The sequence below is a fragment of the Shewanella vesiculosa genome (assembly GCF_009994065.1).
Classification (GTDB): Bacteria; Pseudomonadota; Gammaproteobacteria; order Enterobacterales; family Shewanellaceae; genus Shewanella; species Shewanella vesiculosa.
This window is the reverse complement of record NZ_JAACSD010000021.1, coordinates 1-57671: the sequence shown is the minus strand read 5'-3', so window position 1 is coordinate 57671 and position 57671 is coordinate 1. Positions and strand designations below refer to the sequence as shown.

Sequence of the window (57671 nt, the reverse complement as noted above, 5' to 3'; positions counted from 1 at the left end):
CGAAACGGTAACAGAGTCTATTGATAAGATTAATAATCAACTTGAGTTGCAGCAGTCATCAATAAGCCAATATCATTATCGTCAGAGTGATATTGTGCTCGGTTTGGCGGGCGCAACAGTATTACCTGCTACACCACATCAAAATGTGATGTTCACCCATGCGGGGGCCACAGACGGTGTTGCTATTTTACAAGATGGAATCTTCTTTTCTCCGGCGCCGTATTCAGGACAACATCTAGCATTGCAACCTAATTTGTTGCATCAACAACAAGTATCCTTTACGGGGATGACCAGTGTCACCGAAAGCTCTGAAGCCGCTTTTGGTAAATTGGATTATCAGTCTGTACAAATTAGCCCTAAAAAAGCTGCAACTGATGTTAACCTTGAAGGCAGTGATAATAGCGCCATCAATGGTGGTGTCATAGTGAGTGGCACTTCGAAAGAATCTGGTATGTTACTGGCGGTTGATTATCAATCAGCGTCAGACGATGTCGGTTATCGTATTTCGCAAGAGGCCGATACCACCCAAAAAGATATTTTATTTAAAATAGCAGCCAAAAGTTTACCTGGTGCGCGCAACCAACAGACTACCGAATTCAGTTACCAGTATTCATCGCAAGACAGTGATCGCGGAAATTTAGGGCTAACCTCTGCAGATTTCGCCTTAAACCCGACTGCCTTATATTCCGCATCCAGCACAGATAACACTGATGGCGAACGTCAACGTTATGTACTCGCTCATAAGGTGATATTGTCAGCGACGTCAACCATGGATACTGATTTTTACTATCAAACCTATTCGCAACAAACTCAAGAAATGCGTTTTGTTGATGGTGTGCAGATTGATAATGACTCACTAACTGACATTGCGACGTTTGAAACATCACCCACTGTCGATGGCATGAACTTAGGCGCGTTAACGCAAAACAACGACTTTGCTGGCTTTGGTGTGCAAACTAAAGGTGTCACTATGTATGGTCAACATCAAGTGACTTATAGTGCACGTTATCACACCGACAAAGCTGAAATGCGTTTAGGTCAACGAGATTGGTTATGGGGCAATGATTTAGTACTTTTACCCACCACAGATAATGAATATGCTCTGACTTATACTGACGATGCTTCAGCTTTTTCATCTGCGGTAGATACCAAATTAAATTATGGTCAGTGGTCTGTTAACCTTGGTTTAGGTTATGAGCATGTCAGTGTTTCGCGCGAGCTTGGTGATGTAAATACGAGTCTTAACGCTGCTGATTTTTCTGATGATGGCTGGTCGCCATCTATTGAAGTGGCTTATCAGAGTGGGCCGTGGTTAGCCGCGTTACAAGCCAAACAAGCTTGGACCGCCGCATCAGCTGGCAATATTGAGCAAACGGCGCAAGAAGCACTGCAATATCAATTAGCGTTAAGCTATCAACAAGATGCTTTATCGATTGCCATGACGGCTTATATGCATGATTACGATAGCCAGCATGTAAGCTGTTTGCCGGGCATGGTATGTGATTATGAGCAAATATCATTACAAGAGAATATTAAAGATGTCTCAGTTGTCGGCGCAGATTTGAGCATAGCCTATGGCGTTAGTTTTGATAGTTTTTCAATTCCTCTTAAAGCCAAATATCAATATACCCAAGCTGAAACAGATAATGCTAATTGCAATGAGTTGATGGGATGTTTTGCTGCTAATAGTCAACTACCTTGGGTACCTGAACAACAACTGACCTTAAGCTCAGGTGTTGTTTATGGCGACTTTTCTATTATGGCTCAAGCCTTGTATCAATCTGAATTAGGTTATCAAGGTGGCTTCACAAATGAGCGTGCTATCGATAGTCAATGGAAAGTTGATATCGCCGCAACTTACCGTTTGACTGAGCAGCACGAGCTGTATGTTCGTGTAGAGAATTTGTTAGACGAAGAGTTAGTGGCAAATCGCACTGTAATGGGATCCCAAGGACAGTCTGAAATGACGACTTACTTTGGTTATCAAGGCCATTTTTAGAGAATCGTTTATAGGCTAAGGTAAGCTGTAGACATAGTCGTTCACAACTGATGTGACTTTGATGTCAAAATACCAATACTCCTCAAGTGATGACTCATTTGGGGAGTATTATTTATGTCACAATTGTTCTCGTGGTTGAACAGCTGAAATTTATTTCTTTAAAATTAATGCGATAGTTTTTTTATCAGATTTTCGTATACGGCATAACCTTGCAGGTTCTTATTCGTTCAGTCTGATCTAAAAATCATTTAACAAAGTAATGTATTGGTATGAAAACACCTATAATTTTCGTGGCGATAGTCTCATATTTGCGGTAAAATGCGCGCGACCAGCGTGATTACGATCGCATTTTCGAGTTAAATCTGCGCTAGCTCAAACGTGAGGCATTTGTTAATGCTTTGTTTTTGCAGCGGAACGTGGCGCATTGTCTTTCCTTCAAACGTAGTGCTTGTGGATATGATTACAATTAAGAAAGGATTGGAACTGCCTATAGCAGGCGGACCAGAGCAAGTTATCCATAATGGCCCAGCCATTAGACACGTAGCGACTTTGGGTGAAGAGTATATTGGCTTACGTCCAACGATGAAAATCAAAGTGGGCGATAAAGTACAAAAAGGCCAAGTTCTTTTTGAAGATAAAAAGAACTTAGGCGTTAAATATACGGCTTTAGCCAGTGGTACTATTTTAGAAATCAACCGAGGTGCAAGACGTGTACTTCAGTCAGTTGTTATTGCTGTGGAAGGTGACGATAGCGTTACTTTTGCTCAATACGATGCTGATAAGTTAGACACGTTAGACGTACAAGTTGTTCGTGATAATCTGATTGACTCAGGTTTGTGGACTGCTTTACGTACACGCCCTTTCAGTAAAGTGCCGGCTGTAGATGCTACTGCTGCAGGTATTTTTGTTACTGCAATTGATACCCAACCTCTTGCTGCCGATCCTGTGGTAGTCATAGCTCAACATAAAGAAGATTTTGCTAACGGCCTTAAGGTTCTAGCACGATTGACTGAAGGTAAAGTTTACCTATGTAAAGCACAAGGTGCCGATATCCCAGCAGCCAATGCGCAAGTCCAAGAGTTTGCGGGTAAACATCCAGCAGGCCTTGTGGGTACGCATATTCACAACGTTCTTCCAGCTTCTGCAACACGTACTGTGTGGCATATTGGCTATCAGGATGTGATTGCTTTTGGTCAACTGTTCACTCAAGGTGTATTAAACACTGAACGTGTGGTTGCTATTGGTGGTCCTAAAGCGAAAAAACCTCGTCTAGTTCGTACCGTTTTGGGTGCAAGCATGACTGAACTGACTGCTGATGAAACAGTTGGTGATGGTGTTCGTGTGATTTCGGGCTCAGTGTTAAGCGGTCGCACAGCGGTTGGACCTCAAGCTTATCTGGGGCGTTATCATCAGCAGGTGAGCGTACTGGAAGAAGGGACAGAAAAAGAATTGTTCGGTTGGGCTATGCCTGGCGCAGATAAATTCTCTATCACTCGTGCATTCTTAGGCCACTTAAGCCCATCGCGTCTATTTAATATGACCACTAGCACCTGCGGTTCAGACCGTGCAATGGTACCTATTGGTAACTATGAACGCGTGATGCCTCTAGACATTCTACCTACTATGCTACTTCGTGATTTACTCTCTGGCGATTTTGACGGCGCAGCCCGTTTAGGCGCATTAGAGTTAGATGAAGAAGATTTGGCATTGTGTACGTTCGTATGTCCAGGTAAGTATGACTACGGTTCATATTTGCGTGATTGTTTAGATACGATCGAGAGGGAAGGCTAATGAGTTTGAAAGATTTTATCGAACGTATTGAGCCGCAATTTGAAAAAGGCGGCAAGTACGAAAAGTGGTATGCCCTTTATGAAGCGGCTGCCACAGTATTTTATACTCCGGGTAAAGTGAACAAAGGGGCAACCCACGTTCGCGATAATGTTGACCTAAAACGTATCATGATTACGGTTTGGGCATGTACATTCCCAGCAATGTTTTTTGGTATGTATAACGTAGGCTTACAAGCTCAAGTCGCGATGGCAGCAGGTTTCGGCACGCCAGATGTTTGGCAAGTTGGCTTATTTGAGTTATTTGGCGCTCAACTTACTGCAGACTCTGGCATTACGTCCTTGATGTTCTACGGTGCGTGCTTCTTCCTACCTATCTACGCCGTGACTTTCATCGTCGGTGGTTTTTGGGAAGTGCTATTTGCATCAGTGCGTGGTCATGAAGTTAACGAAGGTTTCTTTGTTACCTCGGTACTATTTGCTCTGACTTTACCGGCTACTATTCCATTGTGGATGGTTGCACTAGGTATTACCTTCGGTGTGGTTGTAGCGAAAGAAATCTTTGGCGGTACAGGGCGTAACTTCTTAAACCCTGCATTGGCTGGTCGAGCTTTCTTGTACTTTGCCTACCCATTAAGCATGTCTGGTGATACTACTTGGGTTGTTGCTGATGGTTATTCAGGTGCAACAGCATTAAGCCAAGCAGCACAAGGTACGTTTGACTATGCCTCAACGGCTAACTGGATTGACTCTTTCATGGGCTTCATTCCTGGTTCAGTCGGTGAAGTCTCTACCTTTGCTATTTTGCTCGGTGGTCTGGTTATCATTTATGCCCGCATTGCCTCTTGGCGAATTGTCAGTGGTGTTTTCTTAGGTATGGTTGCTATTGCGACTTTACTTAACATGATTGGCAGTGACACCAACCCAATGTTTGCAATGCCTTGGTATTGGCACTTAGTGTTAGGTGGATTTGCATTTGGTATGATGTTTATGGCGACAGACCCTGTTTCTGCGTCGTTTACTAATACCGCTAAGTGGGCATACGGTTTCCTTATTGGTGCAATGGTAGTGTTTATCCGTGTGGTTAACCCTGCATTCCCTGAAGGTATTATGTTAGCTATTTTGTTTGCTAACCTATTTGCTCCATTATTTGACCACTTTGTCGTACAGTCAAATATCAAGCGGAGGATTGCTCGTGGCTAGTAATAAAGATTCGTTCGGAAGAACGCTATTTGTTGTTGTCGGCTTATGTCTTATCTGTTCAGTACTGGTTTCGACCGCTGCCGTGGTGTTAAAGCCTATTCAGCAAGAAAATAAGTTACTCGATAAGCAAAAGTATATTCTTGAAGCGGCGAGCCTGATAAATACCAAAGAAGGTAAAGTCACCAAGAAAGAAATCCTAAGCAAGTACGAACAATATGTTGAAGCTCGCTTAGTTGATCTTAAAACCGGTGAGTTTGTTGAAGGTAATGCTAACCTTTACGATCAACGTAAAGCGTCTCGTGATACTGACACTTCGTCTGTGCCAGAAAACGATATTGCCTCGATTAAACGTGTTGCAGATACCGCAGTGGTTTACCTTGTTCATAATGATGAAGGTAAACTGACTAGCGTCATTCTTCCTATTCACGGTTATGGTTTGTGGTCAACCATGTATGCACTTTTGGCACTTGAAGCTGACTTAAATACAGTTCAAGGACTTGTTTACTATGACCAAGGCGAAACGCCTGGTTTAGGTGGCGAAGTTGAAAATCCAAAATGGAAAGCATTGTGGAAAGGTAAGCAGTTATTTGATGCGCAAGGCAATCTGGCGATTAGTGTAACTAAAAACCCTGTAGTGGCGAGTTCTGTTCATGGTGTTGATGCACTTTCCGGTGCAACACTTACCAGTAACGGTGTACAACACTCATTGCAGTTTTGGTTAGGTAAAGAAGGTTTTGCAAACTTTATCGCTAAAGCACACAACGGAGGGTTAAGCTAATGGCTGACGCTAAAGAACTTAAACAGGTTCTAACCGGACCTATTATCAATAACAACCCAATTGCATTGCAAATTTTGGGTGTGTGTAGCGCACTTGCTGTGACCAGTAAGTTAGAAACAGCATTGGTAATGACGATTGCATTAACTGCGGTAACAGCGTTTTCTAACCTGTTTATCTCACTTATCCGTAATCATATTCCAAGCAGTGTGCGTATTATTGTACAGATGACCATTATTGCTTCGTTAGTGATTGTGGTTGACCAAGTATTACAAGCTTATGCCTACGCTATCTCTAAGCAGTTATCGGTGTTCGTTGGCTTAATTATTACTAACTGTATCGTAATGGGTCGTGCTGAAGCTTACGCAATGAAAACCCCGCCTATGATGAGCTTTATGGATGGTATCGGTAACGGTTTAGGTTACGGTGCAATTCTATTGTCTGTCGGCGTAGTGCGTGAACTATTTGGTAATGGTTCATTATTCGGCGTAGAAATCCTCAGTAAAATCTCTGACGGTGGTTGGTATCAACCTAACGGTTTATTACTGCTACCACCGAGTGCATTCTTCTTGATCGGTGGTCTGATCTGGTTGATCCGTACGTATAAGCCAGAGCAAGTTGAAGCAAAAGGGTAAACGCAATGGAACATTATATTAGTTTATTAATTCGCTCCGTTTTCATTGAAAACATGGCGCTAGCGTTCTTCTTAGGTATGTGTACTTTCTTAGCAGTATCAAAGAAAATCACTACTGCGATGGGCCTAGGTGTTGCAGTTATCGTGGTACTGGCTATTTCGGTTCCTGCTAACCAAATTATTTATCAAGGTCTGTTAGCTCCAGGTGCTCTAGCTTGGGCTGGTTTCCCTGATGCTGATTTGAGCTTCTTGAAGTTCATCACCTTTATCGGTGTGATTGCAGCACTTGTGCAAATTTTGGAAATGGCTTTAGACAAGTATTTTCCACCTTTGTACAACGCGTTGGGTATTTTCTTACCTTTGATTACCGTGAACTGTGCAATTTTCGGTGCAGTATCTTTCATGGTAGAGCGTGATTATAACCTTGGCGAGAGCGTAGTATTCGGTATTGGCTCTGGTATTGGTTGGGCGTTAGCAATCGTATTGCTAGCCGGTATCCGTGAAAAGATGAAATATTCTGACGTGCCAAATGGCTTACGAGGCTTAGGGATTACCTTCGTTTCTGCAGGTCTTATGGCTCTAGGTTTCATGTCATTCTCAGGTGTTTCTCTGTAAGAGTCACTGAGACGACGCATTAATTTGAACCTTTAAGGATAAGTGAATGGGTATTCTTGAATCTACTCCACTAGAAGTCTATCTAGGTGTGAGTATGTTTACTGTGATTGTCTTGGTTTTGGTGTTAGTGATTTTATTCGCTAAATCAAAACTAGTGGCAAGCGGTGATATCATTATTGGTATTAACGGCGACGCAGATAAAGCAATTAAAACAGGTGCTGGCGGCAAGTTACTTGGCGTTTTAGCAGACAACGGCATCTTCGTATCAAGTGCTTGTGGTGGCGGTGGCTCATGTGGTCAGTGTCGTGTGAATATTAAGTCTGGTGGTGGTGATATTCTGCCAACCGAACTTGATCACATTAGCAAGGGCGAAGCTCGTCAAGGTTGTCGTTTATCTTGTCAGGTAAACGTTAAATCTGATATGGAAATTGAACTTGATGAAGAAATCTTCGGCATCAAGAAATGGGAATGTGCTGTTATCTCTAACGATAACAAAGCGACGTTCATTAAAGAACTTAAGCTGCAAATTCCTGATGGCGAGTCTGTGCCTTTCCGCGCCGGTGGTTACATTCAGATTGAAGCGCCTGCTCATCATATTAAGTATGCTGAGTTTGAAGTGCCTGATAAGTATCGTGGTGACTGGGAACACTTTGGTTTCTTCAAGTTAGAGTCTAAAGTAGACGAAGAAACTATTCGTGCTTACTCTATGGCTAACTATCCAGAAGAGTTTGGGATTATTATGTTGAACGTGCGTATTGCTACGCCACCGCCACGTAATTTAACCTTGCCTTGCGGTAAAATGTCTTCATATATTTGGAGCTTAAAAGCCGGTGATAAAGTGACTATTTCTGGTCCATTTGGTGAGTTCTTCGCTAAAGATACCGATGCAGAAATGGTATTTATTGGTGGCGGTGCAGGTATGGCCCCGATGCGCTCACATATTTTTGACCAATTAAAGCGTCTTAAATCTAAGCGTAAGATCAGTTTCTGGTACGGTGCGCGTTCTCAACGTGAAATGTTCTATGTAGAAGACTTTGATGGCTTAGCGGCTGAAAATGAGAACTTCAAATGGCATGTCGCGTTATCAGATCCGCAAGCAGAAGATAACTGGACTGGTTATACTGGATTTATCCATAACGTATTGTATGAAAACTATTTACGTGACCATGATGCGCCAGAAGATTGTGAGTTCTACATGTGTGGACCTCCAATGATGAACGCAGCTGTTATTGGTATGCTAAAAGATTTAGGTGTCGAAGACGAAAATATCTTATTAGATGATTTCGGTGGTTAATGAGTTAACCCATAACATCGACATGTAAGTCATGAGATTGCAGCAGTGCAGACAGGGTGGTTAAACACAGGTCTCGCATGCTGCAATTTTTTTTGTTGATTTAATACAAGTGTAAATTTGAGATGACTGTAAATTCAATCAAGTTACTGCTATTGCCAGCTGTTTTATTATTTGTGAGTGCATGTAGCTCTCCAGAGCCTATTATTTCATTATCTGGCAGTACAATGGGTACCACTTATCATATTAAAGTGGTCAGTAATAAAAGCTTACCCGAACCACAGCTACTGCAAGCTGAAATTGACATGGCATTGGAGGTGGTTAACGATCAAATGTCGACTTACCGTCCTGACTCAGAACTGTCTAAGTTTAATCAATTGCAGGTGCAGCAGAGCGTTAGCGTCTCGGCCGATACAATTAAGGTGATTAAAGAGGGCATGCGTCTTTATAATGAGACTGATGGTGCATTAGATATCACTTTAGGCCCAGTGGTTAATTTATGGGGATTTGGTCCCGATAAGCGCCCTATATCAGAACCTACTCAAGCTCAAATTGATGCTGCAAAAGCTAAAATGGGCATACATGAGCTGTCTGTAAACGGTTTGACATTAACCAAGCATAATGCAGATTTGTATGTCGATTTATCTTCAATTGCCAAAGGTTTTGGCGTCGACAAGGTTGCCGCTTTATTAGATAAATATCATGTATCTGGTTATTTAGTTGAAATTGGTGGCGAACTGAATGTCAAAGGAACTAAGAGTGATAATATCCCTTGGCGAGTAGCTGTAGAGCAACCAACCAGCGAAGGTCAAGCGGTTCAGCAAATCATTGAACCTGGCACTATGTCATTGGCAACTTCGGGTGATTATCGTAACTTTTATCAAGAAAATGGTGAGCGCTTCTCACATTTAATTGATCCTCGTACCGGCTATCCAATAAAGCATCAATTAGCTTCAGCAACCGTGTTACACTCTAGTTGTATGACCGCAGATGGATATGCAACGGCCATGATGGTGTTAGGTACAGAGGCTTCATTGGCGTTAGCTAAAAAGAACAATTTAGCGGTAATGTTGATAGAGAAGCAAGAGCAGGGATATCAGGTCTATTACAGTGATGCGTTTAAATCGTATCTTAAGTAGCTTGCTTATTTTTAAACTGGTTGATTGAGCTACTAATTTATTGAACCAGTTTACCCTAATCTGAATGAGTCAATAGGAGTTTGTGATGAGTACATTTATTGCAGCGTTTGTGGTTTTATTATTATTTTTTTTGCTAATGTCCATTGGCTATATCGTAAAGAAAAAAGCGGTAGAAGGCAGTTGCGGTGGTTTAGGTGTTTTAGGTATAGAGAAAGCCTGTGACTGTGATGATCCATGTGATAAACGCAAACGCCGTATGGAAAAAGAGCAAGCTCGAAATAAGTTGCTTAACCAAAATCGTATTATTTAACCTCGTTAATTATTTTAAGCTTAGGTTGTTTCACTAATGCTTTGTAAAGAGCCTTCATTTTGAAGGCTTTTTTTATGCTTGAGTATTGCTGGCCAGTTACAAAGCTTAGTTATAATGATAATGGTTATCAATTGTAAGTGTGTGAAAATAAAGGATAATTTGCATTTTACCCTATAGTGTTTTATTCTGTTTGTAATTGATCAAGATCACATTACTTCTCGAGGACACTACTATGAAAGGTCATCCTAAAGTCATCAGCCAACTCAATCGTGTACTTACTTGTGAGCTGACCGCTATTAACCAATACTTTTTACATGCTCGTATGTTTAAGCATTGGGGATTGGAAAAGCTTAATGAGAAAGAATATAAAAAATCGATTGAAGACATGAAGCATGCTGACAAGCTGATTGAACGTGTATTGTTTCTTGAAGGTTTACCTAACCTACAACAGTTAGATAAATTGCGTATTGGTGAACATGCTGAAGAAATGCTTAGCTGCGATCTCACTGCGATAACGGAACAAATTGCCATTTTGCGTGAAGCCATTAAGGTATGCGAAACTCAGCAAGATTATGTTAGTCGCGATTTAATGGAAGATTTACTCGAAGATGAAGAAGAGCATTTAGATTGGATTGAATCACAACAAGAGCTCATCACTCAAACGGGTATTCAAAATTACCTTCAATCACAAATTAACGATTAATAGGACATTATTATGAAAGGTCATCCAGAAGTCATCGATGCGCTCAATAGTTTATTGACCGGCGAATTATCTGCTATGGATCAATATTTTGTCCATGCTCACATGTATGAGGATTGGGGATTTAACGAACTTTATACCCGTATTCTACATGAATCAGACGATGAAAAATTACATGCAGCTAAGTTGATCCAACGTATTTTATTTTTAGAAGGCACTCCAGATGTTGCCAGTCGTGAAGCGCTCAACCTAGGTAAAGATGTGCAACAAATGCTACAAAATGATCTTGCATATGAATACCATGTGGCTGATCATTTACGTAAGGTTATCGGCTTATGTGAGCAAAAGGCTGATTACCAAACCCGTGAAATTTTAGAGGTGTTATTAGATGACACTGAATCTGATCATATGTATTGGTTAGAAAAGCAATTAGGTCTTATTGAACGTATTGGTTTACAGAACTATTTACAGACTAAAATGTAACGACTTAGTCGACACGTTACATGTTAGTAAAGCCCAACTCAGTTTGGGCTTTTTTGTGTCCGTGAGACAATGATTGAATACTGTTTTTATATACAGTATCATTGTTTTTAATTGAGTAAATGATGATGGTTATAGAATGCGTAAAATCATTCACATCGATATGGATTGTTATTTTGCTGCGGTAGAAATGCGAGATTTTCCTGAATTAAGAGGAAAGCCCATTGCTGTTGGCGGCAGAAGTGATCGCCGCGGTGTGATAAGTACCTGCAGTTATGAGGCCCGCAAATTTGGCGTGCGAAGTGCTATGTCCAGTTATCATGCACTGCAGCTGTGTCCGCAGTTAATTTTAGTGCCAGGGCGCATGGATGTATATAAATCGGTGTCTGTGCAAATACGTGAGATCTTTCATCGATACACAGATCTTGTCGAACCCTTGTCTCTAGACGAAGCTTATCTTGATGTGACTGATTGCGATGCTCACCAAGGCAGTGCCACGTTAATTGCCAAGGCTATTCGAAATGATATATTTGAGACCACAGGTTTAACCGCCTCAGCGGGTATTGCACCGATTAAGTTTTTAGCTAAAATCGCTTCCGATTTAAATAAACCCAACGGTCAATATGTCATCACTCCTAATCAAATTAGTGATTTTGTAAAAGATCTTCCTCTGAGTAAAATTCCTGGCGTCGGTAAAGTCACTTCAAAAAAGTTAGCTGATATTGGCTTAACCACCTGCTATGACGTGCAACAGTATCCAAAAGCGCAATTAATTGAGGTATTTGGCAAGTTTGGTCATGTACTAGCTGAGCGATCACAAGGGATAGATCCAAGACAAATTAGTCCGCATCGGGTACGAAAGTCTGTTGGGGTTGAAACTACGTTAGCCAAAGACATTTTTACCTTAGAGCAATGTCGTCAAGTATTACCACAGCTTATCCAAGAACTGAGTGCTCGGGTTCATCGCAGTGCTAAAGATAGACAGATCCACAAGCAAGTTGTGAAGCTGAAATTTAATGATTTTAAACAGACCACCATCGAACATCGCAGTGATGAAATGTCGATTAATTTGTTTCATGATTTACTGCAACAGGCTTTGCTGCGCAGCCAAGGGCGAGGTATTCGCTTATTGGGGGTTAGTGTTGGTTTAGCTGATACAACATTGGCTGTTACAGATAATCCAGTGGCACATATTACTCAGCTTGATTTGCAGTTTTAAAGGTTAGAGTCGCAATGAAAAACGCTCAAGTCTAAAACCAAAAAACGACATTTCTGTCGTTTTTTGGTTTTACGCATAAATCATCGCTACTGATTACGCTTCTTTAGCTGGAATACGCTCTAATACGGCAAGTAGCAATTCCCAGTACTGACCAACAGTGGTGATGTTGACCATTTCATCAGGGCTATGTGGATAACGAATAGTCGGCCCAATAGAGACCATGTCCATTAGTGGATAAGGCTCTTTAAATAAACCACATTCTAGACCAGCATGGATAACCATCACGGTAGGATCTTTTTTATAAATATCGTTATAGGTGTCTCGCACAATTGCCATTACAGGTGAGCTAGTATCTGGTTTCCAACCCGGGTAAGCACCGCTTAAATCTATGCTAGCACCCGATAGGTTTGATAGTGCGGTTAGCATACCGGTGACTTCTTCACGACCTGAATCAATCAATGATCGAATAAGGCACAATATTTCTACGCTTTCATCTTCAGTGCTGATCACGCCTATATTTAGTGATGTTTCAGTGACGCCTTCCACTTCATCACTCATGCGCATTACACCGTTAGGGCAAGCATGTAATAAGTCGATTAAGGTATTTTGCGCTTCTTCGCCCATGACTTTGGTGGGTGCATCAATTGCTGCTAAGCTCAGTAGCATGCCTGGGTCTGCAACGGCTAATTCTTCACGAACTAGGGCTTGGAACGATTCAATGGCTTGCTTTAGTGCGTCAATATTTTCTGCTGGTAGCATAAATTGCACGTTAGCTTCACGCGGAATGGCATTACGCAGCGAGCCACCACTAAAGCTAACTAGCTCTAGGGCTAATTCGTCACTGTATTTAAACAAAAAGCGCGCTAATAACTTATTGGCATTACCACGTCCAAGGTGAATGTTAACCCCAGAGTGACCGCCTTTTAATCCTGACATGGTCAGTGAAAAGCTGGCGTTGCTTTGTTCTGGTGCTTGCCAAGACATTGGTACACTTATCTGTGCATCAACACCGCCGGCGCAACCCATGTAGATTTCACCTTCTTGCTCAGAGTCTGTATTGATTAAGATTTCTGCATCAAGGTAACCGGCTTCTAAACCAAAAGCGCCCGTCATGCCAGCTTCTTCATCAATGGTGAGCAGTACTTCGAGTGGCCCGTGCTTAATGTCTTTACTGCCTAAAACAGCCAGCGCCGAAGACATACCAATACCGTTATCAGAACCTAAGGTTGTTCCTCTAGCTTTAACCCAATCACCGTCTACATAAGCTTCAATCGGATCGGTTTCAAAGTTATGTACTTTGTCGGCATTTTTTTGCGGCACCATATCAATGTGCGCTTGTAACACCACTATTTTACAGTTTTCCATTCCTGCTGTGGCAGGTTTACGGATGATCAAGTTACCGACTTTGTCTTCAACAACCGCAAGGCCTTGAGCTTTTGCCCATTGCTGAATATGTTGTGATAACGCATGTTCATGCTTTGATGGATGTGGAATAGCGCAAATTTGTTCAAACCATTGCCATAGAGGCTGAGGATATAATTGAGTTAATGCAGTCACGAAACGCCCTCTAAGATGAAATCAAGTCGATATACGACACAAAATATAACTGCAATTATTTTAACATATTCTGCGCAGTTACTTGATATTGCGATACCTATTTGCCAAGGTTTAGTCCACAAATATGTAAATAATTATGAACCCACTAATTTATCTGTATTCCTAAAGAGTAAGGATCTTGTATGACCCAAGTGAATAAAGCGGTTACCGCGTTCCAAGTGCCAATTATTGATGTCACAAGTGATGGGGCTATTTTTGAAGGCGAAGGTTGGGACGCTGTTGTCGTGATAGCGACGAGTTTAGCTGAGATTAAACAAGATGAAGTGAGTTTGCTTGCTGCACACGCCCGCCAAATTGATATGCGTGTCGGTAAAAGTGCCACGCTCCTTTTTGCACCAGGGTTGGCCGGTGGTCGATTGATCATCTCTCCAGTGGCTGATAGCGGCAATGAGTATAGCGATGTGAGGATTTTTGCCAAAGCTGCTCGAGAGGGGATTGCCATTGCTAAAGCCGCAGGTGCCACTAAACCTTTATTAGTTGTACCAAGCGTAACTGACAAGCGTTTTGCTAATGCTGAACAAGTTGCCGCACTAGCTTGTGGACAAGAGCTTTGGCAACCGTTAGAAGCACGAGAAGCAAAGTCTTTGCCACCGAGTTTAACCGCGATTGGACTATTGAATACCGCCACCCATAGTTTATTACTTAATGCGGCAGAGTCTGGACGAGTATTGGCGCGCGATCTTTGTGGTACAGAACCTGAGCGTATGTCGGCTATTGGGTTTGCACAATATTGTGTTGATGCTTTTGCTGATAGCGGTTTGGCTGTATCTGTGACTGATCGAGCCGAGCAGTTAAAAGCGCAATATCCATTATTAAGCGCTGTTGGCAGAAGCTCTTTTGATGTGGCTCGTCATCATCCACGAGTGGTAAAGCTTGAATATGTTGGTGAAGGCACTATTACCAAAACCTTATTCTTTGCGGGTAAAGGTGTGGTTTACGACACTGGTGGCGCTGATATTAAAGTTGCCGGGTCAATGGCTGGCATGAGCCGTGATAAAGGTGGCGCAGCTGCGGTTGCCGGTTTAATGAAGGCGCTATCGATACTTAAACCTAAAGGGATCAAAGTGGTCGCCGAGCTTGGGTTAGTGAGAAACAGTATTGGCAGTGATGCATTTGTTACCGATGAAATTATTGCCAGTCACGCAGGTGTGCGAGTCCGTATAGGTAATACCGATGCTGAAGGGCGTTTAGTGCTAGCCGATTTGTTATCCCATTTACGTTTACAGGCTCAAACTGCGGTGAATCCACAATTGTTTTCGGTGGCGACGTTAACCGGTCATGTTGTACGAGCCTACGGTGGTTACCCTGCATTAGTTGGAAATAGCGCGGCTAAAAAGCAAGGTGTTGCAGCAACATTAGCTGAAGTGGGGCAATTATGGGGGGAACCATTTGAGGTTTCACAATTACGTCCAGAAGACTTTGATAAAGTTGCCGATAAAAATGGCGCTGCAGATGTGGTGTCATCGAATAATGCTCCGTCTTCAATTACGGCTCGTGGGCATCAATATCCTGCCGCTTTCTTGATAAAAGCATCTGGATTAGCCGAAACAGAACTGGCATTTACCCATATCGATATTGCAGGCAGTGCTGTTGAGGGCGATCCTCTCTACGGAAAGCCAACTGCAAGCCCTTTGGTTGCTTTATTACAGTTTTCATTTTTGTAGGTGGTGCATTATTAAGTTGTTGTAAGTATTGGTTTCATTTTAACGATCACATGCCGATAACAATGGGTTAACATGGTTTTAATCAGAAATTATTGTAATTAAATCACTTTTAATGAAGTTTTTGTGAATTAAAGCAAATAATACTTGTAATTAAATTACAGTTTTGTATAATTCATTTCGTCGGCAAGGATTATCATTGCCGGCTCTAGTTAATCCAGGATGGATATAGCCTCCAAGGATCTGAGTGACAAGTTGTCTCAATGGATTTGAGAAATGTACGTTCCAGGGAACCGAGCCAAGCTTTACTAGGTTTATGCAACTTAACTTTATTCAGGAGAAGACCATGTCTTATACAGGTAGCAGCAAATTTTATTGGCAAAACACTTGGTTTGCTGATGTGACAGTTTTACGTGGCGGTATATTCGCCATGAAACGTTAAGAATTGACCCTCTTTACGTCGTTTTAATATCCATCAACCTTTTGTTCGTCTCGTTTGACGGTTTAGACAAGGTGATAAACTAATAGTTTATTACCACATCACATTCAGTGGTGCTAGCTTTCCTTTCCCCATACGGAATGCTTGTAACATGTCTGCCTACTCTTTTGAGTAGGCTTTTTTTTACCTGAAATTTAGCCAATTGGTTAGTGCGTTATATAAAAAACTGAAATCTTTCAATAAAAAGGCAATAGATAGCTATCAAGGTCGTAAGTACTTATAATTTCCAGCTAATTAACACCTATCCTGCGTAAAGATGTCGGCTTAGCATGGTAAGCATGCCTTATCCTCATCTGTAACGATTAAAACGATAAACTCAACGTTAACCTTTGCCCAAGGACCTTCGCTCCATGTTAGAAAAATTATTTAAACTTAAACAACACAACACGAGTCTTAAACAAGAAGCGATAGCCGGTCTTACTACTTTCTTAACCATGGCCTACATTATTTTCGTCAACCCTATGATGCTTGCTGATGCAGGAATGGATCATGGTGCGGTATTTGTTGCCACATGTTTAGCCGCTGCCATAGGGTGTTTAGTTATGGGCTTATTGGCTAATTACCCTATCGCATTAGCGCCTGGTATGGGACTTAATGCTTTTTTCACTTACACTGTAGTAGGTGAAATGGGTTATAGCTGGGAAACGGCCCTTGGTGCGGTGTTCATGTCTGGGGTGTGCTTCTTAATTTTATCTCTAGTTAGGATCCGCGAGTGGATTGTTAACTGTATTCCTATGTCATTGCGATTTGGTATCGCGGCAGGTATTGGTTTATTTTTAGCATTGATTGGCTTAAAAAATGCCGGCATTGTTGTGGCAAGTCCTGCAACATTAGTGACTATGGGTGACATTACCTCATTTCCAGCCTTGATGGCGGCGTTAGGTTTCTTCTTAATTATTGCTATGGTGCATCGTGGCCTGAAAGCGGCAGTTATTTTTAGTATTTTGATCGTGACGGCTCTCGGCATGATTTTTGGTGACGTACAGTATCAAGGCTTAGTTGCTATGCCACCGTCTATTGCTCCTACATTCATGAAAATGGACTTGTCTAGTGTATTAGAAATTAGCATGTTATCTGTCGTCTTTGCTTTTTTGTTTGTTGATTTATTCGATACATCCGGCACCTTAGTTGCTGTTGCACAACGTGGTGGATTACTGGATGAAAAAGGCCGCTTGCCGCGAGTTAAACGTGCATTAACAGCAGACAGTGTTGCCACCATTACCGGTGCGGCATTGGGTACATCAACGACGACTAGCTATATTGAAAGTATTGCAGGGGTAAGTGCTGGCGGCCGCACAGGTTTAACCGCTGTGGTGGTTGGATTGTTGTTTGTTGCGGCGTTATTTTTATCGCCGTTAGCTGCTATGGTGCCAGCTTATGCAACAACTGGTACCTTGTTTTACGTGGCTATTTTAATGATGTCAGGTTTGGTGAATGTTGATTGGGAAGATATAACGGAAGCCGCTCCAGTGGTGGTGACATGTTTATTAATGCCGTTAACTTTCTCTATTGCCAATGCTATTGGCCTTGGGTTTATTTCTTACGCTGCAATCAAATTGATGACAGGACGTTTTAAAGATTTAAATTCAGGTATTTTAGTTGTAGCAGCATTGTTTGTGGCGAAATTTATTTATAGTTAATCCGTTGCCCATCAATAGGGTAAATGGTTATAAATTGGCTAAGGCCAAAACAAAAAAAGGGCTATTAGCCCTTTTTTTGTTTTTCTAATAAGGCGCCAATAGCCAAGCTATTTAAGCTTAATGAAACTGAGTTAGCAGGATTAGAGACTGTTTGATAACCATTTATTAACCTGAAAATAGTTAATCTAGATAAATATTCCACTATTAGCGGCTTTCACTATGAATTATCGAGTGAATTGGGTATAAAAATGAACTGAATATTTTTTGCAAGCTGAGTGAGATAAATGGGTTATCGCCGCGTAGTAGTTAAGTTAGGCACCAGCGTGCTGACATCTGGCAGTAAAAAGCTCGATAAAGCACATATGGTTGAATTGGCCAGGCAAATGGCCTCGCTTATGCGTTCAGGCGTTGAAGTTGTATTGTGTACATCGGGCGCAATAGCTGCTGGGCGAGAGCATTTACATTATCCGGTGTTGCCCGACACTATGGCGAATAAACAGTTACTTGCAGCTGTAGGTCAAAGTCAGTTAATTTTGGCGTGGTCACAATTGTTCAGTATTTACGGCTTACATGTTGGCCAGTTATTGTTAACTCGTGCTGATTTGCAAGATCGCGAACGTTATTTAAATGCCCGTGACACTTTAAATGCATTATTAGCTCATAATATTATCCCGATCATTAATGAAAATGATGCCGTTGCCACCAATGAAATTAAGGTGGGTGATAATGATAATTTGTCCGCCCGTGCAGCCTTGCTTTGCGATGCTGATTTACTGATCTTACTGACTGACCAAAAAGGCTTATTTGATGCCGATCCGCGCACGCATCCAGAAGCACAGTTGATTAAACAAGTTGTTAATATCGACGACAGTTTGCGTTTGTTAGCTGGCGGTTCTGTGTCTGGACTTGGAACGGGTGGTATGGCAACCAAACTAGAAGCTGCCGATGTGGCTCGCCGTGCGGGTATTGAAGTGGTGATAGCTTCCGGTCATCATCCTGATGTTATCGCCAGAGTAGCGGCTAGAGAGTCTGTTGGTACTCATTTTAGTGCCATAGAAAATCCATTAGAAAGTCGCAAGCAATGGATCCTTGCCGGCCCAGCTTCGCAAGGTAAATTAGTCATTGATGCTGGAGCATCGGTTGCCGTCGTTGCTAATGGTCGTAGCTTATTGTCTAAAGGTATTATTGATGTAGAAGGTCATTTTGAGCGTGGTGCGACTTTACTGATCGTTAATCAAATCGGTAAGATTTTAGCTAAAGGCATTAGCCGTTATTGTGCCAATGATTTAATTAAAATTAGCGGTAAACACTCTGATGACATAGAAAGTTTACTCGGTTATAACTACGGGGATGCCGTGGTTCATCGCAATGATATGGTCGTACTCGATAATTAAGGATAAGCAAATGTCAGCCACAGAAACAGAATATTTAACCCTACTCGGCCAACGCGCTAAAGCTGCCAGTTTTATCTTAGCGAGTTTAACGGCAAAACAGAAAAACCTGTTGTTAGCAACTATTGCCGATCACTTAGCCCAGCGGAAAGATGATATTTTACAAGCCAATGCACAAGATATCATTGCTGCGAAGCAAAGTGGTTTAACCGAAGCCATGATCGATAGGTTGATGCTGGACGAAGGACGGCTTGGCGGGATTATCGCTGACATTGATAATGTCATCGCCCTAGCTGACCCTGTCGGTAAAGAAGCTGAAAGTAGAGTATTAGATAACGGCTTACGCTTAACTCGTCGCAGTGTTCCATTAGGGGTGGTGGGAGTGATTTATGAGGCTCGGCCAAATGTCACAGTTGATATTGCTGTGTTAGCGTTAAAGACTGGCAATGCCGTGATTTTGCGCGGAGGTAAAGAAACCCTGACCTCCAATAAAGTGCTAAGTGAAGTCATTCAAGATGCACTCGTGAGCCTAGATTTACCTAAAGATGCCGTGCAGCTTATTGATTCACCTGAGCGAAGTCTTGTTAGTGGTTTGCTCAGGCTCGACAAATATGTCGATATGATTATCCCCCGTGGTGGACAAAATCTGCAGCGATTGTGTGCTGAACAATCGAGCATTCCAGTGATTCTAGGTGGGATTGGCATCTGTCATTTATTGGTTGATAAACAGGCCGATTTAGTCCGTGCAATTGATGTGATTGCTAACGCTAAAGTGCAACGCCCAACAGTGTGTAATGCCTTAGATACATTGCTAATACATCAACAGGTAGCCGCTGAATTTATTCCAAATATTGCCTCACATTTACATTCGCTTGGGGTACGTTTCCATGCTTGTGCCATTGCCTTACCTTATCTTGACGGTCTAGGTTTTGATGTTACTCCAGCGCATGATGAGTCGTTCTCAACCGAGTGGTTATCACTTACGTTAGGGATCAAAGTGGTCAATGATATTGACGAAGCGGTGGAGCATATTCGTCAATATTCGACAGGACATTCTGAGGCTATTTTAACGGATAACATTCACACAGCGAGCGACTTTATGAATCAAGTTGATTCCGCTGCAGTGTATGTGAATGCCAGTACTCGTTTTACAGATGGTTCACAGTTTGGTCTTGGCGCAGAAGTTGCCGTGAGTACCCAAAAATTGCATGCTCGTGGTCCCATGGCGTTAGATGCTTTGACGACGTATAAGTGGCTCGCCTGGGGCGATTATACTTGTAGACAATAACTGATTGGGTGATGGTCTTCATGATAATAAGGGCGCTGTTAAGCGTCCTTATTATTGATAATTTGTGAATGTAGAGCTGGTTTTTGACAATCAAATAGCGCATTACATATTATAAATAAGATGGCTTGGCATTGCGGATTCATTCAAGCGTTCATAGGTGGTTAACAACCAAATCACAAAAAATGCTCCGGTCATTAATATGGCTACAATTCTAAATGCTTGAGCGTATTCCATTACATAGGTGAAATAGCGACGCTGTACCGCATTGGTCATAAACGTGGCTATCAGTGAAAACACGCTTAAATACATCGCTGGATATTGAGTGGAGCTCATGCCACAAAACTTTTCATAGATAAGGATTAATGCTACAACGATTAAAATAATAATGCGTATTTTACGTTCCGTGTTATCACTTAAATTCCATCTTGGCAGTCCCATTGCCTACTACCTCTTCAATTAATTGCATTTTGATTGTTTTCTAAGCATCCTTGATACTTTTATAACTTTAGTTGTGTTTTTATCAAATGAATAGCGTTATTTAATGCTTATCTGTCGCTGTTTAATATCCTGACAATAAGTTCTGCTGATAGGGTTAGCTAATATGAGGAGGATTAAAACATACCCGAGTGCCTATTCTCTCTGAGTTAGCTGATGTTAGCCATCGGTAAACTCGGCTGCAAAGGTCAGTCATCAGTGCCTAAGTAACGTTGGATTATTTGAGACTAATATTCGAGCAGTTCATGCTGTTATAAGACGTAAAAGGCTTAAGGGGTAATAGTAAAGACATGGCAGAGCTTGCGCCTTGCTACAGCTAACCAAAATAAAATAAACAGGCGGTTTAGCCTCACATTGCAGTGGTAAGCTCGACAATACAATTATTTAAGCTGTTGTTGTTAGTTGAAGAGAAAACCCCTTCGCTCATTGATGCTGCGTCAATAATATCAGTAAAACACGATAAATTTTTAGCATTCCCCTTGTAATTCACTTTGCTGTCCCAATATAGGTATCAAGGCTGATATGAGTGGTTAATATGAATCTCAAGTTAAGCAATAAAATGCTTGAAATACTGGTTGTTCATCCCCATATCAACATCAAATAACATATTTGCGACGAATAACGTCAATTTCGGAGGACCCCATGGGCAAAATTATTGGTATCGATTTAGGCACAACAAACTCGTGTGTAGCAGTCCTTGATGGCGGCAAAGCACGCGTAATTGAAAACGCAGAGGGTGATCGCACAACCCCTTCAATCATCGCGTACACCGATGATGAAATTATTGTTGGCCAACCTGCTAAGCGTCAAGCTGTTACTAACCCTGCAAACACATTTTTTGCGATTAAGCGTTTAATCGGTCGTCGTTTTAAAGACGATGAAGTGCAACGTGATGTGAACATCATGCCATTCAAAATTATTGGCGCTGATAACGGTGATGCATGGGTTGAGTCTCGTGGTAATAAAATGGCACCACCACAAGTGTCGGCTGAAATCTTGAAAAAGATGAAAAAGACAGCTGAAGACTTTTTAGGTGAAGAAGTGACTGAAGCGGTTATTACTGTTCCTGCTTACTTTAACGATTCACAACGTCAAGCAACTAAAGATGCTGGCCGTATCGCAGGTCTTGATGTTAAGCGTATCATCAACGAACCAACAGCTGCTGCACTTGCCTATGGTATCGATAAGAAGCAAGGCGACAACGTCGTTGCCGTTTACGATTTAGGTGGTGGTACATTTGATATCTCTATCATCGAAATCGACAGTAATGATGGTGACCAAACATTTGAAGTGTTAGCAACCAATGGTGACACTCATTTAGGTGGTGAAGATTTCGATAACCGCTTAATCAACTATTTAGCTGACGAATTTAAGAAAGACCAAGGCTTAGATCTTCGTAGAGATCCTCTAGCGATGCAACGTTTGAAAGAAGCTGCTGAAAAAGCAAAAATCGAGCTTTCAAGCACTAACCACACTGAAGTTAACTTGCCTTACATCACTGCAGATGCATCAGGTCCTAAACATTTAGTGGTTAAAATTACTCGCTCTAAATTAGAGTCATTAGTTGAAGACTTAATTCAACGTACTTTAGAGCCGTTAAAAGTTGCCCTAGCTGACGCTGATTTAAAAGTATCAGACATCAATGAAGTGATTCTTGTTGGTGGTCAAACTCGTATGCCTAAAGTACAAGAAGCGGTAACTAACTTCTTCGGCAAAGAGCCACGTAAAGACGTCAACCCTGATGAAGCGGTTGCAGTTGGCGCGGCGATTCAAGCTGGCGTACTTTCAGGTGAAGTGAAAGACGTATTGCTACTTGACGTTACACCATTGTCTCTTGGTATTGAAACCATGGGCAGTGTGATGACTAAGCTTATCGATAAAAACACCACTATCCCGACTAAAGCTCAGCAAGTATTCTCAACCGCTGACGACAACCAAAGTGCCGTGACAATTCACGTACTTCAAGGTGAGCGTAAGCAAGCGAGTGCAAACAAGTCTTTAGGTCAATTTAACCTTGAAGGTATTGAGCCTGCACCACGTGGCCAGCCACAAGTTGAAGTGATGTTCGACATCGATGCTGATGGTATCTTACATGTGTCTGCAACAGACAAGAAAACAGGTAAGAAACAAAACATTACCATTAAAGCCTCTTCTGGTTTGTCTGATGAAGAAGTAGAGCAAATGGTACGTGATGCCGAAGCTCATGCTGACGAAGATGCGAAATTTGAAGAGTTAGTTAAAGCGCGTAATCAAGCAGATGGTTTAGCTCATTCAACTAGAAAACAAGTTGAAGAAGCTGGTGATGCTTTAGCAAGCGATGAAAAAGAAAAGATTGAAGCGGCAATTGCAACTTTAGAAACGGCTATTAAAGGCAAAGACAAAGAAGCAATGGACACTGCAACTCAAGCTCTTATCGAAGCGTCTGCTAAGTTAATGGAAATTGCTCAAGCTAAAGCGCAAGGCGAAGCTGAAGGCCAAGCACAAGATGCTGGCCAATCTAAGCCTGCTGATGATGTTGTTGATGCTGAGTTCGAAGAAGTTAAAGACGACAAAAAGTAATTAACCATTTCAGTTAGTTACTTTAAAAGCGGGCGTTGAGGCTATCCTCACACGCCCGTTTGTATAAATTAAGTTTAACAACTTACTCACACCTTCGAGAAACAGAACACTATGTCAAAGCGTGATTATTACGAAGTTCTCGGTGTTGGACGTGACACCAGTGAACGCGAAATTAAAAAAGCGTACAAACGCTTAGCGATGAAATTTCACCCAGATCGTAATCCGGGTGATAAAGCCGCAGAAGCCAGCTTTAAAGAAATTAAAGAAGCGTACGAAATTTTAACCGACAGCGACAAGAAAGCTGCATATGATCAATTTGGTCATGCTGGCGTCGATCCTAATCGTGGTGGACACGGCGGTGGCCAAGGTGATTTTGGCGATATCTTTGGTGATGTTTTTGGTGATATTTTTGGTGGCGGTCGCCGCGGTGGTCAACGTCAGGCTGCACGTGGTAGTGACTTACGCTACAACCTTGAATTATCTTTAGAAGAAGCTGTCCGTGGTTTAACCAAAGAATTACGCATTCCGACACTCGCTGCATGTGATTTGTGTGATGGTAGTGGCGCTAAAAAAGGCACCTCTGCAACCACATGTGGCACTTGTCATGGTCAAGGCCAAGTGCAAATGCGCCAAGGTTTCTTTGCTGTTCAGCAAGCGTGTCCTACTTGTCATGGTCGCGGTAAAATTATTAAAGATCCTTGTGGCAAATGTCATGGCGAAGGCCGAGTCGAGAAAAGCAAAACTCTGTCAGTTAAAATTCCAGCCGGTGTTGATACAGGCGATCGTATTCGTTTAACCGGTGAAGGTGAAGCGGGCGAGTTTGGTGCACCTCCTGGCGATTTATATGTGCAGGTTAGTGTGCGTGAACATGCCATCTTTACTCGTGATGCCAATAACTTATACTGTGAAGTGCCTATTTCATTTAGTAAAGCGGCATTAGGCGGCGAGATTGAAGTACCGACATTAGACGGTAAAGTTAGCCTTAAAATCCCAACAGAAACCCAAACTGGGCGTATGTTCCGCTTGCGTGGTAAAGGGGTTAAGTCGGTTCGTAGCCATGCCGTTGGTGACTTGTTGTGTAAAGTGGTCATGGAAACGCCGGTTAACTTGAATGACAAACAAAAAGAGTTATTGCGTGAGTTTGAAGCGACCTTAACTGGCGAGTCAAAAAAGCACAGCCCTAAAGCGGAAGGTTTTTTTGATGGCGTAAAAAAGTTTTTTCAAGACTTAAACAGTTAGTATCGTTCCATTAAACGTGACTATCATGAAAGGCTGTTTACTTTAGGTAAACAGCCTTTTTTATTGACTGGTATAATCAGGTACTAAAAGGTGACATGTTATAGCTCTGCAGATGACGTCAATGTCTGTCTAGTTCATGGCGAACACATTTTTAACGATACAATTTTTTAGCAACTTATTTAGCTGTTTTTTCTACCATTAGGCGTTATGTATGTCATTTTCTGTATTCCAGCTCAATCCAACATTATTAACCGCATTACCGCCAGCAGTGACTGAGCCTAGTCGCGTTCAGCAATTAGCGATCCCTGCAATATTGACTGGGCAAGATGTCTTGGCATTGGCGCAAACCGGTAGCGGTAAAACCTATGCTTATGGTTTACCACTTTTACAGCGCTTGAGTCTGTCTCCAGAGGTTGGTCTTTCTGCGGTGGTCATAGTGCCAACTCGAGAATTAGCTTCACAAGTGATGCAAGATTTAGCCCCGTTAGCGCAAGCATTAAATTTACGCGTTGATATGCTATGCGGCGGCCAAGCAATTGAATTGCAAGTAGAGCGATTGACACAACCTGCTAACCTTATTGTTGCGACCCCAGGGCGCTTATTAGCGTTAGCGCAGCAAGGTGTTATTCAGTTTGAACATCTGCAAAGCTTAGTACTTGATGAAGCAGATAGATTATTGGACATGGGTTTTATTGGCGACATTAATGCGCTAATCGCAATGATGCCAACTGGGCAGCGTTTATTGTTTTCGGCCACATTGCCTGAGCCATTAACCACATTAGCCGAGCAAGTTTTGACGACAGCACATGTGCGTATTCAGGCGCATGTGATCAATAGTGCTGTGGCTGATATCGCTCAAACCTTATATCATGTAAATAAAGGCAGTAAAGCAAAAGCACTGATCCACTTAATTACTTTGCACCAATGGTCACAGGTGTTGGTATTTGTTAATGCTAAAGATGATGTCGATTCATTATGTAAAAAATTAGTCAAAGCGGGTATTAATGCCGCGGCACTTCATGGTGATAAAGAACAAGCTGTACGAAGCCATACTTTGGAGCAGTTTAAAAATCAACAGTTAACAGTACTAGTGGCTACCGATGTATTATCTCGTGGTATCCATATTGACGCTCTACCTGTGGTCATAAATGTTGATTTACCTAGCCAGGCCGCTGTATATGTACATCGTATAGGACGAACTGCTCGGGCAGGATTAAGTGGTGTTGCCTTGTCATTAGTGAGTCATGCTGAGTTATTAAGCTTGGATGCTATTAGGCTGTTAACAAGGCAAGCGTTACCGTTAACTGAACTCGCTGGTTTTGCCGTAACAGATAAGCCAACGAGCGAAGCCAGTAAGCGAGCGCCTCGCGATAAACAAGCTAATCGTCGTACAGCTAACAAACGCAGTATTAGTGATTTTACCAAACGCAAACCGACCCGTTAATGCGAGCTGATGTTTGATATTGTAAGTGATGTATTCGCGCTAAAGACTGGTATAAAATAAGCTAATGCTGGATTAGCTTTTTGATTCAATAATGTTTAAGGGATGACAACATGAAACCTCTCGCACTAACCCTATTTGTTGCTGCTTTATTAGTGGGCTGTGTCAATAGTCAATCGCCCACGGGGCGAGGGCAGACCTTATTGTTTTCTGATACACAGATGCAGCAAATGGGTGGTCAGTCGTTTGAGGCAATGAAACAAAGTGAAAAAATAAGTCAAAATAAAGCCCAAACTGACTATGTCAATTGTATTGCTAAACGTATCACAGCAGTATTACCTGATCAGTCCCAACAATGGGACGTAGTGGTATTTGATTCAGACCAGGTTAATGCTTTTGCATTGCCGGGCGGTCATATTGGTGTCTATACCGGTTTATTGAAGGTCGCCGTTAATCAAGATCAACTTGCTACTGTGATGGGGCACGAAGTGGCACATGTGTTAGCGCAACATGGAAATGAGCAAGTATCTCGCGCCCAGCTTACTGGTTTGGGTATGCAAGCCGCCGATGCAGCGATAGGCGCATCTGGAATTGCTAATAAAGATCTGTACATGGCCGGACTTGGCTTAGGGGCAAAAGTCGGCATTATTTTACCCTTTGGCCGCAGTCAAGAGTCTGAAGCTGATATTGTAGGTTTAGAGCTAATGGCTAAAGCGGGATTTAATCCGGCGCAAAGCATTGCTTTGTGGCAAAATATGGCCAAGGCTGGAGGTGCACAAGGGCCTGAGCTGTTGTCGACTCATCCGTCACACAGTCATCGAATTGAAGACTTACAAGCGGCGCAAAATCAAGTGATGCTGCTTTATACACAGGCAAGAAAACAGTCTTTGACTGAGTGTAAAATTGCTCAAGTTAAATAGCGTTTTTTGCCAACATTGACGGAGTTTATTGTGATAAACTCTGGTGCGAATTTTTTATGTTTATTGAGAGAAAATTATTATGTCAGATTTGTTCAGCACTATGGAACAGCATGCTAGCTACGGTGTAGGTCGTCAAATGGGCGAGCAGCTAGCGGCAAACTCTTTTGAAGGTATTGATATCCCGGCTGTTCAAGCTGGTCTTGCTGATGCATTTGCCGGTAAAGAAAGCGCAGTATCAATGGAAGAGCTTCAAGTTGCATTTACTGAAATTAGTCGTCGTTTACAAGAAGCTCAAGAAGCTGCTGCTGAAGCCGCTGCTGCTGAAGGCGAAACATTCTTAGCTGAAAACGCTAAGCGTGACGGTATTACGATTACTGAGTCTGGTCTTCAATACGAAGTACTTGTTCAAGGTGACGGCGAAAAGCCTACCTATGATTCAACTGTACGTACTCACTACCATGGTACATTTATCAGTGGTGATGTTTTCGACAGCTCTGTTGCTCGTGGTCAGCCTGCTGAGTTCCCGGTATCAGGTGTGATAGCTGGTTGGACTGAGGCATTACAGCTAATGCCTGTTGGCACTAAGCTTAAATTATATGTCCCGCATCACTTGGCTTATGGTGAGCGTGGCGCGGGTGCTTCAATCCCGCCTTATTCAGCTTTGGTCTTCGAAGTTGAATTGTTAGAAATTATCTAGTTATTAAAAACGCCTAAGTTAACTTAGGCGTTTTTGTATATGCTGTTTTTAGGTTTATCTTTAGTTAACACTGGGAGAAATAAATGACTGCAAAAGTGAGAATTGCTGTAGTTGGTGCCAGTGGCCGTATGGGCCGTACACTGATTGAATCTGCTAGACAGCAACAAGTCATCGTACTTGGCGCAGCGATAGATCGTACAGGCTCTAGTTTAGTCGGTATTGATGCCGGTGTGCTTGCTGGTGTTGGTGCAATGGACGTTGTTATTACCGATTCACTAGATAACGTAGTGAATGATTTTGACGTTCTGATTGATTTTACCTCACCAGAGTCTTCAATCATTCATCTTGATTGGTGTGCTAAAAATCACAAAGCCATTGTCATCGGTACAACTGGGTTCAATCATGCTCAAAAAGAGCTCATTGGTGCCTATTCAGAACAAGTACCTGTGGTGTTAGCACCTAATATGTCTGTTGGTGTCAATGTGATGTGGAAGTTACTTGCACTTGCCACTGAAGTGATGGGTGATTATACCGATATCGAAATAATCGAAGCTCATCATCGTCATAAAAAAGATGCACCGTCAGGCACCGCGCTCAAAATGGGTGAGATTATTGCTCAAACATTAGGCCGTGATTTAGACCAATGTGCGGTATTTGGACGTGAAGGTATTACTGGTGAACGCGACCGTAATACCATAGGTTTTGCTACTGTTCGCGCTGGTGATATTGTTGGTGAACATACCGCTATGTTTGCTGACATAGGCGAGCGGTTAGAAATAACCCACAAAGCATCGAGCAGAATGACCTTTGCGAATGGGGCTATGAGAGCGGCTTTTTGGCTCTCAGATCAAAATGCTGGTCTATACGACATGCAGCAAGTACTAGGGTTGAATTAGCGACTAAAAACACCATTCGTTGGTGTTTTTTTTTGAAAACAATCCTGCAAAATATAGACGTAAAAACGAATTTCTTATACAATCGCTAGAATTTGCCAAAATTTCGTAATTTAACGGAAATTGGTATTTTTAGTGCAAAATAAAAAACACATAATTTAAGTGGCTTGGCTCTTTTCTGGAGGTCGCGTTGACACAGTCTGCCTTACTCGTACTCGAAGATGGAACCGTATTCTCTGGTACCGCAATTGGTGCTACCGGTATCTCTGTTGGAGAAGTGGTATTTAATACTTCAATGACAGGTTATCAAGAGATTCTTACGGATCCTTCATATTCACGCCAAATAGTAACATTAACCTATCCTCACATCGGTAACACAGGTACTAATGATGAAGACACTGAATCGGATTCGGTTCATGCATGTGGCTTAATCATTCGTGACTTACCGCTTATGGCGAGTAATTTTCGTAACCAACAATCATTAAGCGATTATTTAAAAGCAAATAATGTTGTTGGTATCGCTGATATTGATACTCGCAAACTAACTCGTATTTTGCGTGAAAAAGGCGCTCAAGCCGGTTGCATTATGGTCGGCAACCTAGATGAAGCGAAGGCACTTGCAGCTGCAAAAGCATTTCCAGGCTTAAAAGGTATGGATTTAGCTAAAGAAGTGACTACCGATAAAGCCTATACATGGCGCAATGGTAGCTGGAAATTAGTCGGTGGTTTACCGTCTGAAACACCAGAAGCTGAACTCAAATATAAAATTGTTGCCTACGATTACGGTGTAAAACGTAATATTTTACGTATGTTGGTTGACCGTGGTTGTGATGTCACCGTGGTACCTGCGCAAACTTCTGCTGCAGACGTACTTGCGATGAATCCTGATGGAGTATTTCTGTCAAATGGTCCTGGCGACCCTGAGCCATGTGATTACGCGATTACCGCCATCCAGCAAATTTTGAAAACAGAAATCCCTGTTTTTGGTATTTGTCTTGGCCATCAACTATTAGCATTAGCCTCAGGCGCAAAAACCTTAAAGATGAAATTTGGTCACCATGGTGCAAACCACCCAGTGAGCAATGTTGAAAAAGGCAACGTGATGATCACCAGTCAAAACCATGGTTTTGCTGCTGATGAAACCACGCTACCTGCTAATATCAAGGTGACGCATAAATCGTTATTTGATGGATCATTACAAGGTATTCATCTAACGGATAAACCCGCATTTAGCTTCCAGGGTCACCCTGAAGCGAGCCCTGGGCCAACCGATGCCGCGCCTCTGTTCGATCATTTCATCGAGCTTATAGAACAATACCGTCAGCACGCCAAGTAGTTATCTGGGAGAAGACAGAAGCAATGCCAAAACGTACAGATATAAAAAGTATTCTTATCCTAGGTGCCGGTCCAATTGTTATTGGTCAGGCGTGTGAGTTTGATTATTCAGGTGCGCAAGCTTGTAAAGCCCTTCGTGAAGAAGGCTATCGCGTTATTCTGGTCAACTCTAATCCAGCAACGATTATGACCGACCCAGAAATGGCCGATGCAACCTATGTCGAGCCAATTCATTGGGAAGTCGTACGCAACATTATTGCCAAAGAGCGTCCAGATGCCATTCTCCCGACTATGGGTGGACAAACCGCACTGAACTGCGCACTTCAGCTTGAAGCAAAAGGCGTACTAAAAGAGTTTAATGTTGAAATGATTGGTGCGACAGCAGATGCGATTGATAAAGCTGAAGACCGTAGTCGTTTCGACAAAGCGATGAAATCCATTGGTTTAGACTGCCCGCGTGCGGGTATTGCTCATAACATGGATGAAGCTTATGGCGTATTAGATATGGTGGGCTTCCCCTGTATTATTCGTCCGTCTTTCACCATGGGTGGCAGCGGCGGTGGTATTGCCTACAACAAAGAAGAGTTTGAAGAGATTTGTTCTCAAGGCTTAGATTTGTCGCCAACTAACGAATTATTGATCGATGAATCATTAATTGGTTGGAAAGAATATGAAATGGAAGTGGTTCGTGACCGCAACGATAACTGTATTATCGTCTGTACTATCGAAAACTTCGATGCGATGGGGGTTCACACCGGTGATTCAATCACTGTCGCTCCAGCACAAACGCTAACCGACAAAGAATATCAATTAATGCGTAACGCTTCGATAGCGGTACTGCGTGAAATTGGTGTTGAAACCGGTGGCTCAAACGTACAATTTGGTATTTGTCCTAATACTGGCCGCATGGTCATTATTGAGATGAATCCACGGGTATCTCGCTCATCAGCATTGGCCTCTAAAGCAACCGGTTTCCCGATTGCTAAAATCGCGGCTAAATTAGCTGTGGGTTACACTTTAGACGAGCTAAGCAACGACATTACTGGCGGTAAAACACCAGCATCGTTTGAACCTGCTATCGACTATGTTGTGACTAAAATACCGCGCTTTAACTTTGAAAAGTTTGCCGGTGCAAACGACCGTTTAACCACTCAAATGAAGTCTGTTGGTGAAGTCATGGCAATCGGCCGTACTTTCCAAGAGTCATTGCAAAAAGCGTTACGCGGACTTGAAGTGGGTCGTAACGGTTTTGATTCTGTGGTGGATTTACAATCACCAGAAGCCATGCAACGTATTCGTCATGAACTTAAAGAGCCAGGTTGTGACCGCATTTGGTACATAGCTGATGCATTTCGTGCCGGTTTAAGCCGTGACGAAATCTTCACGTTGACGAATGTCGACCATTGGTTCTTGGTTCAAATTGAAGATTTGATTACCCATGAAGCCAAAGTGGCTGAGCTTGGTATGTCAGGTTTAGAGCAAAACTATTTACGTCAATTAAAGCGTAAAGGGTTCTCTGATGCGCGTTTAGCTGCTGTGTTAGGTGTCAATGAAAACGAGATTCGTAAACTACGTTATCGACATGAAATTTACCCAGTTTATAAGCGCGTCGATACTTGTGCTGCTGAATTCTCAACCGATACCGCGTACATGTATTCAACGTACGAAGAAGAATGTGAAGCTAACCCATCGAACCGTGAAAAGATCATGATTCTGGGCGGTGGTCCAAACCGTATTGGTCAAGGTATTGAGTTTGATTACTGTTGTGTGCATGCTGCATTAGCCTTACGTGAAGACGGTTATGAAACCATCATGGTTAACTGTAACCCTGAAACCGTATCAACCGACTACGATACATCTGATCGCCTATACTTTGAACCTGTCACCTTGGAAGACGTGCTCGAAATCGTGCGTATCGAAAAGCCAAAAGGCGTTATTGTTCAATACGGTGGTCAAACTCCGCTTAAACTCGCGCGTGAGTTAGAAGCCGCAGGTGTGCCAATTATTGGTACTAGCCCTGATGCGATTGACCGTGCAGAAGACCGTGAACGTTTCCAACAAGCAATTCAACGTTTAAACATGAAGCAGCCAGAAAATGCCACTGTAACGACTGTTGAAAGTGCGGTGATTGAAGCTGAAAAAATTGGTTATCCGTTAGTGGTGCGTCCATCTTATGTATTGGGCGGTCGTGCGATGGAAATCGTCTACGACAAGCAAGATTTACTGCGTTACTTCAATGAAGCCGTTAAAGTGTCTAATGCATCGCCTGTATTACTCGATCACTTCTTAGATGATGCAATTGAAGTCGATATTGATGCAGTATGTGACGGCGAAACCGTGGTTGTTGGCGCTATTATGGAGCATATTGAACAAGCAGGGGTTCACTCTGGTGACTCAGGTTGTTCATTACCACCTTACACTTTAAGTGCTGATGTTCAGGCGAGAATGCGCGAGCAAGTGTCAAAACTGGCTTTTGAGTTAGGCGTAATCGGCTTAATGAACGTGCAATTTGCGGTAAAAGATAACGAAATCTACATGATTGAAGTTAACCCGCGCGCTGCCCGTACCGTACCATTTGTATCTAAAGCAACAGGCGTTCCTTTAGCTAAAATTGCTGCACGTGTGATGGCTGGTCAAAGCTTAATTTCACAAAACTTTACTAAAGAAGTGATCCCACCTTATTTCTCGGTAAAAGAAGTTGTATTGCCGTTTAATAAATTCCCAGGCGTTGATCCACTCTTAGGCCCAGAAATGCGCTCAACGGGTGAAGTGATGGGCGTGGGTGATACATTTGCTGAAGCCTATGCTAAAGCACAGCTTGGTGCCACATCTGAAGTGCCTAAGTCAGGTCGTGCGTTACTATCTGTTCGTAACAGTGATAAAAAACGTGTTGCTGACTTAGCCTCTAAGCTGATTGAGTTAGGCTATGAAATTGATGCCACTCACGGCACTGCGATTATTTTAGGTGAAGCAGGGATTAATCCTCGCTTAGTTAACAAAGTACATGAAGGTCGTCCACACATTCTTGATCGTATTAAAAATGGTGAATATACCTACATTGTTAACACTACTGAAGGTCGTCAAGCAATTGAAGATTCTCGCCAGATCCGTCGTGGAGCATTGCGCTACAAAGTGAATTACACGACGACATTAAATGCTGCCTTTGCGACCTGTTTGGCGCATTCAGCAGATGATCGTATCAAGGTGACATCTTTGCAAGAACTGCACAAACGCATAAAAAGTTAGTTTTTATTGCGAAGGAATGACTAAGGTCGCCTTTTGGCGACCTTTTTTATGACATTTTGATGATGGATGACTAGCAAGTCTGTAAAAGCTTAGGTAAGCTGTCAGACATCATCGAAAAGATGCATCCTAGATACGTACGCTAAGTCGATTGCGTACTTCCAACTGAATTTTTACTGTGTTGACTTTCGTCAGCACGGGATGCTTTTGTTTTTAAAGGAGACAAAGACATTATGAGTAAGGTCCCAATGACGGTAGTTGGCGCAGATCAATTACGTAAAGAAGTTGAATTTTTAAAGTTCGATCGCCGCCCAAAAATTACCGAAGCAATTGCTTCTGCTCGTGAATTAGGTGATTTAAAAGAAAATGCTGAATATCACGCTGCCCGTGAAGATCAGGGTATTTGTGAAGCGCGTATTCGTGACATTGAAGGTAAGTTGTCTAACGCTCAAATCATTGATGTTACCAAATTAGAAAATACTGGCCGAGTGATTTTTGGTACGACAGTGACTATTTTAAATATCGATACTGATGCTGAAGTGACTTATCGCATTGTTGGTGATGATGAAGCTGATATTAAGCAAAATTTAATTTCTGTTAATTCACCGATTGCACGTGGGTTAATTGGCAAAAGTGAAGGTGATGAAGTCTCGATTACCACTCCAGGTGGTTTGACTGACTATGAAGTCATTGCCGTTAAATATCTTTAAGTGTGGATTGTTATTGAGAATAACTAATATTTAACAGTATGTTTTATCTATTATATTAAAGCTGATGACCAAATATTAAGCATTAAATTTTTTGCACAACTCAATACCGACATCAATAACACATCACTTTAGCGAGCACTAAATAGCATCCTGTTTAGTGCTTTTTTATTGTCATGAAATACAGTACCTATGTGCTGATGACGATAAAACATGTAAAAAAATTCATTTGCACATTAAAGGTGCAATGGATATCATCCATTTAGTTTACAATGCTGTTACATTTTACCGTATGAAGCCTAATATGCTTTGCAATATTACGTTTAAAATATAGGTTTAAAAATCATCTTGTGATGATGTAAAAATAGAATATGCAGATTGTGTATCTGAATTGCTTGATTAAATAAGGTCATTATGACGTTTCCGTGGGCTCGTATACTACTAATGCTGGTAATTGTGGGGTTGTGTTCAATCTTCCTCATCAATAGCCGTGTGTTGGTTTTAGCATCGTTGCCATTTACCACGACTACGGCACATTCTTGTTCTTATAATATCGACACACACTCAGATGATAGTATGTGTGATCAACCAATGAGTTCAGCTAACGTTGATATTATCCTGTCGTCAGTCAAAGGCATTGATCGTTCAATTGACCGTCATGATGCAAATAGTATTACCGCGTTAAATCACACTCTCATCGATGGTAATAGTTCACTGCTGGGCTATGTTGGTAATATCTCTTCAACCAACTCTATCTCTGCAGAATCTAATTCTAAAGACATTCATTATGTGCCCACTTATTCGTCGCGATATATCAGTATTGTTCAACACGAGTCTGATGAGTTAAAGCCCAATTATTTATTGGCTTACGAATTTATATCTCCACCTGTTCCAAGTTTAACCATAGGGTATCAAATTAACTTTAGTCCGCAATTGGACTGGGTTTTATCCACAGCTTCAGCTCCTTCAAGACTTTCCGCCTGGAAAGAGTCTAATTTACTTTTCGTCCATTCCCATACCTGTTAGCCATATTCTGCCTTGATGATAAACGCCATTAGCTTTGCTAATGAGTTTTACTGTGGGTCGATGGGTTAGGTCAATTGCGCCTCATCACTCGCTATGCATTTTTATCGTGGCTTAAATAGCCTCGATCTAGTGAGATCAAGAGTTATGAAATCAAAAACGAAACAGCTAAATCATTATTCTCAATGGAAATACTGGTTATTAATTACCACATTAATCATCTTATTTATGAGCGCATTACCATCTTGGTATGGCGAAGATCCTGCTGTACAACTTGGTGTAAAGCCAAGCCAATCTATAACAGCAGAACAAGTTGATTATGCGCTACACCAGGTAGGCATAAAGAGTAAACGTATTGAGCAACAACAAGATAGTTTACTGGTGGTGCTAGATAACCCTGATATGCAGGCCCAAGCTAAAAAGGCTTTAGCTGAGCAGTTTGAGCATCAAGCTCAAGTGACATTAGCCTTAGCGCCTGCTGCACCTCACTGGCTATTAAACCTAGGTGTTAAACCGATAAAGCTGGGTTTAGATTTACGCGGTGGAGTACAATTTTTATTGGATGTAGATCTCGATTTAGTGTTTCAAAACCAGGCGATTATGCTTGGTGATGCCGTGAAGCAATTTGCTGCTGATCAGCATATCAGTAACGTTAAGGTTCGTTCCGGTGATGGCGCTACATTGAGTATTGAGATTGCTGATGAACCGTCTCGAGCCCAGCTAAGACAATTTATTGCACAGCAGTATCCATTATGGCAAGTAAGTGGTCACCAACAAATACTCACAGTTAGTTTGTCTCAACATGAACAACTTAAATTGACCAATGTGACTGTGCAGCAAAACTTGCAAATTATGCGTAGCCGGATAGAGGAACTGGGGATAACCGAAGCGCTCGTTCAACGCCAAGGTGATCATCGTATCCGTATTGAGTTACCTGGAGTACAAGATCCTGCCACCGCTAAAAACGTTATTGGTGCAACGGCCAGTTTAGCATTTTATCCCGTACTGCCAACGGGTTCTGTAAACGCTGTGGTTATTAACGACCAACATGATAAACCCGTGTACGTATCAAGAAAGCCAGTGCTGGGAGGCGATCATATTATTGATGCTAGAGCGACTACTGGTGATTTTGGCATGGCGAAAGTCAACATTAGTCTCGACGCTGCAGGCGGTAAGTTAATGTCTGATTTCTCGCGCGACAACATAGGTAAACCTATGGCGACCGCATACAGTGAATATAGCCGAGATGAAGCGGGTAAAGCTCGACAAACAACCCAAATCATTAGTGTTGCCACCATACAAAGTCAACTGGGTAATCGGTTTGAAATTACCGGTTCAGGCAGCCATCAAGAGGCACAGCAGCTTGCGTTATTGCTAAGAGCAGGTTCCATGACAGCACCGGTGACGATTGTAGAAGAACGCACAATAGGACCAAGCTTAGGTGCTGAAAACATTGTCAACGGATTTGCAGCGTTAGCATTAGGTATGTCAGTAACATTATTATTTATGGCCTGCTGGTATCGCCGTTTAGGCTGGATTGCTAATGTGGCGTTAATCGCCAACATGACGATGTTATTTGGCTTACTAGCCCTTATTCCCGGGGCAGTATTAACCTTACCTGGTATTGCGGGGTTAGTGCTTACTGTTGGTATGGCGGTTGATACTAATGTGCTTATCTTTGAGCGAATAAAAGAAAAGCTAGCTGAAGGTCGCAGCTTTGCCAGCGCTATAGATGTGGGATTTGATAGTGCATTCTCAACCATATTTGATGCTAATTTTACCACTATGATCACCGCCGTTGTGCTGTTCTCTATTGGTAATGGCCCTATTCAAGGCTTTGCATTGACCTTAGGCTTAGGGCTATTAACCAGCATGTTTACCGGCATTTTTGCCTCGAGAGCATTAATCAATTTAGTTTATGGCCGCGACACTCGCCGCGCAATTAAGGTGTAATACTATGAACTCAACAAGTATAAATAACTCACTAGAAACAGGTAAACTAAAATACCTCACCAAATGGCGCTATATTTCAAGCATACTTTCTATTGTGTTGATGCTGGTCTCCCTAAGCGTAATTGGTGTAAAGGGGTTTAATTGGGGCTTAGATTTTACTGGCGGAGTGGTCACAGAAATTCAACTTGACCATCGTATTACGGCCAGTGAAATACAGCCACTAATGACCGCCGCCTACCAACAAGACGTGAGTGTTATTTCCGCCAGCGAACCGGGACGGTGGGTATTACGTTATGCCAACATACCCGACGAGCAGCTTCGTCCAGAACTCCGACAAGTCTTAGCGCCATTAAATACCGATATTACTGTGCTAAACAGCAGCATTGTTGGGCCTCAAGTAGGCCAAGAGTTAGTAGAGCAAGGCAGCATAGCTCTGCTAATCGCTATGCTATGTATTATGGGGTATTTAAGTTTTCGTTTTGAATGGCGCTTAGCTTCAGGTGCGTTATTGGCTTTAGTACATGATGTGGTGTTTGTGCTGGCTTTTTTTGCGTTAAGCCAAATGGAATTTAATTTAACTATCCTGGCAGCAATTTTAGCTATTCTGGGGTATTCACTCAATGACTCGATTATTATTGCTGATAGGATCCGCGAACAGTTAGTGGCTAAGTTACAATGGAAAACTTCAGATATTAATAATTTAGCGGTTAAAACAACTTTCTCTAGAACTATGATTACATCGGGGACCACCTTATTAACCGTGGTAGCATTGTGGATTATGGGAGGGGAGCCATTGGAAGGTTTTTCTATCGCGATGTTTATTGGTATTTTAACCGGCACTTGGTCTTCAATTTCAATTGGCGCAACTTTGCCTGAGTTTTTAGGCTTAAAGGCGCAGCATTATCAAGAGGTTCCATTACCTGATCACCCCTGATTAACGATAATTCATCTCCCATAAAAAAGCCGCTGAATTCAGCGGCTTTTAATAAAAGAATGTGAAACTATTTGGCTTTAGGCAAAGCAATCTTCATTTCTACCGAATGACGGAAAATGACTAAAACATGACCGATTAGTTGCACTTTCGCAGACTGGGTTTCACGTATAATGGCGTCAACGATGGCATTTTTGAGCTCTCTGTCAGCAGAGGCTACTTTTACTTTAATCAATTCATGATGTGTAAGAGCGCTATCAATTTCAGCCAGAACACCTTCAGTTAGGCCATTGCCACCAAGCAGCACCACTGGTTTTAGACTGTGAGCCAGACCTTTTAAATGCTGTTTTTGTTTGGTTGTTAAGTTCATTTGTGCCAACTTTTGCTGAGTTACTGTTGAAAAACGGGTATTCTACCCTTATATAGAGCTTATGTAACTCTGAATCGTTGCGGAATTTAAATGACAACAAAAAAACGTACGGCGAGCTCAACTCGCTGGATGCAAGAACACTTTGATGATCACTATGTGAAACTGGCCCAAAAACGTGGCTTACGTTCACGAGCAGCATTCAAGTTAGAGGAGATACAACAAAAAGATAACTTGATAAAACAAGGTATGACAGTTGTTGATTTAGGTGCAGCACCAGGTGGTTGGTCGCAAGTTGCGGTTAAACTCGTTGGTGACAGAGGTAAAGTCATTGCTTGTGATATTTTACCTATGGACCCAATTGTTGGTGTTGATTTCCTTCAAGGTGATTTTAGAGAAAACAAAGTACTCGAAGCATTGCTTGAGCGTGTAGGTCAAGATAAAGTGGATGTGGTACTATCAGATATGGCTCCGAACATGAGTGGTTCGGGTGCTGTTGATCAACCAAGAGCTATGTATTTAGTTGAATTAGCGCTAGATATGTGTCATCAAGTGTTGGCGCCTAATGGCTGTTTTGCTGTTAAAGTCTTTCAGGGGGAGGGTTTTGACGATTATATTAAAACGGTCAAGCAGGCATTCAAAGTAGTAAAAACCCGAAAACCAGACTCCTCTAGAGCGCGCTCTCGGGAAGTCTATCTAGTGGCGACTGGTTACAAGTTGTAGTAGTCTAACGTTAATAATCGCAGGACTGTTAAGAGGTCTAGTAATTTGAGTGACATGGCAAAAAATTTAATACTCTGGGTTGTCATCGCTGTTGTACTGATGTCAGTGTTTCAGGGTTATTCCCCCTCTTCTTCGAATTCGCAGAAGATGGATTATTCCGCCTTTTTGGACAATGTTCGAAATGGTCAAATTAACACGGTTGAAATAAAAAGCGACCAACGGACGATTGAAGGAACTAAACGTACCGGCGAGAAGTTCACCACAATCATGCCTATATATGACCAAGATTTAATTAATGATCTTGATCGTAAAGGCATCACCATGAAAGGCCAAGAAGCTGAAGAGTCAGGTTTCCTAACCCAAATCTTTATTTCATGGTTCCCAATGTTACTGCTAATTGGCGTATGGATATTTTTCATGCGACAAATGCAAGGTGGTGGCGGCAAGGGCGCAATGTCGTTTGGTAAAAGTAAAGCCAAACTGATGAGCGAAGACCAAATCAAAACCACTTTTGCTGACGTTGCAGGTTGTGATGAAGCAAAAGAAGAAGTCAAAGAACTTGTTGATTATTTACGAGACCCAACCAAGTTCCAAAAATTAGGCGGTCGTATTCCTACGGGCGTGCTGATGGTCGGACAACCTGGTACAGGTAAAACCTTATTAGCCAAGGCGATTGCCGGTGAATCTAAGGTGCCGTTCTTTACCATTTCGGGTTCTGACTTTGTGGAAATGTTTGTCGGTGTTGGTGCATCCCGTGTACGTGACATGTTCGAACAAGCTAAAAAATCTGCTCCTTGTATCATTTTCATTGATGAAATCGATGCCGTAGGCCGCCAACGTGGTGCCGGTGTAGGTGGTGGGCACGATGAGCGTGAGCAAACATTAAACCAGCTTTTGGTTGAAATGGACGGCTTTGAAGGTAATGAAGGCGTTATTGTTATTGCAGCAACTAACCGTCCAGACGTACTTGATTCAGCGTTGTTGCGTCCAGGTCGATTTGACCGTCAAGTTGTCGTTGGCTTGCCTGATGTTCGTGGTCGTGAACAAATTCTTAAAGTACATATGCGTAAAGTACCTTTATCAGATGATGTTAAAGCCAGTGTCATTGCGCGTGGTACGCCAGGCTTCTCTGGTGCTGACTTAGCAAACCTTGTCAACGAAGCGGCGTTATTCGCTGCTCGCGGTAATCGTCGTGTTGTTGGTATGGAAGAGTTTGAGCGTGCTAAAGATAAAATCATGATGGGTGCAGAGCGCCGTTCTATGGTGATGTCTGAATCTGACAAAGAAATGACCGCTTATCATGAAGCTGGACATGCCATTATTGGTTGCTTGGTACCAGAACATGACCCAGTGCATAAAGTGACTATTATTCCGCGTGGCCGTGCATTAGGTGTGACCTTCTTTTTACCTGAAGCTGATGCCGTTAGCCAAAGCCGTCGTAAATTGGAATCACAAATTTCAGTTGCCTATGGTGGACGTTTAGCTGAAGAACTTATTTACGGAAGTGAAAAAGTGTCTACAGGGGCGTCGCAAGATATTAAGTACGCCACATCGATAGCTCGTAATATGGTTACGCAATGGGGGTTCTCTGACAAGCTAGGTCCGTTACTTTACGCAGAAGAAGAAAACGAAGTTTTCTTAGGTCGCAGTATGGGTAAAGCAAAGGCAATGTCAGGTGATACAGCAACATTGATTGACTCTGAAATTAAGATGTTTATCGATAAAAACTATCAACGTGCGCAAACGATGTTGACAGACAATATGGATATTTTACATGCGATGAAAGACGCATTGATGAAATATGAAACTATTGACTCGTTGCAAATCGATGATCTAATGAATCGCCGTGAAGTGCGCATGCCAGCTGAATGGCAAAAAGATGAATCATCAGACGACAAAGATAGTGGCAATAACACGCCTAAATCTGAAGCCGAAACGCCAGTGGATGAGGCTAAAACCGACGTTAAAGTCGATAATAAAGCCGATACCAATGACGCGGATGAATCACCCGCTAAATAAACAATTTAGCAAATAAAGAAAACCCCGAAAGGGGTTTTCTTGTTTTTAATCTTATCTAGGAAAATACCCGTGTTTCAATTAACTCATGCTAATAAAACTCTAGACTTATCAAGCCCTGTAGTGATGGGGATTGTGAATGTGACGCCAGATTCATTTTCCGATGGCGGTGAATATATTGGTTTTGAACAAGCCTGTCGTCATGTTGATAATATGGTAGAGCAAGGTGCATTAATTATTGATGTGGGTGGTGAGTCAACCCGACCTGGTGCTGCAGAAGTGACGATTGAGCAAGAACTTGCTCGAGTGATCCCTATCATCGAATACACAGCAAAAACACACAATGTATGGATTTCAATCGATACCAGCAAACCTGAAGTGATGGAACAAGCTGTTAATGCCGGAGCTAATTTAATCAACGATGTGCGCGCGTTACAAGTACCAGGTGCTTTAGCTATGGCTGCAACGCTAGATGTGCCAATTTGCTTAATGCACATGCAAGGTGAGCCGCAAACTATGCAAGATCAACCTGAGTATGAGGATGTGATTGATGAAGTGGCGGCTTTTTTTGAATTACGTATCGCTTACTGTGAAGCGGCTGGAATTGAGCGCGAGCGTTTAATTCTCGATCCAGGTTTTGGTTTTGGCAAAACTTTAGCGCATAATTACCGTCTATTAGCGGCATTACCAAAGTTACATGAATTTCATTTGCCTTTATTGATAGGTCTGTCGCGAAAAAGCATGATCGGCGACCTGTTAGCGCGTGATATAGACCAACGCCTTGCCGGAAGTCTTGCTGGTGCATTAATTGCAGCTCAGCAAGGTGCACAAATTATTCGAGTTCATGATGTACCAGAAACAGTCGATGTGCTTAAAGTGATGTCAGAAACCATGGCTAATCTATAGTTGCATCACATAATAATGTTATCAGTAAAGTGAAAACACTTAAGTAGGGATCTGTGAAGCAAAGAAAATTTTTTGGAACCGATGGTATTCGCGGCAAAGTAGGGGCGGGTAAAATGACTCCTGAATTGGCATTGAAGCTCGGTTGGGCGGCTGGACGAGTATTGTCTCGAAATGGCACCCAAAAAGTGATTATTGGTAAGGATACTCGTATTTCAGGTTACCTGTTTGAATCAGCTTTAGAGGCAGGCTTATCAGCCGCGGGACTTAACGTTTTGCTGCTAGGCCCTATGCCTACTCCTGCAGTGGCTTATTTAACTCGTACCTTTCGCGCCGAGGCCGGTGTCGTGATTAGTGCATCACACAATCCTTATTATGATAACGGTATCAAGTTTTTCTCTACTGATGGCAGTAAACTGGATGATGCAATCGAGCTAGAAATAGAAGCAGAACTTGAAAAACCGCTAGTCTGTGTGGAGTCGCATCTACTGGGCAAGGCTCGTCGTATTGATGATGCAGCAGGGCGCTATATCGAGTACTGCAAAGGTAATTTTCCAGCTGATCAAACACTTAAAGGATTAAAAATAGTCGTCGATTGTGCTCATGGCGCCACTTACCATATTGCTCCTAACGTTTTTCGTGAATTAGGTGCCGATGTTATTGCTATTGGAGATAAACCTGACGGTCTCAATATCAATGATAAAGTCGGTGCAACAGCAATGGCCAAAATCTGTGAAACCGTTTTAGTTGAAAAAGCTGATTTAGGTATTGCACTCGATGGTGATGGCGATCGCATTATGATGGTTAATCGTCATGGCGCAGTGGTTGATGGTGATCAGATTTTATATATTTTAGCGGTAGATGCCCAAAAACGTGGTATTTTAAGCGGCGGAGTTGTTGGCACCGTAATGTCTAATTTAGGTTTGGACTTAGCGCTGCAAGCACTTGATATTCCTTTTGTTCGTTCTAAGGTCGGTGACCGCTATGTCATGGAGATGCTGAAGAAGAATAAGTGGCGTATAGGCGGTGAAAACTCTGGCCATATTCTTAATCTTGATCATGGTACTACTGGTGATGGTATCATTGCAGGTATTTTAGTCCTCGCGGCAATGCGACGTCAAAATGCTTCACTTGAACAATTAACTGAATCGATGAAGATGTTACCGCAAGTGTTAGTTAATGTGCGTTTTGAAGGCAGCTCTAATCCACTCGATAGCGAAGCGGTTAAGTTAGCTAAAGCGGATGTTGAACAACAATTGGGTGCTCGTGGACGTGTATTATTACGTAAGTCGGGTACTGAACCGTTAATTAGAGTCATGGTCGAGGGAGATGATCATCCCCAAGTGCTTGCGCATGCAAATCGTATTGCTGACGCGGTAAAGGCAGCATGTTAATTATTTGAATATTAAGATAAGCCGTTGCTCGCTCAAAAAGTAGACGCTTCGACAGTTTATATGAAATATTCCCCTTTTAGCTCTTGTAACTTGATAAGTGGTTCGCTATTATTCACGCCGCTTTCAGAGGAGACAGTGAATGGCACTCAGACGTCCTATGGTCGCTGGTAACTGGAAAATGAATGGTAATTCGGCATTAGCCCAAGAGCTTTTCAAGAAGTTTGCTACCAAGCTCCAAAATGATTCCGCTGAAGTGGTTTTATGCCCGCCTTCAATTTATCTTGAAAGTGTTCGGCAGCTGCTAGAAGCCAATAAGCAAACCTTAGATGGTGCGCTTGTTAGAATGGGTGCACAAAATCTGAGTCAACATGATTTTGGTGCATACACAGGCGAAATATCCGGGCAGATGCTAAAAGATTCTGGATGTCGGTATGTGATTATCGGCCATTCCGAACGTCGCCGTATGTACGGAGAGACGAGTAATATTGTGGCAGAGAAGTTTGCTGCTGCTCAGAAACATGGTCTGACACCGATTTTGTGTGTAGGTGAATCAGGACCAGCTCGTGAAGCAAGACGTACCTTTGAGGTGATTGCGGAAGAGCTTGATATAGTAATTGAAAAAAACGGTACCATGGCTTTTGATAACGCAATTATCGCTTACGAACCTTTATGGGCAGTAGGGACAGGTAAAAGTGCTACACCAGAGCAGGCACAAGAAGTACATGCGTTTATTCGCAGTCGCCTCTCGGAAGTTTCTCCATTTATTGGTGAGAATATCAGAATTCTTTACGGTGGTAGCGTCACCCCAAGCAATGCGGCAGATATATTTGCCCAGCCTGATGTTGATGGTGGTCTGATTGGCGGTGCAAGTTTGAACTCAAGTGAGTTTTTAAGTTTATGTACCATAGCAATGAGCGCGTAATTATATGTACGAAGTTCTTATAGTTGTATACTTGGTGGTAGCGTTAGGTCTTATCGGCTTAATATTAATCCAACAAGGAAAGGGTGCCGACATGGGCGCATCTTTCGGAGCCGGTGCTTCAGGCACATTATTTGGCTCAAGTGGTTCAGGTAATTTCCTGACTCGCAGTACTGCAGTATTAGCCATTGGCTTTTTTGCATTGAGTTTAGTGATTGGTAATTTAAGTGCTAATCACACAGAGCAAAATGATCAGTGGAAAGATTTAGGTCCAGCAGCAGAGCAAATCATTGATGAAGCTCCGGTGCAAACCGAAAAGTCAGAAACGAAAATTCCTGACTAGTAAACCAGGTAACGCCGAGGTGGTGGAATTGGTAGACGCGCAGCCTTGAGGTGGCTGTGTCTTAACGGACGTGCGGGTTCAAGTCCCGCTCTCGGCACCAAATTTAACTAACAAATGATAGATAGCGTTTGATTAGTTATTGCAAGATATAGTGTAAATCAATATACTTGCATACAGTTGACGCGGGGTGGAGCAGTTGGTAGCTCGTCGGGCTCATAACCCGAAGGTCGTCGGTTCAAGTCCGGCCCCCGCAACCAGCTCCTTGTAATTTAATTTCGTTAGAAAATAAATTACAATTTACAGGTTTTATAATAAAATAACCTCGTGATTACGGGGTTTTTTGTTATATGAACTTTTAAATATCCGTGTTTTATGCGGGTTGCAATGGGGCTATTAGCCCTTTTTTTGTTTTTTTGGGGGTCATTTTTGGCAACAATAGAATCCAAGCTTGTTGAAATGTTAACAGTACCTGTTGAAGCATTAGGCTTTAAACTATGGGGCATTGAATATATTCAAGCTGGTCGTCATTCAATTTTACGTGTTTTTATTGATCACGAGAATGGCATCAATATTGAAGATTGTGCAGCAGCCAGTCGTCAAGTTAGCGCAGTTATGGATGTTGAAGACCCTATTTCTACAGAATACACATTAGAAGTATCTTCACCTGGCGTAGATAGACCGTTATTTACCGCCGAGCAATATGCTGCCTATAAAGGTGAGGATGCAAAAATACAACTGACTATGCCTGTTGCGGGTAGTCGTAATTTAAAAGGCGTCATCAATAGTGTTGATGGGCAAATGCTCACCATAACCGTTGATGGTAAAGACTTGATTGTTGCTTTGGATAATATCCGTAAAGGCAGCATTATCGCTAAGTTTTGATAGTTTCAGGTGAAGGACGAGGCAAGACCAAATGAATAAAGAGATCCTGCTAGTCGCAGAAGCGGTTTCCAATGAGAAAGGCCTTCCGCGCGAAAAGATTTTCGAAGCGCTAGAAATTGCACTGGCTACCGCAACAAAGAAAAAATACGAAGGCGATATTGAAGTTCGCGTTGCGATTGATCGTAAAACCGGTCATTACGATACTTTCCGTCGTTGGATGGTTGTTGACGATCATGGCGAGGCTTTGGAAAACCCATATAGCGAAATTACCTTCGAAGCCGCTCGTTATGAAGAGCCAGAGATTCAAGTAGGTGAGTATATCGAAGATCAAATCGACTCTGTCGCGTTTGACCGTATTACTACACAAACTGCTAAACAAGTTATCGTGCAAAAAGTACGTGAAGCTGAACGTGCACAAATTGTTGAACAATTTATTGAACGTGAAGGTGAGATTGTTACTGGTGTTGTTAAGAAAAGCACCCGTGAAAGCGTGGTTGTTGATTTAGGTAATAATGCTGATGGCGTATTATTTAAAGAAGATTTAATCAGCCGTGAATCTTTCCGTCCTGGTGACCGTGTGCGTGCATTATTGTACTCAGTTCGTCCAGAAGCTCGCGGTGCGCAGTTATTTTTAACACGCAGCAAGCCAGAAATGCTGATTGAACTATTTCGGGTTGAAGTGCCAGAAATTTACGACGAATTGATTGAAGTGATGGGTGCTGCTCGTGATCCAGGTGCTCGTGCTAAAATAGCCGTTAAATCAAATGACCGTCGTATCGATCCAATTGGTGCTTGTGTTGGTATGCGTGGTGCTCGAGTGCAAGCCGTATCAAACGAGCTAGGCGGCGAGCGTGTTGATATCGTGTTGTGGGATGATAATCCAGCGCAATATGTGATCAATGCCATGGCGCCAGCTGATGTTGCCTCTATCATTGTCGACGAAGACAATCATTCGATGGATATTGCTGTTGAAGCAGACAGTTTGGCACAGGCTATTGGTCGTAACGGCCAGAACGTACGTTTAGCGACTCAACTGACTGGTTGGGAACTGAACGTAATGACAGTTGAAGACATGAACAAAAAACACCAAGCCGAAAGCGCTAAGGTGATTGATTTGTTTGTGGCTTATCTAGATGTAGATCAAGATTTTGCAGCCGTATTGGCTGATGAGGGATTCACTTCGTTAGAAGAGATCGCTTATGTTCCAGAATCTGAGCTATTAGCAATAGAAGGTTTCGACGAAGGAATCGTTGAAGCATTACGTGAACGTGCAAAGGCCGCTATCTCTACAAGAGCATTAGCGTCTGAAGAAGCGTTAGATGGTGCAGAGCCAAGTGATGATTTATTAGCATTGGAAGGATTAGAAAGACATTTAGCTTATGTTCTAGCGAGCAAAGGCGTAGTGACTTTAGAAGACTTGGCCGAGCAAGGTATTGACGATTTAATTGATATTGAAGAATTAACAGAAGAAAAAGCAGGTGAGCTCATCATGGCTGCCCGCAATATCTGTTGGTTTGGCGAAGAAGCATAAGTCGATCAACAGGGGGATTTAATTGATGGCAGATACAAGTGTAGAAAAATTAGCAGCGGAAGTGGGAAAATCAGTTGATCGATTAATCGAACAATTCTCAGATGCTGGTATAAGCAAAAAACAACTCGATACTGTTTCAGAAAAAGAGAAGCAACAGCTTCTTGATTTTCTAAAAAAACAGCATGGTGCAGATTCAGTACCGACTAAAATGACATTGCAACGTAAAACCGTGTCTACGTTAAGTGTTGCAAGCACTGGCGGTCAGTCGAAAGACGTTAAAGTAGAAGTACGTAAGAAACGTACTTTTGTTAAGCGTGATGATGCAGAATTAGCCAAACAAGCTGAATTAGAAGCTCAAGCAAAAGCCAAAGCAGATGCTGAAGCTCAAGTAAGAGTGGAAGCTGAAGCAAAAGCAGCGGCAGAAGCGAAAGCTAATGCTGAAGCGAAGAAAAAAGCGGAAGCAGAAGCCAAATTGAAATCAGAAAAAGTAAAGTCTGAACCTAAAGTAACTAAAGTTGCTGACCCAGAAACTGCAGCAGCAAAAGCTGAAGCCGAGCGTTTAAAAGCGACTCAAGAAGCTGTGTTAACTCAGAAGCAAAAAGATGAAGCCGCCAAAGCAGCTGAAACAGCTCGTTTACTTGCTGAAGTAAACTCAAAGCGCTGGGCTGAAGAAGAACGTCAACGTTTAGATGCAGAAAAGAACGGTGATCATCATATCACCACATCTAAAGTTGCTCGTGCAGCTGAAGACAGTTCTGATGCCGATGATGAAAAACGTGGTCGTCGTGCTCGCAACAAAAATGCCAACAAAAAACGTGGCGGAAAAGATGCGCGTGACGGTCGTGAAAAACACATGCGTAACCGCAGCACAGCACCAGAATCTATGGCGCACGGTTTTAATAAACCCGCTGCAGCAGTGAGTCGTGATGTACGTATCGGTGAAACCGTAACTGTATCTGAATTAGCGCATTTAATGGCAATCAAAGCCACTGTTATCATCAAGCAAATGATGAAAATGGGCTCTATGGTGACGATTAACCAAGTACTTGACCAAGAAACCGCTCAAATGGTTGCTGAAGAGTTAGGTCATAAGGTTGTGCTGATTCGTGAAAACGAACTTGAGCATCAAGTACTAAAAGATCGCGATGACAACATCCAACTAGAGTCTCGCGCTCCTGTTGTGACTATCATGGGTCACGTTGACCATGGTAAGACGTCATTACTTGATTATATCCGTCGTGCGAAAGTTGCTGCTGGCGAAGCCGGTGGTATTACTCAGCATATTGGTGCATACCACGTTGAAACTGAAAACGGCATGATCACTTTCCTTGATACTCCTGGTCACGCGGCGTTTACGTCAATGCGTGCTCGTGGTGCTAAGGCGACTGATATTGTTATTTTGGTTGTTGCTGCCGATGATGGCGTAATGCCACAAACGATTGAAGCGATTCAACACGCTAAAGCGGGTAACGTACCGTTAATCGTAGCTGTTAACAAAATGGATAAGCCAGATGCTGATCCAGAGCGTGTTAAGAGTGAGCTGTCTCAACATGGCATCATGTCAGATGATTGGGGCGGAGATAACATGTTCGTTCACGTATCAGCCAAAACTGGTATGGGCGTTGACGAATTGTTAGAAGGTATCTTACTTCAATCTGAAGTATTAGAACTTAAAGCAGTACGTGATGGTATGGCTGCAGGTGTTGTTATTGAATCACAACTTGATAAAGGTCGTGGCCCTGTGGCAACTATCTTGGTTCAAGAAGGTACGTTACGCCAAGGTGATATCGTTTTATGTGGTTTAGAGTACGGTAAAATCCGTGCGATGAAAGACGAAAATGGTCATTCAATTACTGAAGCGGGTCCTTCTATTCCGGTTGAGATTTTAGGTCTCTCTGGTGTGCCTTCTGCGGGTGATGAAGCCACTGTTGTACGTGATGAACGTAAAGCTCGTGAAGTCGCTTTATATCGTCAAGGTAAATTCCGTGATGTTAAGTTAGCGCGTCAGCAGAAGTCTAAACTAGAAAACATGTTTGCCAACATGGAAGAAGGCGAAGTACAAGAGCTTAACATCGTACTTAAAGCTGATGTTCAAGGTTCTCTTGAAGCGATTTGCGAATCTTTAGCTAAACTGTCAACAGCTGAAGTTAAAGTGAACATTATTGCTCGCGGTGTTGGTGCATTAACCGAAACCGACGCAACATTGGCAGCTGCTTCAAATGCGATTCTTGTTGGTTTCAACGTCCGTGCTGATGCACAGGCTCGCAAAACCATAGATTCAGAAAGTGTCGATTTACGTTATTACAGCATCATCTACAACCTAATTGATGAAGTTCGTGCTGCAATGACAGGTATGTTAGCACCTGAGTTTAGACAAGAAATTATCGGCCTTGCAGAAGTTCGTGATGTATTTAAGTCTCCTAAAATCGGCGCTATTGCAGGTTGTATGGTTACCGAAGGTATCGTTAAACGTAGCGCACCAATTCGTGTATTACGTGACAACGTAGTTATCTTCGAAGGTGAACTTGAGTCTTTACGTCGCTTTAAAGATGATGCTCCTGAAGTGCGTAATGGCATGGAATGTGGTATCGGTGTTAAGAACTACAATGACGTCCGAGTGGGCGATCAAATTGAAGTGTTCGAAACAGTCGAAATTGCTCGCACCTTATAAGTACCAATGGAAGGGCGGCTTTAGCCGCCCTTTTTGATTGTAGACCTAACGATATGGCATATCATCATGGCAAAAGAATTTAGTCGTACACGTCGCATTGCGCAACAGCTCCAGCAAGAACTTGCTATGGTGTTGCAACGCGATATGAAAGATCCTCGCATTGGTTTCATTACCGTAAACGATGTCGACGTTTCACGTGATTTAAGTTATGCAAAAGTGTTTGTGACCTTCTTTGAAGAAGACACTGAACTTGTTCAACAAAAAATTGATGCACTCACTGTTGCTGCACCTTATGTTCGTACTTTGGTTGCTGGGCGTATGAAATTACGCGTTATGCCTGAATTACGCTTTATTTATGATAGCTCACTGGTAGAAGGCATGCGCATGTCTAACCTAGTAACTCAAGTCATCAATAAAGATAAAGCCAAGCAACAGCAATTTACTCCAGAAGTCTCTGATAACAGCGAGTCTGTTGACGGTGAAAAGGAGCAAGATTAATGGCTCGTCGCCCTAAAGGTCGCTTCATCGACGGAATAGTATTACTCGATAAAGATACTGGCATGAGCTCTAACTTTGCTCTGCAAAGAGTTAAGCGCTTTTTTAATGCCAATAAAGCGGGCCACACAGGTGCTTTGGATCCGCTAGCAACAGGAATGTTGCCTATTTGTCTTGGAGAAGCGACTAAGTTCTCTCAGCATTTATTAGACTCGGATAAACGTTATCTGGTGACGGCTAAATTGGGTGAGCGCACTGATACGAGTGATTCAGATGGCGAAGTCGTTCAGACGCGTCCTGTTAATTTTACTCAAGCACAACTCGATGAGAAACTGGCCTTTTTTCGTGGCACAACACAACAAGTACCATCAATGTATTCGGCATTAAAATACCAAGGCCAGCCTTTGTATAAGTATGCACGTGAAGGCATTGAAGTACCTCGTGAATCTCGACCAATCACTGTTTTTGAGCTTAATTTTATCAAGCTTGAAGGTGATGAGTTAACCCTAGATATTCATTGTTCTAAAGGGACTTACATACGGACCATTATTGATGATTTAGGTGAAATGTTGGGATGTGGTGCACATGTTATTATGCTGCGTCGTACTCAAGTTGCCGAATATCCGTATGAAAAAATGGTCACCTTAGCGCAATTAGAAGCGCTACTTGAGCAAGCTCATAGAGATGACGTTGCGCCTCAAACTCTGATGGACCCATTATTATTACCAATGGACACCGCGGTCGCTAATTTCCCTGAAATTAACTTGCCAGAGGCGATGCTATATTACGTCATGCAAGGCCAGGCTATTCAGGCTGCTGGACTTAAGCCTGATGAATTAGTGCGTATCACTATTGGTGATGAACGTCGGTTTGTTGGTATGGGCATCATGAATGATGATGGCTTATTAGCACCAAAGCGTTTGATTGTGATCCATGATAATGCTCCTGCAGAGTAATCAGTCGGAGTTGTTGTTTGCTTTTACTGATAAATAATCGAATTTATATTGCGGTTAACCATCAATCTGGTTAAAATGCTGCCCTCGCTCTGGCTGAGTTAGTGATCGGCTTGAGATACATTTACTTTTTTTGGAGATACACATGTCACTAAGTGCTGAAGCAAAAGCAAAAATTTTAGCTGATTTTGGTCGCGGCGAAAACGATACAGGTTCAACTGAAGTTCAAGTAGCTTTGTTAACTGCTCAAATTAACCACCTTCAAAGTCACTTTAAAGAGCACATCCATGATCACCACTCTCGTCGTGGTTTATTACGTATGGTTAGTGCACGCCGTAAGCTTTCTGCTTACTTAAAGCGTACTGACGTAGCACGTTACACTGCTATGATCCAGAAGTTAGGTTTACGTCGTTAATTCGACACTCGGCTTACTTTAGTAGGCTGATTAAACCATAAAAAAGGAGGCTAATAGCTTCCTTTTTTATTGCCTAAAAATGCTTGTTTTTAGCCCATCCTTTCACTGACCAGTTCCCATAATCATTTGTGGTTGTTTTTTTAGTCATACTTTGATTGATCAAATCTGTATCGATATTGCCATATCTACCGAAATAGCCTTTAAGGCTTGGATAAATAATGGCCGTTGATCATGACTACATTCAACAAGAGTTAATGGGCACTTAACCGCACTTTAATCACTCCAGAGCAACTTCATCTATGTTTTGTCTTTAGGATATTTTGCTCAGCTTTAAGTCTTAAAATTATTAAGAACTGAAAGAAAAAAGAATTGTGGGTTGTAATCAGCCTAAACTTGGGTAACAAATACCTCGCCAATAGCCCTTTGCCCTACTAACTTAGTTGATTTCACTTAATAAGGGAAAAGGGGCCTTTAACAGGATTATTAGCCGCTAAATGATACTTTGCCGCTTATGGGTAAGCCGCTGACGAGATAGGTTTACTGTGGCTTATACAGAGTGTTTAAGCATGAATGACTTTAGCTGTATTACTGATAATATATTTCTCTTCAAACTCGGCTAACGGCAGTGGTTGGCTAAAGTAAAAGCCTTGACCAATCTCACATTGATTTTCTTTGAGCCATTCAAGTTGTTGAATATTTTCAATACCTTCAGCAACAATGGTCAAATCAAGTTGACGACCCAACATTAAAATAGTCGATGCGATTGCACTATCTTCAGGAAGATCACTTACAAAGGCACGATCAATCTTCATTGTTGTTATTGGCAAGTGACGTAGATAGGATAATGACGAGTATCCTGTGCCAAAATCATCGACCGCAATACCAAAACCGGCAGATTTAAGCTGTTCTAATTTAGTCACTGCTTGTTCAACATCATTCATCAGCGATGTTTCAGTAATTTCAATTTCCAGTAATTCAGGACGTATCTGGTATCGAATTGCCAGTTGCTTGATGTCGGGTACTAAACTGGCATCAGCGAATTGCTGCGATGCCACGTTCACCGCAATAGGGATCTCATAATTGTATTTACGTTGCCATTCTCGGATCACTTTGCAGCTTTGCTCGATAACCCAACGGCCAATTGGGATAATAATTCCGGTTTCTTCGGCCACAGGGATAAATGACATCGGGCTTATCAATTGACCGTCTTTTTGCCAACGGATAAGGGCTTCACATCCGACGACTTTGTTGGTTTTTAAATCAAATTTAGGTTGAAAATATAATAAGAATTCGTTGTTTTTCAATGCGTCATGTAATGAGGCTTCTGTGCGAAGTCTTATTGCCGCACGTTCAGTCATTTGTTGCTTGAAAAATGACCACTGATTAGAGCCAGCCGCTTTAGCGCTGTACATGGCGATATCGGCATGTCGAATTAGGTCTTCCGCAGTGATACCGTCCTCGGGATATATAGAGATACCTATCGATGCCGCGGGATGAATTGCGTGCTCATTAAGCTGGATTGGAGTATTTAATTGAGCGAGTAATTTATCAACAAAGTCTGCCGCTTGTGAAGGTGTTTGGATCTCATCGGCTAAGATAACAAATTCATCACCGCCAAGACGAGCCACGCTGCCTCTGTCACCCACCACTCGTTCTAATATACGCGCAATACGCGCCAGAAACTGATCACCTATGGCATGGCCTAAGGAGTCATTAATATTTTTAAAGCGATCCAAGTCAATGAAGAGTAGAGCAAAATTTCGTTTGTGGACTCGAGAGCGTTGAATGGTGACATTCAATGTCTCTAATAATAAGGTCCTGTTAGGTAAGCCCGTTAATGGATCTCGGGTTGCCATTTTGCGCAGCTTATTTTGAGTTTGACTGAACTGCAATAATATTTGATTAAACTTACTGGTCACCAGTCCTAACTCATCATCTTTATGAGCTTTTGACATAGGTAACAGGTTTTCGTCAGGATAATCAGGATCAATTTTGTCAATTGCTTCGCTAATCCGAGCAATCGGTTGAGTGAGAAAACGATGAAACACTACGGTCAATACTAATGTGAGTAATAATGCTCGAGCTAATGTTGCGATAAGTCCAAGTTGTAATTGATTAAACAGTTTCGTGGTCAGCTTTTGGGTATCGTAAAAAATCGTCAGGGTGCCAATAAGCTGTTGTTGTTTGTTTCCTTCAAAATAGAAAGGACGATACAGTGGACGGGCGATTTCTTTTAGATCCCCAAACAGACGATTACTTAAGGAAACATAAGCTTTTGAGGACTCTCCGGTTTCATTTACCTCAGACACAAACAATGAACCATCATCGAGCTCGATGACTGCAGAGCCAACATTATCGACTTTTATAATGCCTTCTAGGGTTTGACTGGCAAGTTTATCATCTAACGACCATACCGCGTTGGTAGTGGTTTGTTCGACGGAATTGAGCAGCTCTTGTTGTGCCGCGGTAAGCTGTTGTTTAGCGGTAACAACGACGAGTGCTATTTCGATGATAAAAATAGCAACAGCAAAAAACAAAGCAGTAAAAACTACTAAGTTAGTTTGTTTCCATGTGAGAGACTTAAAACGAGCCGTCATGTATTATTCCATGTCATCTAAGTGACTTTTCACGTTAAATTTGCAGTTTAACAGCCTAAAACTACAAGAATTTATACTAAATATAAATTAAATCGCCAATAGGGCGAATTAATTAGTTAACTTTCACAAAAAATAATAATACTAATTACTACGACTTTAGTTAAATTCATCTCTCTTGTCATTAATAATCAAGCCAAATAGTGAACCTCATGTCATTTAATCGGAGTAAACTCGCTCATCACTGTCAAAATCGTTTGTTAATGCTGTGATCTCATCTAGGAAAATGATTATTTAAAACATTTTCTCATTCTGTATCGCGCGTCTATTTAACTATTCGGTGTAATTGAAGTATACTTGTGCGCGTAATTAAAGGTCATTAAATTAAGGAATGGGTCACGTGAATCCAATTGTAAAGAGTTTTGAGTATGGTCAACATACAGTCACCTTAGAAACAGGTGTTATTGCACGTCAAGCAGATGCTGCAGTTTTAGCAAGCATGGGCGATACCACAGTATTAGTTACTGTAGTTGGTAAAAAAGTAGCGGATTTAAGCCGTGACTTCTTCCCGCTAACTGTTAACTATCAAGAAAAAACCTATGCTGCAGGTAAAATCCCTGGTGGTTTCTTCAAGCGTGAAGGTCGTCCTTCAGAAGATGAAACTCTGATTGCACGCCTTATTGACCGTCCTATTCGTCCTTTATTCCCTAACGGTTTTAAAAACGAAGTTCAAGTTATCATCACTGTGGTGTCTGTTGACCCACAAATTGAGCCAGACATTGTTTCAATGATCGGTACCTCTGCAGCATTAGCTATTTCTGGTATTCCTTTCAGCGGTCCACTAGGTGCGGCGCGTGTTGGTTATATCAACGATGAATATGTCCTTAACCCAACGGTTGATCAGCTTGCAACAAGCTCATTAAACTTAGTCGTTGCGGGTACTAAAGCTGCTGTACTGATGGTTGAATCTGAAGCGAAAGCGCTTGCAGAAGAAATTATGCTAGGTGCGGTGACTTATGGTCATGACCAACAACAAGTCGTTGTTGATGCTATTGCTGAGTTCAAAGCAGAAGCTGGCAAGCCAACATGGGATTGGACTGCACCAGTTCAAGATCAAGTGTTAGTTGCTAAAATCAAAGAGCTTGCAGAAGCTGGCATGACAGAAGCTTATCAAATCGAAGTTAAGCAAGATCGTTATGTACAAGTTGGCATCGTTAAAGCGGCTGCCAAAGCGGCATTAGTGGCTGAAAACCCAGATGTTGATACTCGTGAAGTAGACAATCTACTTGGCAGTCTAGAGAAAAATGTTGTTCGCGGACGTATTATTAGTGGCAAGCCACGTATCGATGGTCGTGAACCAGATATGATTCGCGCATTGAGTGTTTTAGCTGGTGTACTTCCACGTACTCACGGTAGTTCATTATTTACTCGTGGTGAAACTCAAGCTTTAGTTACCTGTACTCTAGGTACTGAACGTGATGCACAAAAGATTGATAGCATCATGGGTGAGCGTACTAATCGCTTTATGCTTCATTATAACTTCCCTCCGTATTCTGTTGGTGAAACAGGTATGGTTGGCTCACCTAAGCGTCGCGAAATTGGCCATGGTAAGTTAGCATGGCGCGGTATGAATGCCGTTATGCCTTCTGCTGAAGAATTCCCATACAGCATTCGTGTTGTATCTGAAATTACTGAATCTAACGGTTCAAGCTCAATGGCTTCTGTATGTGGTACTTCATTAGCATTAATGGATGCCGGTGTACCGATTAAATCATCTGTTGCTGGTATTGCGATGGGTCTTGTTAAAGAAGGCGACGATTTTGTTGTACTTTCTGACATCTTAGGTGATGAAGATCACTTAGGTGATATGGACTTTAAAGTAGCCGGTACTCGTGATGGTATTACTGCATTGCAGATGGATATCAAAATCGAAGGTATCACTAAAGAGATCATGGATATTGCACTGCAACAAGCTTATGGCGCACGTGTTCATATCCTAAACGTAATGGATCAAGCTATTGGTTCACATCGTGACGATATTTCTGCTCACGCTCCACGTATTACCACAATCAAGATCAACCCAGAGAAGATCCGTGATGTGATTGGTAAAGGCGGCGCAGTAATTCGTGCTCTAACTGAAGAGACTGGCACAACTATTGAACTTGATGACAATGGTACTGTGAAAATTGCCTCTTCAAATGGCGAAGCTACCAAAGAAGCGATTCGTCGTATTGAAGAAATCACTGCCGAAGTTGAAGTGGGTCGTATCTATAACGGTAAAGTTATCCGTATCGTAGATTTCGGTGCATTTGTTAACATTCTACCTGGCAAAGATGGTTTAGTGCATATTTCACAAATCAGTGATGAGCGCGTTGCTAACGTATCTGATCACCTAGAGATGAACCAAGAAGTTGCTGTTAAGGTAATGGAAGTGGATCGTCAAGGTCGCGTAAGACTGTCAATTAAAGAAGCTCAAGCAAAAGAAACTGCTGAGTAATTTTTTTAAAGTTTAACGACAAAAAAGGAGACCATTTGGTCTCCTTTTTTTATCTATCGAAAAATAATCGTTAATGCACATGGCTCTTAGATTGCCAGATTGCTATGATGTTGAATATTAATAGAACCTGATAAGGTAAAGCGGATGGAATGTAAGCTACGCACCACAATCGTTGCCGTTGTTGTTGGTGCAAGTATGATGTTGTCAGGTTGTGCTGCAACGTTAGGTTCAAATGATGATACTGCAGGGCAGATGATTGTAGCCCCTGTCATGCCAGACTATAAGTTAGAAGTGACGCTGGCAAAGCTAAATGAAATTCTGGCTACCATGGAATTAACTGACGAACAGCGTGCACGTTTTCATTATGATCGCGGCGTCATATATGACAGTGTAGGACTGCGTTTACTGGGGCGAATTGATTTCCATCAAGCATTAAAGTTGCAACCCGATTTAGCGGATGCATATAATTTCCTGGGTATTTATTATACTCAAGAAGGTGAGTTTGACAGTGCCTATGAAGCATTTGATGGGGTACTGGAACTGTCACCAAACTATGATTATGCCTTCTTAAATCGTGGCATCGCGTTATATTATGGCGAGCGTTACCAATTAGCTGTGAGTGACATGCAAGCGTTTTATGATCGAGACCCTACTGATGGTTATCGTGTACTTTGGCTCTATTTGATGGCTTCAGAGGTCGATAAAGGTAACGCGTTAATCGATTTAGCGACGCAACGAAAACAATTAAATAATCAACAATGGTCAAGTGTGTTGGTTGATTTTTACTTAGGTAAAATGAGTCAAGAGCAAGTATTTTCAGCGGCGAAAGTGGGCTTGTCTCAACCAAAAGAATATGCAGAGCGTTTATGTGAAGCGTATTTTTACTTAGCTAAGCATGCCGCTGCAAATGGCCAATATCAGCAAGCTGCTAATTTTTATCGGTTAACCTTAGCGACCAACATTTATGATTTTGTTGAACATCGTTATGCCAGAATTGAATTAGCTAAAATGAAAAATATAATCCTACAGTCTTCCGAATTATCCTCGAAAAGCTAAAAAACACTTTGCCTAGCCAATTCTGCCGATAGGCGCTATAATTTGCGCCTTTTTTAGCGGCTAGTGCAAGGTTAACATGTCAGGCAATAAAGTTGAGGTCGACAAGCGTCGTACCTTCGCCATCATTTCGCACCCTGATGCCGCCCAGCCTTTCAACGCTTAAAACCACCTTTCATTGCACACTACAATCACATCTCTACGTACTGAATTTAAAGGCTTTTTGTCTTT

46 protein-coding genes and 2 tRNA genes (1 of these 48 running past the window's edge) are annotated in these 57671 nt (G+C 42.2%); 44 read left to right on the top strand and 4 right to left on the bottom strand.

All coding sequences use genetic code 11. From position 1 onward, the window contains the following. From GW828_RS17710 to dinB, 12 genes are all read left to right on the top strand, one after another. Positions 1–1999: the 3' portion of a TonB-dependent receptor gene (locus tag GW828_RS17710; protein ID WP_273058580.1), read on the top strand. Its footprint begins 77 nt before the window's first position; only the last 1999 of its 2076 coding nucleotides appear in the window; the start codon falls outside the window, past its left edge; its stop codon occupies positions 1997–1999. Between the two features lie 456 nt (positions 2000–2455). Beyond that, positions 2456–3790, top strand: coding sequence for a Na(+)-translocating NADH-quinone reductase subunit A (locus GW828_RS17705; protein ID WP_182697845.1), 1335 nt, complete (start codon positions 2456–2458; stop codon positions 3788–3790). After that, entirely contained in the window at positions 3790–4989 is a 1200-nt protein-coding gene (locus GW828_RS17700) for an NADH:ubiquinone reductase (Na(+)-transporting) subunit B (protein ID WP_124015672.1), read from the top strand. Before GW828_RS17705 ends, GW828_RS17700 begins: the two co-directional genes overlap by 1 nt. Beyond that, on the top strand, positions 4982–5767 hold the full coding sequence (locus GW828_RS17695; protein ID WP_124015673.1) for a Na(+)-translocating NADH-quinone reductase subunit C: 786 nt from the start codon (positions 4982–4984) through the stop codon (positions 5765–5767). The genes GW828_RS17700 and GW828_RS17695 overlap by 8 nt, the downstream gene beginning before the upstream one ends. Continuing rightward, positions 5767–6399 (top strand): NADH:ubiquinone reductase (Na(+)-transporting) subunit D, encoded by a 633-nt coding sequence (locus tag GW828_RS17690; RefSeq protein WP_011636426.1) that lies wholly within the window; start codon positions 5767–5769, stop codon positions 6397–6399. Before GW828_RS17695 ends, GW828_RS17690 begins: the two co-directional genes overlap by 1 nt. Positions 6400–6404: 5 nt before the next feature. Continuing rightward, a complete protein-coding gene (nqrE, locus tag GW828_RS17685; protein WP_101085796.1) occupies positions 6405–7013 on the top strand; it encodes an NADH:ubiquinone reductase (Na(+)-transporting) subunit E in 609 nt (202 codons plus the stop codon). A 46-nt stretch (positions 7014–7059) separates the two neighbouring features. Then, complete coding sequence (gene nqrF / locus GW828_RS17680; protein ID WP_124015674.1) at positions 7060–8307, top strand: NADH:ubiquinone reductase (Na(+)-transporting) subunit F; 1248 nt, start codon at positions 7060–7062, stop codon at positions 8305–8307. A 122-nt stretch (positions 8308–8429) separates the two neighbouring features. Beyond that, complete coding sequence (locus GW828_RS17675) at positions 8430–9443, top strand: FAD:protein FMN transferase (protein ID WP_273058586.1); 1014 nt, start codon at positions 8430–8432, stop codon at positions 9441–9443. 85 nt (positions 9444–9528) lie between these two features. Continuing rightward, positions 9529–9753, top strand: coding sequence for a (Na+)-NQR maturation NqrM (gene nqrM, locus GW828_RS17670; RefSeq protein ID WP_124015676.1), 225 nt, complete (start codon positions 9529–9531; stop codon positions 9751–9753). 232 nt (positions 9754–9985) lie between these two features. Beyond that, entirely contained in the window at positions 9986–10456 is a 471-nt protein-coding gene (bfr, locus tag GW828_RS17665) for a bacterioferritin (protein ID WP_124015677.1), read from the top strand. A 12-nt stretch (positions 10457–10468) separates the two neighbouring features. Continuing rightward, positions 10469–10936: a bacterioferritin gene (gene bfr / locus GW828_RS17660; RefSeq protein WP_273058589.1), complete on the top strand. Its 468-nt coding sequence runs from the start codon at positions 10469–10471 to the stop codon at positions 10934–10936. A gap of 136 nt (positions 10937–11072) precedes the next feature. Continuing rightward, complete coding sequence (gene dinB / locus GW828_RS17655) at positions 11073–12152, top strand: DNA polymerase IV (RefSeq protein WP_182722054.1); 1080 nt, start codon at positions 11073–11075, stop codon at positions 12150–12152. A 93-nt stretch (positions 12153–12245) separates the two neighbouring features. Here the strand turns inward: dinB and GW828_RS17650 are convergent, their stop codons facing one another. Continuing rightward, positions 12246–13709, bottom strand: coding sequence for an aminoacyl-histidine dipeptidase (locus GW828_RS17650; RefSeq protein ID WP_182722053.1), 1464 nt, complete (start codon positions 13707–13709; stop codon positions 12246–12248). 182 nt (positions 13710–13891) lie between these two features. On the opposite strand from GW828_RS17650, the gene GW828_RS17645 reads away from it, so the two are divergent. The 4 genes from GW828_RS17645 to GW828_RS17630 all read left to right on the top strand — a co-directional run bounded on the left by GW828_RS17645 (position 13892) and on the right by GW828_RS17630 (position 20248). Beyond that, positions 13892–15433, top strand: coding sequence for a M17 family metallopeptidase (locus GW828_RS17645; RefSeq protein WP_273058592.1), 1542 nt, complete (start codon positions 13892–13894; stop codon positions 15431–15433). Between the two features lie 846 nt (positions 15434–16279). After that, complete coding sequence (locus GW828_RS17640; protein WP_124017660.1) at positions 16280–17569, top strand: NCS2 family permease; 1290 nt, start codon at positions 16280–16282, stop codon at positions 17567–17569. A gap of 284 nt (positions 17570–17853) precedes the next feature. Then, entirely contained in the window at positions 17854–18963 is a 1110-nt protein-coding gene (gene proB / locus GW828_RS17635; protein ID WP_124017659.1) for a glutamate 5-kinase, read from the top strand. A 10-nt stretch (positions 18964–18973) separates the two neighbouring features. Then, entirely contained in the window at positions 18974–20248 is a 1275-nt protein-coding gene (locus tag GW828_RS17630) for a glutamate-5-semialdehyde dehydrogenase (RefSeq protein ID WP_273058594.1), read from the top strand. A gap of 102 nt (positions 20249–20350) precedes the next feature. Here GW828_RS17630 and GW828_RS17625 read toward each other — a convergent pair whose 3' ends face one another. After that, entirely contained in the window at positions 20351–20686 is a 336-nt protein-coding gene (locus GW828_RS17625) for a hypothetical protein (protein WP_124017657.1), read from the bottom strand. A 699-nt stretch (positions 20687–21385) separates the two neighbouring features. Here GW828_RS17625 and dnaK point away from each other — a divergent pair. From dnaK to secF, 12 genes are all read left to right on the top strand, one after another. After that, the gene (gene dnaK, locus GW828_RS17620; protein ID WP_124017656.1) at positions 21386–23302 is read left to right on the top strand and encodes a molecular chaperone DnaK; all 1917 of its coding nucleotides are present in this window, start codon (positions 21386–21388) and stop codon (positions 23300–23302) included. Positions 23303–23413: 111 nt separating this feature from the next. Next, positions 23414–24541 carry a molecular chaperone DnaJ gene (gene dnaJ / locus GW828_RS17615; protein WP_124017655.1) on the top strand — a complete coding sequence of 376 codons (1128 nt, stop codon included), beginning with the start codon at positions 23414–23416 and terminating at the stop codon, positions 24539–24541. Positions 24542–24752: 211 nt separating this feature from the next. Next, positions 24753–25985 (top strand): DEAD/DEAH box helicase, encoded by a 1233-nt coding sequence (locus GW828_RS17610; protein WP_182722051.1) that lies wholly within the window; start codon positions 24753–24755, stop codon positions 25983–25985. Positions 25986–26095: 110 nt separating this feature from the next. Then, a complete protein-coding gene (locus GW828_RS17605) occupies positions 26096–26902 on the top strand; it encodes a M48 family metallopeptidase (RefSeq protein ID WP_182741657.1) in 807 nt (268 codons plus the stop codon). Positions 26903–26981: 79 nt separating this feature from the next. Further along, the gene (locus GW828_RS17600; protein ID WP_124017652.1) at positions 26982–27599 is read left to right on the top strand and encodes a BamJ family beta-barrel-assembly machinery protein; all 618 of its coding nucleotides are present in this window, start codon (positions 26982–26984) and stop codon (positions 27597–27599) included. A gap of 83 nt (positions 27600–27682) precedes the next feature. Next, a complete protein-coding gene (dapB, locus tag GW828_RS17595) occupies positions 27683–28495 on the top strand; it encodes a 4-hydroxy-tetrahydrodipicolinate reductase (RefSeq protein WP_124017651.1) in 813 nt (270 codons plus the stop codon). 175 nt (positions 28496–28670) lie between these two features. Beyond that, a complete protein-coding gene (carA, locus tag GW828_RS17590; RefSeq protein WP_124017650.1) occupies positions 28671–29828 on the top strand; it encodes a glutamine-hydrolyzing carbamoyl-phosphate synthase small subunit in 1158 nt (385 codons plus the stop codon). 23 nt (positions 29829–29851) lie between these two features. Continuing rightward, positions 29852–33073 (top strand): carbamoyl-phosphate synthase large subunit, encoded by a 3222-nt coding sequence (gene carB, locus GW828_RS17585; protein ID WP_182697854.1) that lies wholly within the window; start codon positions 29852–29854, stop codon positions 33071–33073. 230 nt (positions 33074–33303) lie between these two features. Continuing rightward, positions 33304–33780 (top strand): transcription elongation factor GreA, encoded by a 477-nt coding sequence (gene greA / locus GW828_RS17580; RefSeq protein ID WP_124017648.1) that lies wholly within the window; start codon positions 33304–33306, stop codon positions 33778–33780. Between the two features lie 588 nt (positions 33781–34368). Next, positions 34369–34803: a hypothetical protein gene (locus GW828_RS17575; protein WP_182697855.1), complete on the top strand. Its 435-nt coding sequence runs from the start codon at positions 34369–34371 to the stop codon at positions 34801–34803. 144 nt (positions 34804–34947) lie between these two features. Beyond that, entirely contained in the window at positions 34948–36753 is a 1806-nt protein-coding gene (secD, locus tag GW828_RS17570; RefSeq protein ID WP_182741655.1) for a protein translocase subunit SecD, read from the top strand. Between the two features lie 4 nt (positions 36754–36757). Then, positions 36758–37687, top strand: coding sequence for a protein translocase subunit SecF (gene secF, locus GW828_RS17565; RefSeq protein WP_182741654.1), 930 nt, complete (start codon positions 36758–36760; stop codon positions 37685–37687). 67 nt (positions 37688–37754) lie between these two features. Here the strand turns inward: secF and yhbY are convergent, their stop codons facing one another. After that, positions 37755–38054, bottom strand: a complete 300-nt coding sequence (yhbY, locus tag GW828_RS17560; protein WP_182697858.1) for a ribosome assembly RNA-binding protein YhbY — start codon at positions 38052–38054, stop codon at positions 37755–37757. A 90-nt stretch (positions 38055–38144) separates the two neighbouring features. On the opposite strand from yhbY, the gene rlmE reads away from it, so the two are divergent. From rlmE to rpsO, 14 genes are all read left to right on the top strand, one after another. Next, positions 38145–38774: a 23S rRNA (uridine(2552)-2'-O)-methyltransferase RlmE gene (gene rlmE, locus GW828_RS17555; RefSeq protein ID WP_124017643.1), complete on the top strand. Its 630-nt coding sequence runs from the start codon at positions 38145–38147 to the stop codon at positions 38772–38774. A 45-nt stretch (positions 38775–38819) separates the two neighbouring features. Then, positions 38820–40793, top strand: a complete 1974-nt coding sequence (gene ftsH / locus GW828_RS17550; protein WP_182722046.1) for an ATP-dependent zinc metalloprotease FtsH — start codon at positions 38820–38822, stop codon at positions 40791–40793. Positions 40794–40916: 123 nt separating this feature from the next. Continuing rightward, a complete protein-coding gene (folP, locus tag GW828_RS17545) occupies positions 40917–41696 on the top strand; it encodes a dihydropteroate synthase (RefSeq protein ID WP_220487603.1) in 780 nt (259 codons plus the stop codon). Between the two features lie 53 nt (positions 41697–41749). Next, the gene (gene glmM, locus GW828_RS17540) at positions 41750–43087 is read left to right on the top strand and encodes a phosphoglucosamine mutase (RefSeq protein WP_182741653.1); all 1338 of its coding nucleotides are present in this window, start codon (positions 41750–41752) and stop codon (positions 43085–43087) included. 139 nt (positions 43088–43226) lie between these two features. Continuing rightward, on the top strand, positions 43227–44009 hold the full coding sequence (gene tpiA / locus GW828_RS17535; RefSeq protein ID WP_124017639.1) for a triose-phosphate isomerase: 783 nt from the start codon (positions 43227–43229) through the stop codon (positions 44007–44009). A 4-nt stretch (positions 44010–44013) separates the two neighbouring features. Beyond that, a complete protein-coding gene (gene secG, locus GW828_RS17530) occupies positions 44014–44349 on the top strand; it encodes a preprotein translocase subunit SecG (RefSeq protein ID WP_124017638.1) in 336 nt (111 codons plus the stop codon). 13 nt (positions 44350–44362) lie between these two features. Beyond that, positions 44363–44449, top strand: a tRNA-Leu gene (locus GW828_RS17525). 81 nt (positions 44450–44530) lie between these two features. Further along, positions 44531–44606 (top strand) — tRNA-Met (locus GW828_RS17520). Positions 44607–44775: 169 nt separating this feature from the next. Then, positions 44776–45231, top strand: coding sequence for a ribosome maturation factor RimP (gene rimP / locus GW828_RS17515; RefSeq protein ID WP_124017637.1), 456 nt, complete (start codon positions 44776–44778; stop codon positions 45229–45231). Between the two features lie 31 nt (positions 45232–45262). Then, entirely contained in the window at positions 45263–46762 is a 1500-nt protein-coding gene (gene nusA, locus GW828_RS17510; RefSeq protein ID WP_124017636.1) for a transcription termination factor NusA, read from the top strand. Between the two features lie 25 nt (positions 46763–46787). Beyond that, positions 46788–49433 (top strand): translation initiation factor IF-2, encoded by a 2646-nt coding sequence (gene infB, locus GW828_RS17505; RefSeq protein WP_124017635.1) that lies wholly within the window; start codon positions 46788–46790, stop codon positions 49431–49433. 66 nt (positions 49434–49499) lie between these two features. Then, a complete protein-coding gene (gene rbfA / locus GW828_RS17500; protein ID WP_124017634.1) occupies positions 49500–49931 on the top strand; it encodes a 30S ribosome-binding factor RbfA in 432 nt (143 codons plus the stop codon). Further along, positions 49931–50884 (top strand): tRNA pseudouridine(55) synthase TruB, encoded by a 954-nt coding sequence (truB, locus tag GW828_RS17495; protein ID WP_124017633.1) that lies wholly within the window; start codon positions 49931–49933, stop codon positions 50882–50884. The genes rbfA and truB overlap by 1 nt, the downstream gene beginning before the upstream one ends. A gap of 142 nt (positions 50885–51026) precedes the next feature. Further along, positions 51027–51296 (top strand): 30S ribosomal protein S15, encoded by a 270-nt coding sequence (rpsO, locus tag GW828_RS17490; RefSeq protein ID WP_124017632.1) that lies wholly within the window; start codon positions 51027–51029, stop codon positions 51294–51296. Between the two features lie 560 nt (positions 51297–51856). On the opposite strand, the gene GW828_RS17485 is transcribed toward rpsO, so the two are convergent. After that, positions 51857–53893 (bottom strand): putative bifunctional diguanylate cyclase/phosphodiesterase, encoded by a 2037-nt coding sequence (locus GW828_RS17485; RefSeq protein ID WP_124017631.1) that lies wholly within the window; start codon positions 53891–53893, stop codon positions 51857–51859. Positions 53894–54290: 397 nt separating this feature from the next. Between GW828_RS17485 and pnp the strand changes: the two genes are divergently transcribed. Continuing rightward, positions 54291–56387 (top strand): polyribonucleotide nucleotidyltransferase, encoded by a 2097-nt coding sequence (gene pnp / locus GW828_RS17480; protein ID WP_124017630.1) that lies wholly within the window; start codon positions 54291–54293, stop codon positions 56385–56387. 144 nt (positions 56388–56531) lie between these two features. Beyond that, complete coding sequence (gene nlpI, locus GW828_RS17475; RefSeq protein ID WP_273058608.1) at positions 56532–57443, top strand: lipoprotein NlpI; 912 nt, start codon at positions 56532–56534, stop codon at positions 57441–57443. The last annotated feature ends 228 nt before the right edge of the window (positions 57444–57671 follow it).

Coding starts and splice junctions, on each gene's coding strand:
- GW828_RS17705 (WP_182697845.1), top strand. CDS start 2,456: ATGATTACAATTAAGAAAGGATTGGAACTGCCTATAGCAGGCGGACCA.
- GW828_RS17700 (WP_124015672.1), top strand. CDS start 3,790: ATGAGTTTGAAAGATTTTATCGAACGTATTGAGCCGCAATTTGAAAAA.
- GW828_RS17690 (WP_011636426.1), top strand. CDS start 5,767: ATGGCTGACGCTAAAGAACTTAAACAGGTTCTAACCGGACCTATTATC.
- nqrE (WP_101085796.1), top strand. CDS start 6,405: ATGGAACATTATATTAGTTTATTAATTCGCTCCGTTTTCATTGAAAAC.
- nqrF (WP_124015674.1), top strand. CDS start 7,060: ATGGGTATTCTTGAATCTACTCCACTAGAAGTCTATCTAGGTGTGAGT.
- GW828_RS17675 (WP_273058586.1), top strand. CDS start 8,430: ATGACTGTAAATTCAATCAAGTTACTGCTATTGCCAGCTGTTTTATTA.
- nqrM (WP_124015676.1), top strand. CDS start 9,529: ATGAGTACATTTATTGCAGCGTTTGTGGTTTTATTATTATTTTTTTTG.
- bfr (WP_124015677.1), top strand. CDS start 9,986: ATGAAAGGTCATCCTAAAGTCATCAGCCAACTCAATCGTGTACTTACT.
- bfr (WP_273058589.1), top strand. CDS start 10,469: ATGAAAGGTCATCCAGAAGTCATCGATGCGCTCAATAGTTTATTGACC.
- dinB (WP_182722054.1), top strand. CDS start 11,073: ATGCGTAAAATCATTCACATCGATATGGATTGTTATTTTGCTGCGGTA.
- GW828_RS17645 (WP_273058592.1), top strand. CDS start 13,892: ATGACCCAAGTGAATAAAGCGGTTACCGCGTTCCAAGTGCCAATTATT.
- GW828_RS17640 (WP_124017660.1), top strand. CDS start 16,280: ATGTTAGAAAAATTATTTAAACTTAAACAACACAACACGAGTCTTAAA.
- proB (WP_124017659.1), top strand. CDS start 17,854: ATGGGTTATCGCCGCGTAGTAGTTAAGTTAGGCACCAGCGTGCTGACA.
- GW828_RS17630 (WP_273058594.1), top strand. CDS start 18,974: ATGTCAGCCACAGAAACAGAATATTTAACCCTACTCGGCCAACGCGCT.
- GW828_RS17625 (WP_124017657.1), bottom strand. CDS start 20,686: ATGGGACTGCCAAGATGGAATTTAAGTGATAACACGGAACGTAAAATA.
- dnaK (WP_124017656.1), top strand. CDS start 21,386: ATGGGCAAAATTATTGGTATCGATTTAGGCACAACAAACTCGTGTGTA.
- dnaJ (WP_124017655.1), top strand. CDS start 23,414: ATGTCAAAGCGTGATTATTACGAAGTTCTCGGTGTTGGACGTGACACC.
- GW828_RS17610 (WP_182722051.1), top strand. CDS start 24,753: ATGTCATTTTCTGTATTCCAGCTCAATCCAACATTATTAACCGCATTA.
- GW828_RS17605 (WP_182741657.1), top strand. CDS start 26,096: ATGAAACCTCTCGCACTAACCCTATTTGTTGCTGCTTTATTAGTGGGC.
- GW828_RS17600 (WP_124017652.1), top strand. CDS start 26,982: ATGTCAGATTTGTTCAGCACTATGGAACAGCATGCTAGCTACGGTGTA.
- dapB (WP_124017651.1), top strand. CDS start 27,683: ATGACTGCAAAAGTGAGAATTGCTGTAGTTGGTGCCAGTGGCCGTATG.
- carB (WP_182697854.1), top strand. CDS start 29,852: ATGCCAAAACGTACAGATATAAAAAGTATTCTTATCCTAGGTGCCGGT.
- greA (WP_124017648.1), top strand. CDS start 33,304: ATGAGTAAGGTCCCAATGACGGTAGTTGGCGCAGATCAATTACGTAAA.
- GW828_RS17575 (WP_182697855.1), top strand. CDS start 34,369: ATGAGTTCAGCTAACGTTGATATTATCCTGTCGTCAGTCAAAGGCATT.
- secD (WP_182741655.1), top strand. CDS start 34,948: ATGAAATCAAAAACGAAACAGCTAAATCATTATTCTCAATGGAAATAC.
- secF (WP_182741654.1), top strand. CDS start 36,758: ATGAACTCAACAAGTATAAATAACTCACTAGAAACAGGTAAACTAAAA.
- yhbY (WP_182697858.1), bottom strand. CDS start 38,054: ATGAACTTAACAACCAAACAAAAACAGCATTTAAAAGGTCTGGCTCAC.
- rlmE (WP_124017643.1), top strand. CDS start 38,145: ATGACAACAAAAAAACGTACGGCGAGCTCAACTCGCTGGATGCAAGAA.
- folP (WP_220487603.1), top strand. CDS start 40,917: ATGGGGATTGTGAATGTGACGCCAGATTCATTTTCCGATGGCGGTGAA.
- tpiA (WP_124017639.1), top strand. CDS start 43,227: ATGGCACTCAGACGTCCTATGGTCGCTGGTAACTGGAAAATGAATGGT.
- secG (WP_124017638.1), top strand. CDS start 44,014: ATGTACGAAGTTCTTATAGTTGTATACTTGGTGGTAGCGTTAGGTCTT.
- nusA (WP_124017636.1), top strand. CDS start 45,263: ATGAATAAAGAGATCCTGCTAGTCGCAGAAGCGGTTTCCAATGAGAAA.
- infB (WP_124017635.1), top strand. CDS start 46,788: ATGGCAGATACAAGTGTAGAAAAATTAGCAGCGGAAGTGGGAAAATCA.
- rbfA (WP_124017634.1), top strand. CDS start 49,500: ATGGCAAAAGAATTTAGTCGTACACGTCGCATTGCGCAACAGCTCCAG.
- truB (WP_124017633.1), top strand. CDS start 49,931: ATGGCTCGTCGCCCTAAAGGTCGCTTCATCGACGGAATAGTATTACTC.
- rpsO (WP_124017632.1), top strand. CDS start 51,027: ATGTCACTAAGTGCTGAAGCAAAAGCAAAAATTTTAGCTGATTTTGGT.
- GW828_RS17485 (WP_124017631.1), bottom strand. CDS start 53,893: ATGACGGCTCGTTTTAAGTCTCTCACATGGAAACAAACTAACTTAGTA.
- nlpI (WP_273058608.1), top strand. CDS start 56,532: ATGGAATGTAAGCTACGCACCACAATCGTTGCCGTTGTTGTTGGTGCA.